This is a genomic window from Candidatus Igneacidithiobacillus taiwanensis (assembly GCF_031962545.1).
GTDB classification, from domain to species: Bacteria; Pseudomonadota; Gammaproteobacteria; order Acidithiobacillales; family Acidithiobacillaceae; genus Igneacidithiobacillus; species Igneacidithiobacillus taiwanensis.
Window position 1 is genome coordinate 1 of record NZ_JAVRKK010000010.1, and the last position, 47,316, is coordinate 47,316.

At 56.8% G+C, this 47,316-nt stretch carries 47 protein-coding genes; 4 read left to right on the top strand and 43 right to left on the bottom strand.

The annotated features are described in order from the left end of the window. The first annotated feature begins 282 nt into the window (after positions 1-282). From RTI30_RS02795 to RTI30_RS02805, 3 genes are all read left to right on the top strand, one after another. Positions 283-675: a hypothetical protein gene (locus RTI30_RS02795; protein WP_312283322.1), complete on the top strand. Its 393-nt coding sequence runs from the start codon at positions 283-285 to the stop codon at positions 673-675. Further along, complete coding sequence (locus RTI30_RS02800; RefSeq protein ID WP_312283323.1) at positions 672-962, top strand: hypothetical protein; 291 nt, start codon at positions 672-674, stop codon at positions 960-962. The genes RTI30_RS02795 and RTI30_RS02800 overlap by 4 nt, the downstream gene beginning before the upstream one ends. A gap of 261 nt (positions 963-1,223) precedes the next feature. After that, a complete protein-coding gene (locus tag RTI30_RS02805; protein ID WP_312283324.1) occupies positions 1,224-2,252 on the top strand; it encodes an RRXRR domain-containing protein in 1,029 nt (342 codons plus the stop codon). A 208-nt stretch (positions 2,253-2,460) separates the two neighbouring features. On the opposite strand, the gene thyX is transcribed toward RTI30_RS02805, so the two are convergent. From thyX to tnpA, 9 genes are all read right to left on the bottom strand, one after another. Beyond that, positions 2,461-3,108, bottom strand: a complete 648-nt coding sequence (thyX, locus tag RTI30_RS02810; protein ID WP_312283325.1) for an FAD-dependent thymidylate synthase — start codon at positions 3,106-3,108, stop codon at positions 2,461-2,463. 14 nt (positions 3,109-3,122) lie between these two features. Further along, on the bottom strand, positions 3,123-3,611 hold the full coding sequence (locus RTI30_RS02815; protein WP_312283326.1) for a glycoside hydrolase family protein: 489 nt from the start codon (positions 3,609-3,611) through the stop codon (positions 3,123-3,125). Positions 3,612-3,799: 188 nt separating this feature from the next. Next, positions 3,800-4,414 carry a hypothetical protein gene (locus RTI30_RS02820; protein ID WP_312283327.1) on the bottom strand — a complete coding sequence of 205 codons (615 nt, stop codon included), beginning with the start codon at positions 4,412-4,414 and terminating at the stop codon, positions 3,800-3,802. A gap of 23 nt (positions 4,415-4,437) precedes the next feature. Then, on the bottom strand, positions 4,438-4,641 hold the full coding sequence (locus tag RTI30_RS02825; RefSeq protein ID WP_312283328.1) for a hypothetical protein: 204 nt from the start codon (positions 4,639-4,641) through the stop codon (positions 4,438-4,440). Continuing rightward, positions 4,638-5,495 (bottom strand): patatin-like phospholipase family protein, encoded by an 858-nt coding sequence (locus RTI30_RS02830; RefSeq protein ID WP_312283329.1) that lies wholly within the window; start codon positions 5,493-5,495, stop codon positions 4,638-4,640. The genes RTI30_RS02825 and RTI30_RS02830 overlap by 4 nt, the downstream gene beginning before the upstream one ends. Continuing rightward, positions 5,464-5,973, bottom strand: a complete 510-nt coding sequence (locus RTI30_RS02835) for a hypothetical protein (RefSeq protein ID WP_312283330.1) — start codon at positions 5,971-5,973, stop codon at positions 5,464-5,466. The genes RTI30_RS02830 and RTI30_RS02835 overlap by 32 nt, the downstream gene beginning before the upstream one ends. Beyond that, the gene (locus RTI30_RS02840) at positions 5,966-6,343 is read right to left on the bottom strand and encodes a DUF1003 domain-containing protein (protein WP_312283331.1); all 378 of its coding nucleotides are present in this window, start codon (positions 6,341-6,343) and stop codon (positions 5,966-5,968) included. The genes RTI30_RS02835 and RTI30_RS02840 overlap by 8 nt, the downstream gene beginning before the upstream one ends. Positions 6,344-6,348: 5 nt before the next feature. Further along, entirely contained in the window at positions 6,349-6,732 is a 384-nt protein-coding gene (locus tag RTI30_RS02845) for a hypothetical protein (RefSeq protein WP_312283332.1), read from the bottom strand. Positions 6,733-6,886: 154 nt separating this feature from the next. Continuing rightward, entirely contained in the window at positions 6,887-7,327 is a 441-nt protein-coding gene (gene tnpA / locus RTI30_RS02850) for an IS200/IS605 family transposase (protein WP_409449673.1), read from the bottom strand. On the opposite strand from tnpA, the gene RTI30_RS02855 reads away from it, so the two are divergent. Beyond that, on the top strand, positions 7,326-8,612 hold the full coding sequence (locus RTI30_RS02855) for a transposase (protein WP_312283334.1): 1,287 nt from the start codon (positions 7,326-7,328) through the stop codon (positions 8,610-8,612). The two genes, tnpA and RTI30_RS02855, sit on opposite strands and share 2 nt — an antisense overlap. Before the next feature lie 43 nt (positions 8,613-8,655). On the opposite strand, the gene RTI30_RS02860 is transcribed toward RTI30_RS02855, so the two are convergent. The 34 genes from RTI30_RS02860 to RTI30_RS03025 form a co-directional block, all read right to left on the bottom strand. Then, complete coding sequence (locus RTI30_RS02860; protein ID WP_312283335.1) at positions 8,656-9,612, bottom strand: hypothetical protein; 957 nt, start codon at positions 9,610-9,612, stop codon at positions 8,656-8,658. 10 nt (positions 9,613-9,622) lie between these two features. Further along, positions 9,623-10,342: a hypothetical protein gene (locus RTI30_RS02865; RefSeq protein WP_312283336.1), complete on the bottom strand. Its 720-nt coding sequence runs from the start codon at positions 10,340-10,342 to the stop codon at positions 9,623-9,625. Between the two features lie 15 nt (positions 10,343-10,357). Next, a complete protein-coding gene (locus tag RTI30_RS02870; RefSeq protein WP_312283337.1) occupies positions 10,358-10,600 on the bottom strand; it encodes a hypothetical protein in 243 nt (80 codons plus the stop codon). Between the two features lie 117 nt (positions 10,601-10,717). After that, on the bottom strand, positions 10,718-10,951 hold the full coding sequence (locus tag RTI30_RS02875) for a hypothetical protein (protein ID WP_312283338.1): 234 nt from the start codon (positions 10,949-10,951) through the stop codon (positions 10,718-10,720). Between the two features lie 797 nt (positions 10,952-11,748). Further along, a complete protein-coding gene (locus RTI30_RS02880; protein WP_312283339.1) occupies positions 11,749-12,672 on the bottom strand; it encodes a hypothetical protein in 924 nt (307 codons plus the stop codon). A gap of 6 nt (positions 12,673-12,678) precedes the next feature. After that, on the bottom strand, positions 12,679-13,773 hold the full coding sequence (locus tag RTI30_RS02885; RefSeq protein ID WP_312283340.1) for a baseplate J/gp47 family protein: 1,095 nt from the start codon (positions 13,771-13,773) through the stop codon (positions 12,679-12,681). Positions 13,774-13,852: 79 nt separating this feature from the next. After that, a complete protein-coding gene (locus RTI30_RS02890; RefSeq protein WP_312283341.1) occupies positions 13,853-15,238 on the bottom strand; it encodes a LysM domain-containing protein in 1,386 nt (461 codons plus the stop codon). Then, on the bottom strand, positions 15,235-16,050 hold the full coding sequence (locus RTI30_RS02895) for a hypothetical protein (protein ID WP_312283342.1): 816 nt from the start codon (positions 16,048-16,050) through the stop codon (positions 15,235-15,237). Before RTI30_RS02895 ends, RTI30_RS02890 begins: the two co-directional genes overlap by 4 nt. A gap of 1 nt (position 16,051) precedes the next feature. After that, positions 16,052-17,800, bottom strand: coding sequence for a hypothetical protein (locus tag RTI30_RS02900; RefSeq protein ID WP_312283343.1), 1,749 nt, complete (start codon positions 17,798-17,800; stop codon positions 16,052-16,054). A 314-nt stretch (positions 17,801-18,114) separates the two neighbouring features. Next, positions 18,115-18,963 (bottom strand): hypothetical protein, encoded by an 849-nt coding sequence (locus tag RTI30_RS02905; protein WP_312283344.1) that lies wholly within the window; start codon positions 18,961-18,963, stop codon positions 18,115-18,117. 1 nt (position 18,964) lies between these two features. After that, entirely contained in the window at positions 18,965-20,695 is a 1,731-nt protein-coding gene (locus RTI30_RS02910) for a hypothetical protein (protein ID WP_312283345.1), read from the bottom strand. Beyond that, on the bottom strand, positions 20,692-23,313 hold the full coding sequence (locus RTI30_RS02915) for a hypothetical protein (protein WP_312283346.1): 2,622 nt from the start codon (positions 23,311-23,313) through the stop codon (positions 20,692-20,694). The genes RTI30_RS02910 and RTI30_RS02915 overlap by 4 nt, the downstream gene beginning before the upstream one ends. Before the next feature lie 218 nt (positions 23,314-23,531). Continuing rightward, positions 23,532-23,981: a hypothetical protein gene (locus RTI30_RS02920; RefSeq protein ID WP_312283347.1), complete on the bottom strand. Its 450-nt coding sequence runs from the start codon at positions 23,979-23,981 to the stop codon at positions 23,532-23,534. A 133-nt stretch (positions 23,982-24,114) separates the two neighbouring features. Beyond that, complete coding sequence (locus tag RTI30_RS02925) at positions 24,115-24,633, bottom strand: hypothetical protein (protein WP_312283348.1); 519 nt, start codon at positions 24,631-24,633, stop codon at positions 24,115-24,117. An 18-nt stretch (positions 24,634-24,651) separates the two neighbouring features. Further along, positions 24,652-26,439 carry a hypothetical protein gene (locus RTI30_RS02930; RefSeq protein WP_312283349.1) on the bottom strand — a complete coding sequence of 596 codons (1,788 nt, stop codon included), beginning with the start codon at positions 26,437-26,439 and terminating at the stop codon, positions 24,652-24,654. 13 nt (positions 26,440-26,452) lie between these two features. Next, positions 26,453-26,626, bottom strand: coding sequence for a hypothetical protein (locus tag RTI30_RS02935; RefSeq protein WP_312283350.1), 174 nt, complete (start codon positions 26,624-26,626; stop codon positions 26,453-26,455). A 100-nt stretch (positions 26,627-26,726) separates the two neighbouring features. Further along, complete coding sequence (locus RTI30_RS02940) at positions 26,727-27,575, bottom strand: hypothetical protein (protein WP_312283351.1); 849 nt, start codon at positions 27,573-27,575, stop codon at positions 26,727-26,729. Next, the gene (locus RTI30_RS02945) at positions 27,575-28,147 is read right to left on the bottom strand and encodes a hypothetical protein (RefSeq protein ID WP_312283352.1); all 573 of its coding nucleotides are present in this window, start codon (positions 28,145-28,147) and stop codon (positions 27,575-27,577) included. The genes RTI30_RS02940 and RTI30_RS02945 overlap by 1 nt, the downstream gene beginning before the upstream one ends. A 1-nt stretch (position 28,148) precedes the next feature. Next, positions 28,149-28,928: a hypothetical protein gene (locus tag RTI30_RS02950; RefSeq protein ID WP_312283353.1), complete on the bottom strand. Its 780-nt coding sequence runs from the start codon at positions 28,926-28,928 to the stop codon at positions 28,149-28,151. Between the two features lie 70 nt (positions 28,929-28,998). Then, positions 28,999-30,003 (bottom strand): hypothetical protein, encoded by a 1,005-nt coding sequence (locus RTI30_RS02955; protein WP_312283354.1) that lies wholly within the window; start codon positions 30,001-30,003, stop codon positions 28,999-29,001. 8 nt (positions 30,004-30,011) lie between these two features. Continuing rightward, the gene (locus tag RTI30_RS02960) at positions 30,012-30,371 is read right to left on the bottom strand and encodes a hypothetical protein (protein WP_312283355.1); all 360 of its coding nucleotides are present in this window, start codon (positions 30,369-30,371) and stop codon (positions 30,012-30,014) included. A 63-nt stretch (positions 30,372-30,434) separates the two neighbouring features. Further along, positions 30,435-30,677 carry a hypothetical protein gene (locus tag RTI30_RS02965; RefSeq protein WP_312283356.1) on the bottom strand — a complete coding sequence of 81 codons (243 nt, stop codon included), beginning with the start codon at positions 30,675-30,677 and terminating at the stop codon, positions 30,435-30,437. Positions 30,678-30,686: 9 nt separating this feature from the next. Beyond that, a complete protein-coding gene (locus tag RTI30_RS02970) occupies positions 30,687-30,935 on the bottom strand; it encodes a hypothetical protein (RefSeq protein WP_312283357.1) in 249 nt (82 codons plus the stop codon). Positions 30,936-30,998: 63 nt separating this feature from the next. After that, positions 30,999-32,150, bottom strand: coding sequence for a transposase (locus RTI30_RS02975; protein ID WP_312283358.1), 1,152 nt, complete (start codon positions 32,148-32,150; stop codon positions 30,999-31,001). 123 nt (positions 32,151-32,273) lie between these two features. Continuing rightward, a complete protein-coding gene (locus RTI30_RS02980; protein ID WP_312283359.1) occupies positions 32,274-33,950 on the bottom strand; it encodes an HNH endonuclease in 1,677 nt (558 codons plus the stop codon). Positions 33,951-34,064: 114 nt separating this feature from the next. Continuing rightward, positions 34,065-35,876, bottom strand: coding sequence for a hypothetical protein (locus RTI30_RS02985; RefSeq protein WP_312283360.1), 1,812 nt, complete (start codon positions 35,874-35,876; stop codon positions 34,065-34,067). 11 nt (positions 35,877-35,887) lie between these two features. Next, on the bottom strand, positions 35,888-36,991 hold the full coding sequence (locus RTI30_RS02990; protein ID WP_312283361.1) for a hypothetical protein: 1,104 nt from the start codon (positions 36,989-36,991) through the stop codon (positions 35,888-35,890). Positions 36,992-37,056: 65 nt separating this feature from the next. Further along, positions 37,057-38,358: an NUDIX hydrolase gene (locus tag RTI30_RS02995; RefSeq protein ID WP_312283362.1), complete on the bottom strand. Its 1,302-nt coding sequence runs from the start codon at positions 38,356-38,358 to the stop codon at positions 37,057-37,059. Further along, on the bottom strand, positions 38,345-38,773 hold the full coding sequence (locus RTI30_RS03000) for a DUF6582 domain-containing protein (RefSeq protein ID WP_312283363.1): 429 nt from the start codon (positions 38,771-38,773) through the stop codon (positions 38,345-38,347). Before RTI30_RS03000 ends, RTI30_RS02995 begins: the two co-directional genes overlap by 14 nt. Before the next feature lie 57 nt (positions 38,774-38,830). After that, positions 38,831-39,283, bottom strand: coding sequence for a hypothetical protein (locus RTI30_RS03005; RefSeq protein ID WP_312283364.1), 453 nt, complete (start codon positions 39,281-39,283; stop codon positions 38,831-38,833). Beyond that, positions 39,268-42,693, bottom strand: a complete 3,426-nt coding sequence (locus tag RTI30_RS03010; protein ID WP_312283365.1) for a glycosyltransferase — start codon at positions 42,691-42,693, stop codon at positions 39,268-39,270. Before RTI30_RS03010 ends, RTI30_RS03005 begins: the two co-directional genes overlap by 16 nt. A gap of 30 nt (positions 42,694-42,723) precedes the next feature. Further along, positions 42,724-44,514 (bottom strand): hypothetical protein, encoded by a 1,791-nt coding sequence (locus tag RTI30_RS03015; RefSeq protein WP_312283366.1) that lies wholly within the window; start codon positions 44,512-44,514, stop codon positions 42,724-42,726. A gap of 85 nt (positions 44,515-44,599) precedes the next feature. Beyond that, complete coding sequence (locus RTI30_RS03020; protein WP_312283367.1) at positions 44,600-45,682, bottom strand: hypothetical protein; 1,083 nt, start codon at positions 45,680-45,682, stop codon at positions 44,600-44,602. A 13-nt stretch (positions 45,683-45,695) separates the two neighbouring features. Then, positions 45,696-46,478: a hypothetical protein gene (locus RTI30_RS03025; RefSeq protein WP_312283368.1), complete on the bottom strand. Its 783-nt coding sequence runs from the start codon at positions 46,476-46,478 to the stop codon at positions 45,696-45,698. Positions 46,479-47,316: the final 838 nt, after the last annotated feature.

Consider the following 47,316-nt stretch of genomic DNA (forward strand, 5'->3'; position numbering starts at 1 on the left):
GCGGAGACGTGAAAAAAACGCTGGACGATATTATTCGCCCGGTGTTCGAGAAGTACGTGCGACAGGAAGCGGAGCATCGGATCAAGACGTGGAGGGAGAAATGAAAACGAAATGCCCAGATTGCCGGGGGACCGGCTTGAATCCTCGGAGAGCATGTACGGCTTGCCCTACCTGCGGCGGGTGCGGCGACATGGCGGAATATATCCGTGCAAAAATCCGCACTTGGCGAAGAGAGAACAGTCCTTGGCGACGGTTGCTGCGGTGGGTAATGGGAAGTGAGAAATGAAGATCAAGGATGATGTGGAGTTTATACGGAAAGAGTTTGAGAAGGTAGGATTTACTGCAAGGAATATAGAACTCCGGTGGGTTGGGAAGGAATGCGTAGTTGAAGATGATGCCGGCATGGGCGGCGTACTTTGTAGGTTCTCAGATGGCACACGTGCATGGTTTCCAAAATCCTGTGTAGCGGATGAATCAGAAGAACCCATGCAAATCCTGCCGGACGGAACGATTGCCTCCGTAAAGACCCTGCGTGACGAGTTTGCTATGGCGACGCTAAGTGGCTATCTCGCGAGCTTTCCTGACGACGCGAACATAAAACCAGAGCACATGCGGAACATAGCGGAGTTTTGTTATCTCATGTCGGATGCCATGCTGGAGGCTAGGAAGAAATGAGCGCCGAAGAAGAAATCACTAAAGAAGTTGCGTACATAGAAGTAGTACGTTATAGGGATAAGGATGGTAAACCTACCTGCGCGAAGAACTTTGATACCGGCGAAGTGTGCCTGTTTTACACCGCACAGAGATTTGGTACACATGAAGCCTGTTGGCTCTCAGATAAATCAGGGAAATTTTGGGAAACTATGCGCCGAAGGAATGATGGAATAGGTTCTCTCATTCCATTGAATAATTGCCCGTTGTGGTTGGATGAAAGGGACGAAGAGTCAAATACCCCTCCCTGAAGGGAGGGGCTTGGTAGAAGCCGCCTGACCAGCGGTGGAAGCCAGGGTTCCGGGGAGTATCCCGGAAGGAAAGACTAGCCTGGTCAAGTAACCGAATCTGGCAACAGCGTTCGGGGACGTTGGAAGACAACTGAGCCATCTGCCCGTGGTAGGGCAAACCGTAGTGGGAACACTTCCCTAATTCCCGCGCAAGAGGATGGACAGTGGCGAAGGGAGGCTTTACGGGGCAGCGATGCTCCGGTTTACGCAGTAGGAGGTTGTATGCAGCAAGTATTTGTTCCCGTATTCGATATGGACGGCAAACCATTGATGCCGACCAAACCATCCCGGGCCCGTCGCTGGGTGCGGGATAAGGAGGCAGCCTGCTTTTTCCGCAAGGGAATCTTTTGCGTCCGTCTGCTACGTCCAGCATCCGGCGACCAGAAACAGCGGATCGCCGTAGGCATCGATCCCGGTTCCAAGCGGGAAGGTTTCTCGGTGAAGTCCAATGCCCATACCTACCTGAACATCCAGGCAAAGGCGGTGGACTGGGTGAAGGATGCCGTGGAGGTACGGCGAACCATGCGGCGTAGTCGGCGCTTTCGCAAGACCCCCTGCCGCAAGCCAGGGCCAGCGCAGGCCATGATGGGGACGGCAAAGCGTATCCCACCATCAACGAAAGCGCGGTGGCAATGGAAACTGCGGATTCTTTGGGTGCTGGCATCGGTATTTCCTGTTACCGACGTGGTAGTCGAGGATATTCAGGCCGTGACCAAGAAAGGCAAACGTCGGTGGAACGGTTCCTTTTCCCCGCTGCAAGTGGGAAAGGACTGGTTTTATTACCAGATCCGCGCTTTGGGAGTAGCCCTGCATCTTTGCTCTGGGTGGAAGACCAAGACCCTGCGGGACAATCTGGGCCTGAAGAAAACCGGCCAGAAGCTGGCCGAGAAGTTCTCGGCGCATTGTGTAGATGCTTGGGTATTGGCTAGGAGCATCGTGGGTGGATGTGACAAACCAGACAACGAGAAACTCTGGTGTGTTGCCCCGATTCACTTACATCGTCGGCAACTGCACCGGCTGCAACCGGACAAAGGCGGTATCCGCCGTCGCTACGGCTCCACCCGTAGTCTGGGATTGCGTCGCGGGAGTCTTGTCCAGCATGCGAAACACGGGCTCTGTATTGTCGGCGGGTTCCTCAAGGACCGGATCAGCGTACACGATCGGTCCACCTACAAACGGATCACCCAGAACGTAAGGCCAGAGGATTGCAAACCGCTGGCCTGGAATGCCTGGGTAAATCATTGGGCTTGATAGCATTTACACAAGGAGGAGCGGGAACAGGGGCGGCTTACGCCGCCGCGCTATCCCTCCCCGGCATGAATGCCGGGGTTTCCCGCGCAACTGGATGAACACAGCAGAAGAAATCGCCAGATTGAAAAATCAGGCTAACGCATTGAAGTACGGGGTTTGGTTCGCCGTGTTCGTCGTGGCTGTTTTGGCTGTGGGGGGTATACTTTGATTAGGATTTTGCCCAATCTGTCAACGCCGCCCACGACACAGGGCACAGCTTTTCGATCGCATCACCCACTTGGGTGGCATAGTGCTGGATTTCCTTCTGAGCGTGTGGATCAGTCCGAAGCCGCCATATCCGAGCGTAAGCGTAAAGGCTACCCGTCTCGATAAATTCCGTCATCATGGACTGCGGCAGGATCATCCGGGCCTGTTCAGGACATACCCCGCAGTTCAGCAGCGTTTCGTAGCCATCCACGCATTTTTCTAGGGCTTTGGAGTATGCGTCGGAGATTTCACATAGCTTCCCAGGTGCGTCAATGGCGCCCCCACTTCCCTGCTTAACGTGCTCTGCTTTGGAGCGCCACTCGGACGGGGTAAAGAACTCGGGCTCGTCTGTGACGTATCTCCGGCTCACTTCGTTTCGCGTGACGCCTACGGTATGGCGGAACCACTCCCGAGCTACGAAGATCGGCATTTTGATTCGAAACCGGAAGGTGACGTGGGAGAACGGAGTCCAGTGGTTATGGGCTGCGAGGTAGGTGATCAGTTTTTCGTCTTTACCCACGAGTTGCGCCGAGTGCTTTGCCATACTGACCCGTGCCGCATTTACCACGGTAAGGTCATCCCCCATGTGGTCCAGTAGTTCCACCGGCATATTTATTTCCTTCTTTATAGTGCTGCGTTCAGTCGTTGTGTTTGCTCAGGCGTGAGGTATTCTTCGGCCCATTCGTCAAACAGGACCATGTAGCAAACAGTGTTCACGCGGTCAGGGACTTGCTGGTACCAAAGGGACTGGCGAAACCCTTGCACTGCGCCTACCCAGTCTTGTGCTTTCATGGCACCAAGGGCCTCTCCAAACTCTAACAAGCCACCAAGTCCTAGATTATAGGCCGCGTCTATCAACGCCCCGAGTCGCACCTGCGAGAGATTCACGGCCCAAGGGAGGTTTGCGAGAAGTTGTTTGATTAACGCCGTTTCGTTTTGGATGACCCACTGGGTGGCCTCCTGGCGCGTGACTACGGTGTTCGGGCCGATCTGCGGCCCCGTCTGGCCGAACCCAACGCTCCATACCTTTCCGATGGGGTCCCAGTAGGCATGGGACCGGAAGCCCTCGGCGTTCTCGATGGCTAAAGTGAGTTGTTTAGGTGGTGTAGACATTTAGAATCTCCCCTTATACAAAATCATCACACCGTCTGGTTGCTCCAATTTGCCGGTATTAAACACATGGTGCCAGCGTGGAGCGTAACTCACGGATTCCTGCGCGTTGTGTATTCCCCCCACGGAGGGGAGGAATATCGGCACTATGGCTAAATGCCAACGGAGCAAAAAGTGCAGAACATGACGAGTCACTTGGCCGCGATGAACTCTTTCAGGGCGATACCCAGTGCCTTACTGTTCGCCGCCCACTGAGCGTCTAGCTCTGCTTTGCTCATGGCGCCCTTGGCGGTGCTGGCCTGCTGGATATTCATGATCGCGTTGACCAAAGCTTCCGCTGCAATGGTGAGAGGCACGATCTCCGGATTCCCAGAAGCTACGCCAGCAACCCCGGCTGCTGCGGTGGCAAGAGTCTCCCCTTCGGCTACAGTCGTGGGGTTTACGGGGTCAGTCGTTTCAGTAGTCATTTCGCTGCTCCTGCGGCGGTTTTGCTTTCCGCCAAGACTTGAGTGAGGGTGTTCAGGCTGTTCAGAATTGCCGCTACCGCTTGGTTGGCGTTTGCTGGAGGATTGGGGGTTGTACAGTAAGAAGCCGCCGTTTCCAGAGCCGTAGTGGTTTGCTTCTGTACCGCTGGGCTCATAAGAGGCTTCACCTGAGTCAACGCCACGGTTACGTTTGTTAGGCTTTTGCACGCGGCCAAACTGGCGGATGATGTAGTCGGAGTAGTCGCGCAGCCAGCCAAAACCAAAGCCATCGCGCCACCAGCGCCATACCAGGCGATTTTCTTGAGATTCTTGCGAATCCACGGGATTAGTCTTTTGTCCATTGTTCAGCCCTCCTTGGGCGGTTGAGTAGGGTTTTGATAGGTGAGGTACTTCGCGCCGTAGTGGACGGACCCGAGAAGGCCGAGCGCTCCCATGCCTGCGTAGATCACGGTCAGCAGATCAGACGATGACCACCACTTCTGCCACACACCAATCGCCAAAAGAACGTAGAATCCTGCGGCACTGCCGACTTTCAGATATTGATTCATCTTGTCCTCTCCTTCTCCGCTTCGGACCCCAGAAATGCTTTTACTATACTCTCGCCCTTGCGGACCAACAACCGTTTCTCCGAGATGGTCATGCTCGTGTCCAGAAAGCCTGCGTTTCCTGCGGGGAGATCGAGGACGGGGATGTTTTTCGCTTTCGCCAGTGCCACGGATGCGCGCTCTGAGGCGGTCAGCATCATATCCAGAAGCCTCTCCTGTCGGTCCAGCCAGCCAGTAATCGGTCCCGTTCGGCTACGCTCCGTGATCCGCAGCGCGAGCTTTTTGTAGGGACTCGTGGTGTATTCTATGGGCAGATTCATCATGACGCCCCCGTCACAGTAGCGGCCTTTATAGGGCGGGAAAATCTCGGGGATGCTGAAGGACGGAAGGACGACTTGCCAGACGGGGGTGTCGGGGTCGGAGAAGTAGGTGCCGAGGGGTACGGTGCGCTGGGTCTCTTCGTCGGACGTGACCGTAGTGAGGCTCGTTTTACATTCCTGCAAGGTTAGGTCGTTAGTGATTTCTCGCAGCCAGCTTCGGGCGTTGGCAATGGACGCTGCATATCCTCGGAAGGAATAGGTCCAATAGCGAATAGGAATGAGGTGCTTGAAATCGGCGTCGAGGACGATCTGCTCCATATCCTTACCCGACATATCCAGAGCAATACAGGCCGACACAATAGCCCCAGCAGACGCGCCGGACGGGTCAACGATGGTGTACCCGGCTTCTTCCAATGCTAAGATGGCCCCGACGTGAAGAGGGGCAAGCGTTCCGCCACCAGAGAAACAGACTTGGATAGGTTTCAGGGGCGTCGTAGTTGACGCCTCAACTGGGGCTGGTTTCTTGGGAGAACTCATGTGCGCCTGCCTTTTTCGGGAACGCCTGAAAAATCCAGAGAGGGAATGGCGCCATGTGGATGCCGCGCTCTGGAGCCCGATGATGCTCCGCACATAATGGCGCCATTTGCGCCATGCTGTCCACAAACGTCTCAGGCTGCGACGGGTCAAAATCCTCCCAGTGGAACCCGCGAAGGCGCACGACCTGAAGCAGCCAGTACAGCATAGACTGTTTCATCGGCACTTTACCGACCATGGCGCGCTGCCCCAGTGCTATAGCCTTTACTTCGGCCCAGTCCACATCATCGGATAACGCCCACTCAACCAATGCGTGATGCAGTTCAGGGTTGGGTGCTCCGCACATGCAGCATACCAGCCCTTCTTTCGCCTCTTTTTCCTTGGCTTTTCGGAAAGTCTCCGACTCAGTGCGCGGCGGATGGTCTGGGTAATAGACGGTTTCTTTCAGCGTTTCCATAACTTCGTGTTCTTTCTCAACCATTGTTCGCCTCCTTCAGACTCTCCACGAGCGCCCGTAGCTCTGTGTCCCGCTTTTCCTCCTGTGCCAACATCTCTTGAATCGCACCGGTCGTTTTCATTAGCTCCTCCAGTATATACATGTTTTGCTGTTCCTGGGACCGAGAGAGCCGCTGCTGTGCGAGACTTGCGACAAGAATGAATACGTCGATGTTCGCCATGATGATCGTCATTACGGTTTGCAGCATGGTGTACGGGTAGGGGTCAAACGGGTGCTTCAGAAAAGGCTGTACAGCCATCCAACCAAACATGAAGAAGTTGATGAGTATGAGCGCCTGTAGGGAGCCAATGGCCCGCAGAACAAAGAGAATGGCGCGGTCGAGGAACTCACTCATTGTGGTTACCTAAGCTGTATGTGGAGCGCGATGGTGACGACGAGAAACGTAACGGTTGCAAGTAGGGAAGCCGCTACGCCATACAAAATGCCCTTGGTTTTAGCGTCTACACGGGCTTGATCCGCCATGCGCGTAGCATTTTCCGCGGCCCATGCGGGTTGGGAGTTGAGCGCGTCTCGGGTTAGGGCTTCTATGGCGTTCTGTAAGCGGTCGAAGCCTGCGCCCATGTCATTACGCATCTGCCGCTGGTCTTGACGTAGTTCGTCGAGCATTTTCTGCTGGATCATGAGCCGTTCCGCTGTCGCGGCTTTCAAGTCTTCGATGGCGTCCTCGTGGTGATCCAAAGTTTTCTCGATGACTGCGATGCGTGTCCCAACGTCCTGTTCCATAACTGGCCCCTAATACGCGGTGAAGAATATAAGAAAAAGCGTACCACGGGCGTGGCAAATGCCCAATACGCTACCCGGAACGCGCCGCAGTGCTCCGCCTGTAACCGCGTAGCGGTTCAGGGGTGGTGAAGCGGCGCTATCGCCCAACGGGCGATCATTCCGGCCTTTCCTGTTGCTCGATGTACTGCTTGAGCACGGACAGGGGTGCGCCACCCACGGTCAGAATGCAGTAGCTCCGGCTCCAGAACACCGGTTTGCTCCAGTAATATCGTTTCAGGTGTTCGGCAAACTCCTTGCGCAGCAGTCGGCTGGTGACCGTTTTGAGATTGTTGACGAAAGCCGAGGGCAGCACCTTGGGCGTCAATGCCAGAAGCAGATGCACATGATCCGCCTCGCCGTTGAACTCCAGCACTTCGCATTCCCACTTGAGGGCGGTGTTCCGGCAGATGGCCTCCAGGCGGTCCAGCATGGGGCCGGTCATGCACCTGCGGCGATATTTCGTGACCAGAACCAAGTGATAGTTCAGGTTATAAACACAATGATGCAAGGTACTTAGCGTTTGCGTCGTCATGGTAACCGAGTATAATGAAGTCATGCTGAATCGCAAGGTTACCTATCGCCTGTACCCCAATGCCGAGCAGGAGGCTCGGATGCAGGAAACACTGGGCTTGCACCAACGACTGTACAACACGGCGCTGGAAGAGCGTATTCGTGTGTATCGGGAAACCGGCAAAAGCCTTTCCTTTGCGGACCAATGCAAAGGACTCACGCAATGGCGTAAAGCCGTGCCCGCTCTGGCGGGCCTCAATGCTCAATCCGAACAGGTGACGCTCAAGCGCCTGCATCTGGCCTTCCAGCATTTCTTTCGGCGAGTCAAGAACGGCGAGACGCCAGGATTTCCTCGATTCAAGAGTCTCCGACGTTACCCCGGCTGGGGATACAAGACCCACGGGGATGGCTGGAAGTTGCATCCGGGCGAGAGTGGCAGGCACGGCAAGATGTATCTGCAAGGTATTGGCCTGGTATCGATCCGTGGCAAAGCGAGAACACCAGGCACGCCGGTCACCTGCGAGATACTGCACAAAGCGGGAAAGTGGTTTGCGTCGGTCACGTTGGAAGTCGGGACAGTTCAACGCGAGCGTGGGACAGAGATGGGCGCCTTCGATTGGGGTGTGGCGGACTTCTTGACCATCGCCACCCTTCAGGGCATTGAGACGGTGAAGAATCCGCGCCACCTGCGGAACCAGTTGGCCGAACTGAAACGCCTGAGCAGGGAAGTTTCCCGCAAGATCGTCGCTGCCCAAAAAACGAGCGGACGGAAGAAAGGATTCCCAGTCTCCCATAGTCTGCGCAAGGCCATACACGCGCTGGCCTGTCTCCATGCCAAAATTGCCCGAAGCCGCAAGAACTTCTTGCACCAAACCAGCGCGTGGCTGGTGGAACGCTTTGGGGCCTTGGCAACGGAAGCTCTGAACGTGCAGTCCATGACGAAATCCGGCAAAGGGTCCAGAAAAAAAGGGCTGAACCGGGAAGTGTTGTCAACTTCTCCGTCGGCATTCCTCCAGATGACCAGGACCAAAGCGGAAGAGGCTGGGTCGTGGTACGAGGAAGCGCCGACGCGGGAGATCAAGCCAACCCAACGCTGCCATGCGTGCTGGGAGCTGCCGGAAGAGAGAAAAACGCTCTCAGACCGGCAACATCAGTGTCCGCATTGTGGCATTACCTGTGGCCGAGACGAGAACGCGGCTCTGGTGCTGTTGCGTTGGCTGGAAAAGAGATTGGCCGGTGAGTCCGGCCTTTGCTCCCCGCAAGGGGCCGGGCGGGAACCGTCCGAGATGTGGAGCGGGGTAAGACCACGGGAAACCGTGGCTCCTGCGTAGAAGCACGAAACTCACGCCATACCGTAAGGTTGGCGGGAGTAGTTCATATTGCCTGTCCGGTGTAGATAGTCGCCACCAAGGAGAGGGAAACGTCCGCTATTCCGCTGTCCGTGTTCGGTCCTAATATGGCAACTCGGTCCCCGGCGTTCATGGTCATGGCGCTCCCAGAGAAAGACCCGGATTGCGAGCCAGCGTTGACAGTAATTGTGCCAATGGTCTGCGCGGTAGAAGAGCCCGCTGGATAATACAACACAGAGAACGAGCACTGTACCGAGGGGGCGGTCAGGCAGCTCAAAACACTGGGCGCAAAATTTCCCCCGAACGTCACTTGGTACGGGAGCGTGGCGAGGAGCAATGTTGTATTGGCGGGAAGGGTGTCTGCGTAGAACGCGGGTATGCGGATGGTATTTAGCGCGGCCACACTCATCCTCACCGCCACCCCGGTCGCCATTTGCATAGCGGTGTCAATCGCCGGTAGCGTGGTCTGCCCCGCACTCAAGGTGTACTGGCCGAGGATAAAAGCGTCCATGTTGTTCGGAGCGGCGGTGGCGGCACTCACGGCGATGGAGTATTGCTTCGTCGCCTGCTGTTGGGAGGGTTGAAAAGTCGGGTCGTAGTCTGGGTGCCCGGCAGGAGGGCCGGTGACGATAAAAGGGTCTTGGTAGATGCTGGTAAGGGACGCGATGATGTACGCCGTCACGGACCCCGTGGCGGGAACCAACGAGGTGAGGTCAACTTCGTAAGATTGCGTGTCTGCATTGTCCACAACCCCATGCGCCTGCGCCACGATGCCGGTGTTGGTGAGGATGGCGAATGGGGCAGGCAGGTCGACGGTCACTTGCAGCCCACTGGTGGACACCTGCATATCTTGTGGGTTGATAAGCCCCGGAGAGAATAACAGGGACAACGGTGACGTGATGCTGCCAAACAGGGTCTTAGTCTGCTGGTTTAGACCAGTGGCGTCGAAAAATTGAACGGGCACGAAATTTGGCGTCTGCACATTTTTCCCCTTACCAGCCGATGGCCTGCACTTCGCTTACCGTGGTAGCCGCGTCAATTTGCTCCATCAGGCTCACCAGTTTGTCGCTCATTTGGTGCAAGTACAACTCGCCCTGCTGGAAAGCAGACAGAATCTGCTGCGGAGTCATCATGACGAACGAGCCGTCCTGCAAATACACCTTGCGCTCCATGAGTTCCCATTCCACCGTGCCGTCAGTGACGGGCGTGCCAAACGTAGTCGGGGGGGTAGGGGCGGTTGATCCGGACTTGCCAGACGTGGAGCAAAACAGGATAACGCCACTGACGCTGCACAGTTGCCCCGCCGTGTACTCGGTATCGGCAGCCCACGCGGAAGACTGGACGGCGGCGTTGGCGGTAATCGCCAAGCTGAGATTGAGGGCTTGCTTGGCCGTGGTGTTGTCTACCTGATAGGTCGTTCCGTCGATGGTTACGGGCACATAATCTGTGGCCGTGTTGTAGGCTTGAGTGACGACGCCCTTTTGTTCCGCCTGCGCCTGAGCGAGCAATTCCGCCGCCGTTGGCGCGTTGGGATTAGTTTGCGTGAGCGCTCCATTTACTACCCACCATTGCCCGGCCTGATTGTCCCACTCGGTTGAAGTAACGGGCAAAACTGAACAAGTGGATGGCGGCTCAGCATAATTGAATTTGGAAGTATCCTGCCACTGCAGGACTGCGCCAGTAGTTGTGTTGTATAGGACTTGTTGTGTCATGTCATCACCATTCTATTATAATGTAACCTGGAGCGCCATTGCTGCCACTGGAACCAGCGCCTGAACCGGTGCAGTAAGCCCCGCCTCCACCACCGCCACCTGAACCATAACCATATCCTGGAGCTGAGGCAGTACCACCACCACAACCACCCCGACCACTGCCACCGCCACCTCCAAACGGGCATGATGCGCCAGGACCTCCATTTCCTGCAAGACTTGAATCTGACCCATAACTACCATAAGGATAGCCGCTACCACCGTTACCTCCAGACCCACCTACAGGACCTTCAGAGGTAGATGTATTTCCTGCGCCACCTTCACCACCGCCTCCGCCATTTAATGTAATTAAAGTCGTGGAAGTAGTTGAGTCTGTAACTACTGTATTACCACCACTAGTCCCGTCATCTCCATTAGAACCACTACTATCTCCACCACTACCTCCGGTACCTTCGGCACCAATAGTAATGCTAATTTCGTCCCCAGGAGATACGGAATAAGCGGATCGAATAACCCATTCACCAGCCCCGCCTCCTCCTCCTCCGCCACCTCCAGCATTATTACTTGAACCAACAGTCCCACCACCGCCGCCACCACCGCCACCACCAGCACACCCACTTACCCAAATAGTCGTTACAGCGTCAGGAACGGTCCAAGTACCATTTGCCGTGAACACGGCTTTGCGGTTGCCGATGAAGAGCTGGCTGAGATTTGTTGCCTGGTTGGTTTCTATCCCATCAGCAACCACCGTCTGCCCAAAAGAAGGAGACAAGCTCCCGTCGGTCATCTGAGTGTAGTTAATCAGTTCGTTGCCAGAAGTACCCCCCGACGCAATTACTGCCCCACTGAAAGAACCGGACGCAAAGCTTGGAGACAAGCTCCCATCGGTTAGCTGCCCAAGATTCACCGCCTCGCTATCTTGCGTCGCATCCGCGACATTAAATACTTGCCCGCTAGACCCATTGATGAGCGCGTAAAGACTAGGGTCGGTGAGCACTTGCTCCCATTGGGCCGATCCACTGGTGCCGCTGGCGGTACAGGCCCACAGCGTGTTTGTGGAGGTGTCGAGTGCGAAGTTCCCCACGAGCCCGGCGAGCGCGCCAACTGGGCTACCATTGATGGAGGTGGCCGTGCCTACGACGACTTGTACCCCCGCGCTACCGCTGGTGAATGGAGTGTTGGTGGCGTCATCGACAAGAAAGGTAGTGGGCATAGGTTATTGCTCCGATCCAAACGGAACTACGTCGATAGCTCCGGTAACGAACTGCCAGACATTGGCCTGTATGCAAAGGTAAAGCACGTTGGAAGACCTGTCAAAAAACTTATCTCCGGGGTTCCCTGGCACCCCGTTTTCGTTCGGATCGCCGCTGCCGATGGTGAAATTGGTGCGGGCCGTGCTGCCGGGTACGTTAGTTAGCATTAAAAATACCTACCGCTTCGTTGACCGGCGTCCATACCGCCGTTGCCGCAGTCCCAGTGGTCGTACAGATATACAGTACCCGGTTGGCCGTGTTGAACGCTTTGTCTCCGTCCGCGCCGCCCAAGGTGCCGTTGGGGTCCGTGGAAACGATGGTGAAGTTGGTGTAGGCGTCTGTACCTAGCACCAGTTGGCCCGGTGGTGTGCTGTTTGGCGTGGAGAGAATGGCAAGCGGTGGCTGCACGGCGGCATTAGCGAGATTCGGATTGAGCGTCGGGTCGGTAAGGTACACGGTAGGTACTTGCGAAACGCTGTTAGGTGTACCCAGAGGGATAGTGAAGGTCTGCGTCAGGTAAGCCGTGTTTAGCCACGATCCCGGCACGCGGGTCTTGTCGAGAAAGTTGACCGTGGAGGCATACAGACCGCCCGTAGCGATATAGAATGGCGAAAACGGAACACCGGCAGGGCGCACACGGCCAAGTGCTGCGGCCAAAGCGTTGTAGTTCACCCCGGATAATGCGCTGGATAAGTAGAGGTGCCACCCAATGGCGTTAGGCGCACTGCTGCTACCAAAGTTCTCTTTCACATGGCTGTCCAGTCCATACACCTGCTTTACGATGTTTTGTATGGAGACAGGCGTTCCGCCGCGCATGGTGAGGTTGAACTGGATAGTGACGCGGTACTGCGCGTCGGTTTGCCCGGTTGGGCGCTGAATACCAAAAATACTCCCCCACAGGTTGAGCCATTCCCACTTCGCGTTGGTGAACATGGCTTGTGAGATCACACCGTCCATAGCGTTCGTACCCGTGCTGACCCCGTATCCCAAGCTGTTGTACCACCATTGAAAGGTCGTGCCGGGCCGCTTGAAAGTAGCCGGTAGGTCATTCAGATAGTATTGGACGGCGGCGAAGTCCATGCTGGGTTAGCTCCCGAAATTGACCGTCAGCGTCTGAAGGATAATGCGCTCGTAGGCTAGCGGCGATAACTGCGCTACCGTAGCCCCACTGCTGTTCTCCAAAGTGACGGTGAGGCCGGACACTCCTCCGCCTACGGCGTTTGCTACCGCAGCGGTCACTTGTGCCTCGGTGAGCGCCTGCCCGAACTGCAAAGCGTTGAACAGCGTGGTCATGGCTGACTGCACCTGCGTCGTCAGAGAAGCCGCTGTAGCGGACCCAACCGGAGTACCTGAGACAACCACGACCGCCGCGAGAGGCACCACGGCGTTGACCGTATAAGGAACCCCAGCGGGACGGTTGCCCGGCAGCGTGGGGAAGGAGCCGTTCAGCGTCGATGTAACCGCATTCAGCAGATTTTGGGATGCCGTACCAGAGCCGTTGTCTACGTACACGGCGTATCCTGCTGTCGGGGTTTCCCCCGCGTTCATCTGCGCGATCCACCCCTCATAGCAGGTGGCGTATTGTACCGTCTCGCCAGTGCTAGCCACTGTGACCCCTATAGCAGCGTTGGCAACGGCGACCGGACTGGCCCCGTTAATGGCCGCTACTACGGCGGCGAAGCGTTGCAGCGTAGACTCAATAGTCTCCTGCGCCGCACCTCCCGAGGTTGGGTAGGGATTGGACACGGCCAGCGGGTAGGAAAGGCCGCTGACAAGCTGCGTGATCGTCCCGGCAGCTACATTGCCCCCGGTCCCGGTCTGCACCGCCTGTATGGGTACGGTGATGGAGGATGATCCTGCGGGCAGCACGGCGGTCTGCGTCGTAACAAACTGAACGCCGCTGATAGTCTGCACCAACGTACCAGAAGGAATCAGCACGGACACACCGACGGTCGGCGGGTTGGCGGCAAAGCTCGTGGCGAAAATAACCTGACCGACGGCGGCAGACGCCGGGTTAGGCGTCACTCCAAAAGCACTCATGGCCCCATACACGGCGGACTGAAACGCCTCGGCGCTGCTGATAATCCCCTGCATCTCTTGAATCATGCCTAAGGCTTCAGAAATCGTGCGAATCTGTGAGCCTTTATTGTAGTCGGTAATAACCCCGGACTGTGCGGCCATGGACGACAGGACCGCCGTGGCTACGGCGTTAGCGGTTGGGGGTGCAGCTACGGTAATAGAGTTCGCCATTTCTCGGGCCTCAAGGTTGCAACACCAAATTCAACGATATACTCGGCGTGTTCTCGCCGTTCGGCTGAATGGTGGAAGTGTACTGTATCTGGTTGTTCGGTAACATGGCGACATCCCACGTAATGATCTTGTTGACCCGTGAGTCATAGAGTATGGCAGAGTTGGCGTAAGCGCCAATGTTGAGCGCGGTCGCTGCGGTTTCCACGTTTCCCACCTCGGGCGGTACACGCGAGCCGTAATTTGGATGGTAAATCAACGTGCCAATGGTCGTGATGATGCCTCGGGTCAACGCCAGGATAAGGTTATCGTAGCCGCTGATCGTGAAAAAGTCCCCGTTCCACGGCAGCATGTCCTGGTCCAGTGGGCCGTAGTAAAGGTCCACTCCGAGATAGTTGATGAGATAATTTGGCGGTACGTTGCTGTTGACGTTCGGCGCGGGCGGCAGAAAAAGCTGTTGCCCTTGGGTCAGGGTGTATGGCGGCGACAACTGGTTGATAGTGGCGATTTGTTGCCACTGCTCGAAATTGCCAAGCTGCGTGGACGCGATATTGGGCAAGGAATCGCCGGACTTGACAGTGTACACGCGAACCGTAGTGATCTGCTGTTCCTTGAACACGGCCAGAATGGCGTCTAAATTTTGGATCGTAGTGTCGATCAGATACCGGAGCGCATTGAGAGATTGCACGCTGTTATTGGAAGCCCCGGAGGTCAACAGCGCACCCAGTGCGTTCAGAAGCGGCAGTACGACCATGCTGTTCCACAGCGATGAAAGTGCGTAATTTTCAGCGAATAGGGCAAAATTCGCGGTGGCCTGCGACACGACCTGAGATAACGCAGCTTGCCGCTGGAATGACTCATAAGCGTCCCCCTCCCCGGTCGGAAAGGCTTGAAGGAGCGCCGTGGCATACGTAGCCCACTGCTGAGACTGGTTCGCGATTACGCTGGACACGCTGGAGGGAGTCAGTTGTGATGGAGGGGGCTCGACCGCATAGGTCATGAAGTAGTTCAGCAGCCCCGTGTCCGCAAAACCTGGCAGCCCATTACTCAACTGCGTTGTGTTGACAGTTGGAAGCGTGCTTGGCTGTATCAGGTTGCTGAGTTGCTTGACCGTGGTTTGCAGCGTGTTCACGCGGTTGGTCGCCATCTCCAGGGTTCCTGGAGGCACCGAAACCGGCAGTGCAGTCCCTTGTTGCAGGTTTGCCAGTTCGTAGTTCAGCGCCTGATATAGCAGGCCACCGCTAATGTAGTCGTCCAAATAATGCAGCGTCTCGCGACAGGCTTGTAGTACGCTGGCAGAAACGGTGTTACCTGCGGCAGTGTAGCCCTCCAAAAATTGCGCTACGGTCAGATAATTGGACCATGCGTTATCGAGGTTTTGGTAGGGTATTGAAATCATAGGATATTTCCCGCCGCGTTTATAACGCTGCTGACCACGCTGCTTGCCGTGGAATACAAATCGTTCACGCCCCCCATGAATGTATTAAAGTTGGCCTGCGCGGTCACGACCGTCGAGTCGAACGCAGCGGCGATAGGGTCTTGTGTGGACCCCGGAGGGAGCGCCGGGCCACTGACCGGCTTGAGGCCGACCAGTGTGAACCGATAAAAGCTAAGAATGGGGCGATCCTTGTCTTGCCATATCTCCTGCGGCCCGATGGGGACAACTTCATAAAACTCCCGCGTGAAGTAGTCATAGAACTCCATTGTGTAGAAGTCGGTCTTTTGCGCCTGCGCCTGCCCCGCGTTGAGGTACGCGAAGAACTCTAAAATCGTCTGTATGCGTCGAATCGCCTGTAAGCCCGTGTAGTGGAAGCCATCCGTCAAGTGCTTTTGCCAGCCGGTAGTGCCCTCGATAACAAAAGTCAGTGGTGACATGCCGTACTGGTCGATGATTCGCGCTACACCGAACTGAGACACAGGCGCGCCGGGGGTATCATAAAACGCGGCCATGCTGGTCATGGTGCGCCGCACGTTGGACGGGGAGAGTGGGAACGTGAACACTTCCACGGGCGTCTTTTGGCGGTTGGGTGCGTGGATAGACAGACGGTACAGGGCGTACTGCTGTACAGGGGTCGGGATGGTGCGAAACACCTGTGCGTAAGCAGAAGGTAAGCCTCCAGAGGAAGGCGCACCCGTGGAAATCCCCAAGGCGTTTTCAACGCTGTTGATACCGCTGTTTACTGCTCCTGATACCGCGCTCAATAGGCCCACACTACACCCCCACTGCCAGTGCGTTGTTCATGCAGGACGACCCATAAAGCGTGCCGCTGTCCCATAACAGCCCAGAGAGGCCAAGTGGGGTTGTCTGCTGCTGTCCGCTGTACACCGGGATAGTGGTTTGGGAACTGATGCTGCCGTCAGGCTCGATCACCCAGAGCACATTAGCGTCCGTCGCGATGTACCACAACCCACTACTGTCAAAAGTCGTGGCGAAGCTACGCTGTCCACGGCCCAAGGCCGCTTGCGCCCACGTGCTACTGCTTTGGTTGTACACTGCCGCTACAGCCGTCTGCGTCCGTTCCAATACATAGGGGGCGCCCCAGTTCATCTCCCACAAGGCACTTCCCCCGAGAAACCACGTCTGCGGCAGCGACATAAACAGGTTCGCCCCGCTGGGTGCTGCATAAGAATTGACCTGCTGGTACTGCCCATTGATGAGCCCGAAAGTACGTATAAGGTTATTCACGGGGTCAAGAACAGCGATTTGTCCCTCGTACCATGCGATAGCCGAAGCGCCTCCGGTCCAACTGGTGCCCCCCACGGCGACACCCGAGAAATATACCTCCAGATACCCTACCGACCCCGAGGTGCCGCAAGCATATAGACCCCCTACCGTATCCACGGCGAGGCCCATCACGTCGAAGTTCACGGAGACAGACCCGCTTGCTCCCCACGCGCCGTTGAGTAAGGAAAGGCCGATGATTCCCGACGACCCGCTACTACCGCCCGCGTACCCCGCCGTGTCCGAGGATAAGACCAAAGCCGTAGCCCCGGGCAGAGGGATAGCTGTTCCACTGGACCAGGTGCCTGTACCGTTGTTGTATAAGGGTGTTACTTGGTTGGCGGAGGGTTGGCAGAACAGGGCGGAGGAGTTCCCTGCGTTGACGATCTGACCGGGGTCGGTGAAGTCGAAAGTCTGCGTCGTACCACTACCCCACACGCCGTCCGTCTCGGGGATGATCTGCACCTGCCCGCTGGAGGGGAAAGTGACCAGTATCTGCTCCGCATTGGGGAGCGCCGCCATATAGGTTGGGTCGCCGCTGGTCGTGACCGTCTGCGTAACGGCCCAGTCCCCCACGCTGTTTTTCTGTAACACGGACACGGTGCCCGCCGCAGGTTGTGTGGCAAAGGCTTCGTTGGTCAGGGAGATATACGCCCCGCCAGAGGCCGCGATGGAGAGGGAGAAATCGTTGGTGCCTACGACGCCGATCAACCCACTGGTCCCGGATGCGCCTGCGGCCATGGCGTAAGGCGTAGACATTGGCGTAGAAATCGCCGTCCCAACCGATAGTGTAGAGGGTGTCGAGATAGTGAAAGGAATAACTTGGGCCGTACTGGGGGAAAGTGCCGCGTAGCCGCCCGTGGTCAGCGAAGCCAATGCGTTGCAAGGCGCTCCGAGGTCAGGAGACATGCGTTGGGTAATGCCCCCAGACGCCGCGTAGACTTCCCCGGAGTACGACAGGAGGAGAGGTGTAGACCCGTTGAGCGCGACGCCACAGAACGTGCGAGCCTGCTGAAAGGGACTGTTGAAGGGAAGCGCGTAGCCAACGGTGCCCGAAGATGAATAGCCTACCAGTCGCTCGCCGTAGCCCGTCATCCAGAGAATATCATTGGCGGTATCTACTACAGCGGCAGAGAAGCCGGTTTCTTGCGTGCTTTGCTGAGCGATCCAGTACGTCTCCAGCGGGTTCGAAAGGCTGTCCGTGCCGTTGTCCGTGAGGGCGAAGTAGGAGCCGGTCAACGCGGCACTGTCGAAATCAAAAGACTCCTGCCCCGCGAACGGGATGCCATCGTAGAAATCACTGGCCGGAGCGCCAACGGAAGCCAAGGTATCCACGACGCCCAACGAGGTAAAACTGAAGTCCTGCGTAGAGGGGTCGTAAGACGCAAGCCGTGGCTGCCGCCAGTCGGGGATAACCACGTCGCCACTGAGGGCCGCGATAGACGCCCCTCGTGCAGATTGGCCGTTGGGGGGGAAGGCGAACGTGGTCAAGCGCGGCGTCTCCTAGATGCTTATGGGAGGAGGATAGCGGAAAACGCGAACCCGCGCAAAAATCACGGCATCTGCTGGTTTGGCGTCGAGGTGTTAGTGCCTGCGGCTTCGCTGACGTGATCGTGGCTGTTGTACACGGTGCGTATCGCGTTGACGGTTCCATTCGCGCCGTTCAAGTCGGAGATGTTGTCGGAGACCACGAGGTCGCCGTTGATCTGGGTGTTGGCGTCGATGGTGAGCCCGCTGGGGAAACTCAGGACACCCGTGTTCGCACCTTGAATATCGACATTCCCTTCCCCATTGATCGTCACCACCGTCCCGCCAAAATTGATCGTGAGCGTCGCACCGGATGCGCCGTTGACCGTCGTGTTCCCCGCGCCGTCTATCTTTACCTGCGTGCCGCTGGCGTGTTGTAGGTTCACGATAAATGGCTTGGGGGGACTGGGTACGCGCTCCTGCTGGGTAAACTCCTGTGCCTCACGTACCTGCTGGGCGTTGGCGACATGACGGACCAAGGTAGGCACGTTGCCGGTCTGAGAAACGGTCAGGCTCGTCCCGTCCGGGTACACCATGCTGTCGTTGCCCTGCTGGTCACGATACTGCCAAAAGCCGCTCCACTCCGCGTTGTAGTAGGAGAACGGGTCGGTGTCCGTCGGGAGCGCGTCGGATAGTTGGGTGTAGATACTCTTGAGCCATACGCCGTTACGTGAGTCGCCATTAGGGAAGGCGATCAGACCCCATGTTCCTTTCGTCGGCATACTCTCCGTGCGTACCCGCAGCGCATCGGCGGGGCCATCAAAACCCATCAATACCGGGACCGTGGGAATCTGGCCGGACTGTAGTACCACATATACTGCGCGGCGCGAGGTGTCGTGGGAAAGGACTTGGCCGAGCGCAAGAGGTGGCAGCATATCAGTTGGCCTGCGGGGTTGTGAAAATCTTGGCGATCTGCCCCATGATAGGGTACGCCGACTGCGGTTTCAAAAACTCGATACCTTGGCCCTTCACCTCGGACGGCAGCCCCACTTGGTACAGTTGGGAGTTGGTGGATGAACCTTGCCGCATGGCGTAACCGCCAAGAATGGCGGTCAAAAGGGACGCCCCATTGAACGCGCCGAATGCGTTGTTTCCCCCAACCGTTACGCTAACCGAGTCCTGCCGGTCGTAAATATACTTGGGTAGCCCGCGCTCCAGATACAAAGTCGTCGCGGTCGCCTCTCCAAAAACGTAGTGGTGCTCATAGCCGATAATGTAGAACTCCCACAGTTCGCCGTTCTTGAAGGGCGCATACACAAACTTGCAGCCGGGCATGATGTCCGGGCGAAACTCCATCGTCACGGTAGCGCGAGCCATAAGGGGCGTTGGTTCATACCAACTGACCGAGCGCAGCAGAAGGGAGGAAATCATCTGCTCATAATTGCCGCTGTTGGCAGTGTTCGCTTGCGCCGCCTGCCCTTTGGGGTCCGCCAGCCAATACGTGGTGTCGATTTGTGGTCGAAAACCGTAACGGTGAATGCTGCCTACATCGACCACGCAGTCCAGAGTAAACAGATAGGGATTGATGGAGTTGGAAGATAGTCCGGTGATGGTGTATAGCGTAACCGGAGAGATAACGTAGAAATTCCGCGCCTCATTACAGTCGAACGAGATGTTGCTGTCGATGAAGCCGTGGCCGTCCAACTGGAAACTGGGAAGCGCGTCCCAAAGTGCGGTGTCCACCGTGTACTTCTGTGTCTGCTGGTTATATTTGAGGCGGGGTATTGGCACCACTCGCGCCACCATTTGGGGGCTATACTTCTGCTGGAACGCCTGAATAGGATCGGCGGATTCTACGCTGAACATGGTGCTCGCGGTAGCCGAGGTTTTGTAAAAATCATTCTGCGCGGTAATGACAAAAAACTCATACCAGGGCATTGGGAAGATGCGGGAAAACTTATCCCACCAAGACCCCTCCGAGGATAGAAAATTCTCGGCCATAGGGATAATGAAATCAAACTCGCCGTCCGCGATCAGGCTTTGGTAATACTGCCCCATGAGACTACCGAAGGCGATAGGTTTGTCTTTATAGCGTACCACGGTATCGGCCAGTATGCCGTCCTTTCCCGCCATGATGTGATTGAACCACGCCGCCCCAACCTGCTCGGGCGTGCCGTGCAGAAGCCCTTGATTGTTGAGCGCCGGGAGTGCTGCGGCCCCGACCGTCTCCGATAACGCCGATGCCGCCGTAGTGCCGAGGAAGTACAGGGTGTAATAGGAGAACTGGGTGTAGTAATACTGGAAATCGTAGCCTTGGATGGTCGTAGTACGAGTAACTTTTCGCCCTGCGTCCCATTCTTGACTCTCCGTCGCGGTATCGACGACCCCGATCATGATGACGTTGTTATGCGTCCAGCGTGAGCCCTTGAGTACCACCAGCGACATCGGGGTACAAATCTCTGCCCAGGTTCGCACAGCGGTTACACCGCCCGGTCCACCGGGGGCCAAAGTCAACGTAAACGAGCCGGGCTGGGAGGAATGTATGCGCTTGGATACCGTAGCTTCCAAAAGCGTTCCTTGGGAAGAAGAAATGACGAACGCGGACGGCCCTCCCTCATACGGGTAAATCTCTACTTCAACGATCGGTTGGGCAGCGAACTGACTCACGCTGGCGGTCCCCCAGCCCAAGGATTAAGCGTATCCATACGAGAAACGTAATGGGGCGGCGTGCGCTGTGACGGCTTTTTCTCTATACTCTTAATGGTGTCGTTGAGTGCGTCCGTAAAGCCCTTCAACGCCTGCGCTGCACCTACGGCGTTCGTAGACAAGCCTTCCAGCGTTAAAACCAAGCCATGCGTCGTCTTGTACAGCGTCTTTGCCCGCGTAATTTCGGCAGTGTTTGTGGCAGTAGTAAGCCCGCGTATCGCTTCAGCGGTTTTTCCCGCTGCTAACGTAGAGGAACCTACTGGTATCATGCGGTTATAGGCTTCGGTAATCCCGACACGATCCAGCACACCCGACGACCCGACAGGTAGGCCGGTATAGGCGCTAAATGCTTCCCCTAAGTTACCGCGATGTATTCTCATCAAACGGCTCATAATCTTGGCCGACGCAAAAGCCGCTTGGCGGAAGCTGGCGGGGTTCTTCTCCATACTTTTTGGCGCGCCGAACAACCCCCACGAGTCGGAGTCTGCGGCAATACCCGCGAAGTTCTGCGACGCACCGTTTTCTCCGATATAGTTGGCTATCAACACACCGACCGGGATTCCATATTTTTTGGACGCGGCAAGCATATCCTGATATTCGCCGGTGGTAATACCCTGCTTGCCGTGGTTGAATAGTTTGCCAATTTGGTAAGACCCGTAGTGCTTCTTATACCACTTGCCTAGATGCGGGTATTCCTTACTTATTCTGGCGGCAAGCGCCATGGAGTTGTATGCCGCTGGGCCACCGGGAGTTACAAAAGGACGTAACACACCTGGCGTCATGCCGCGCAAAGGTTGTTCCAGCGAAAATCTTTCTCTATTACTGATGTACGGCCCCAGGTTCTGAACTGCAAGTGCTTTGTACCCCGAGTTCCAGGCGTCTTTCAGGTCTTGCAGTGTCTTGTAACCTACGCTGGACTTCATCATCGCGTTGAAGCGATGCGCCCCAAGGACGGTGCGTAAATCCTTGTTGGTGAGCGGCCCCCCATGGGTCATCTTCTCCAAACCCATGTACGCGGAGGTCATCCACGCGGAGTGGCCCATGAGGTTGCCGAATACCTTGTTCGACGCCTGTAGTGCCGAAGCTTCTCCGGCCCCCGTCCGCATGGAGGTAATGCCAGATCCCAGCAAGCCCGAGATCATGGCGGTCGTAAAGCGTCCGCGATTGAGTGATCCACCCGAGGCTAGCGACTGGAGGGAACTGGACAGGACGTGAATATCGGTGGCGCGGTTGACACCCGTGGCCGTTCCCGCAGCGACGGCCTCTTGAAACAGTTTGAGGGTCTGAGAGGACTTTGTGAACTGGGTAATGCCGATATTGGCCCCCAGAAGCGCCAACTGCTCAACCGGCTTCATGCCCAGTCCGGCCAGCCCAACGCCAGTCTGATTGTACTTCGCAATGGTTTTGACAAAGCCGATCTGCTTGGATAGCGAGTAGCCACCCTCCCCCGCCGAGTTCATAGCCCCGATAACGTCTGCACGGGTCAGGCCGTATTTCTTCTCCCACGCCGGGCCGGTCCAGCGTGCTCCCCCGGGGGTGCCATAGAGCGTTCTGAATACCCCGGCGCCGTTACTTCCCCCCAGCATCCTCGCCAGCATGGACGAACCAAGGCGAACAGAAGTATAGGGTTGCATGGCCGCGACTAAGTGCTTCTCCATGTCCACGCTTTTCCATACCGCCGTAGCCCCGGCGAGCGCAACGGTAGCTCCGACTGCCAACGGGTCCATAATGTCCCCGAGAAGCGACGCCCCAACAGCATCCTTAAGCACCCCGCCTATACCACTAGACGTAGCGCGACGCCCCCAACGAGCTCTTCCAACCGCTTGATAGCGTGCCTTGGCCGACTGGATACGCTGATGGGTAGCTTGTGCGGCGGCTAACTCTTTTTCATCGATCCCTTTGATGGAGCGCAATGTGTCTAGTTGCTTGGCAGAGTTCTTCTCCAGTTTATCCAAGACGCGGTAGTACTTACGAAACTCCCCAAGGGAGCCCATCATGATCGCGCCCTCCGCGCCCCCTATGGCCCCTCCTAAAACCCCTTCTCTCGCTCGGGAAGCGGCGTACCACGGTTGGGTGCGGTCGTAGGCTTTTTGACGTTGGGCCTGTTGGATTTCTGCCTGTTTTTTGGCGTAGATAATATCGTAACCGACTTTTCTTTTTTCTGCTTGACTAAGCAGCGCGGCGGTAGAAGCGTCTACTCCAACACCAGGGAGGGCTCCTGAAGCGGCCAGATCGTGTAGTGCGCGAACTTTGGCGTGCGTATTTTCTATACTGCGTCGGCTTCGGGCGGTGGTCGCGCCTGCCTTGATTTGAGTCTCAAGTTTGCTAAGGTGCCGAAGCAGCGCGTTGTTCATTTGGGACGAGGCTTTCGTGGTGCCGGTGCCCGCCATCGCCCCGCCAGCGAATAAGGTCTGGCTTGGGTCAGCTACATCAAAAAGCTCCTTGAACGTGCGTATGGTGGAAGGGTTAGGGCTGCGAAGGACGGCGTGCCACAACCGCTCCAGTTCGGATTCGCCTTTCCCCCCGGCTCCTCCGCCGCCCTCACCGCCCTTGCCGTTCTTGATCCGTATGCCAGGCATCCTACATCCCTCTTGCCGCACGCAACTTCTTGGCCGCCTCGACCGCAGCCCTGGACACGGTATGCGCAGACACACCTTCGATCAGCACACTATCCCATGCCACCGCACGGTCCACGGGACTTACTTCACCGGGTCGGCTCAGCTTCACGTCGGGATTCTCCTGTGCATACATTTCCAGTATCCAGTTCATCTGCGTGGAAGATAATTTCTGCACCTCGTCACTGAACGGGCTCAGATTGAGAATCCGGCTGACCGTCCACAACCTCTGACCCTCCGGGTCGTCCGTCTTCGGGTAGCTCGCCTCGAAATCGGGCGAGGGCGTCTAGATAGCCTTCATATACCTCCAGAACAGGTGCATCATCAGGGAATTGGTTGACATCTACTACCGGCTTTCCCGTTTTATCGGGGGAAAAAGGCCACGTCACCGAAGCCTTCCGCAGAAGCACCGCAAAGGTCGCCAGTGCTTGATACGTGAAAAAAGAGTTGAAGTCCAACCCCTCCGCTACGCCAACCCCGTTTGGGTCGTCCTGCACTCGCAGAAACCGCGCATAAGAGCCGATCTTGGCCTCGTCACGGATGCCGGGGATTTTGAAAATGTATGTCGCGCCGTCATGAACCACGTTCAGTTCAGTCTGCGCTATTGGATGCTGCTGTTCTGCCACCGCCATGTTTTGTGCTCCTAAAGAAAAAGATCGGACGAACTTCTACCAGCAAGCATACCGAAGCAGCGCGACGAACGCAAAAAGCCGCCAGAAGGCGGCAGGAGAGGCAGTGGAAGCAACTAAAAAGGTTAAGCCCGCATCAAAGCCCTGCGGTATTCAAGGCCGTCCCGATTAGGGCCGCCTGCTCAACAGTTTGAATCGCCTGGTTTGCACCGAGGATGGAAACACCGAGGGCGTTCAGGATGTCGAGCGCCTGGAAAGAGACGGCCTGGGTAATAGGCTGGTTGGCAGGGATGTTCAGATTGAAGTTCTCCGCGACGCACCCAACATACGTCAGAATCGGCAGTCCTTCCTCATTCATCAAGTGGAAGTCAAAGGCGTTGTTGCTCAACACCTCCAACATGCTACTTGGATAGCCGAGGTAGGTTAGCCCTTTCTCGGTCAGGGAAAACGAGTCCACGCTGACAGTCGGAGAGATTTTCAACTGCTGAATCTCTTGCGGCTTTTCAGACCCGATGCCGTACAAAGACTCCGTGCCCCATGCGTTGCTAGCACTGCTGGTCTGAGCGAAGCCCACCTCCAGGTCGCCTAGCATGACCGTAACCATGTTGCCATTGCGAACACCGTAGGCAAGCTGTTGTGCATTAAATCCTGGCATGTTACGCCTCCTTCCCTATCAGGCCGCTAAAGACAAAGGCTGAACCAAAATGTAGTTCGTGATGAAATCTACTTGGCCGACAAATACGACATCCACCTGCACGCTCGCCGTGCTCGTCTCCCCACTGTAGGTGACTTGCAAAGTCTTCGGGTTCCACGAAGAAATGACGCCGTTGGACCCCTCGGTGTAGATCAGCGCGTTTAAGAGCTTCTTCACCGCGTTCTGGATGCGCCCAATGGAATACGGAGATGCAATTCCGCCGATATACGGCTGCAAACCCTGGTTCAACGTGTATGCGAGGTAATACTGGCAAGCAACCTGCTGGTTGAACACATGCTCGGGGTTGTTGTCCAATTGCCACGTGGTTATATCCCGAATGATGGTCGGCACACCCGTACTCTGCGACAAATGGATGGGCATAACGCCGCCGTTCACCAACTGGTTCACTTCGCTGGTGGTCAGTTGTACCTCGACACCCGTGCCGTTGAGCGCCTTGGCCGTTAGAGGAATCGCTACTCGATTACCGCAAGCCATGCCTGCCGCCGCCGCTGCCGCATACCGACCCCCAACTGTATCTACGAGGCCCGTCTTGGTGTTAATGTAGGATATGCCTGGGTAGACATACGTGACGTTGGAAGCGTCCATGTCCTGTGCGGCTTGAAGCGCCTGCGCGACCGTCTCCCCGACACTTGACCCGGTAAAGAAACGGCGGAACTTCCGCTCGGTAATGGAGCTGGCCGTCGCTACGTGCTGCTGCCCAAGCGCCATGACACCCAAGTCGTTGCTGTCCGTAATGATAACCCATCCGGCTACTCCCAGTGCGGTATTAAAGGCGTTGGCATAGTCCTGAAGGGTAGCAACCCCGTTAGTAGCCCCGGAGAAGTTGGTCAGGCCGATCTGCACAGGTGCCGCGGACGGAGACGACACGATGCCGGAAGGGATAGCCGCTGTTGCAAGACTGGAAGCATACGTGTTTACCCAGTAAACGATCTGCCCGAGGGTAGCCGTGACGTTGACGTAGTTATCCACGCTGTTCGTGGGGGCAGCAAGTGCCACGCCGGAGGCCGCATCCAGGTTGGTCGAGGGCATGTTGCCATCGCTGATGACGTTGGCCGAGTAGTACCCAGTGCCGTTAATGGCCTCTACTACCGCCGAGATGGTGCCGTACGTCTCACCCCCCAAAGGCAGATTCAACGACTCGGCGCTGGTTGGACCATTGAGGATGAAGTTGGTCGCTACGCCGCCCGATGTAGTAACCGAGTAGGTCACGCCGCTACCGGACCCCGTATAGGCCAGATTGAATGGCACGCCGAGGTTATCCCCCACGTACTGCGCCTGCGTCGTGTAGCCGTTCTTGGCGGCAAACGAATCATAGATGGTGAGCTTGATGCCCGCTACCGTCCCGGCCCCGACTGACGCCTGTAGCAAATTGCTCGGCGTTCCATAATTGGCGCTCGTCAGCGTAATCACACCAGACGAACTGCTGTCATCCAAGGTCAAGGAACTCTGCGTGTTGGGGGACGGGTTGATGTAGATAACCTGTTGCGCCCCATTCAACTGCGGAGACGGGTTGAAAATGAAAGGGATAAACGCCGCCGCAGGACCGCCGCGAACCGTCTGCGCCAGTCCGGTTGAAGTGAAGTGCGAGATAGGCGTGTTGGGCGTGCCGCCGTAACCCTGACCGATGAAGATGAGGGGAGGCGTCGCTGCCGGGTTGGTCGGGGTCGTCGCGTTGTCGTTAAACGCCGTGTACGCGCCGGGGAAAATGAGCTGTTGACCTTGGAACTGACCATTGACGTTAGGCATTTGCTATTTCTCCTCAGCGTTCCAGTTTCACCGGACGAGCACGGTGCGAGTCTACGAGGGCGTGCCACTCAGAAGGGGTATGCTTCTCGCGCTTGTGGAACACCCGCAGTACACCGACGAACACTTCATCGTGCGTACCTTTGACAGATTCAGCAAAACGTGGAAGCGGGACTTTGACCGTATCCATAGCGGGGGAGCCTCCCAGACAAAGATTCTGCGAGGATGTTGGCACAGAAAACCTGTATCACCTATAGGTTTGGTTGACTACCCAAACAAGCGCGTTCAGGTCAGGTGATATCCAAAATCTCGTCGCCGTTCGTGTCCACGTCGATCTGGTCGATGAGGCCATAGTTATTGATCGTCGCCACATTGAAGCTGCCCTGTAGCTCGACCATGACCTGCGTGAAGTAGAATCCGGGAGAGTTCTGCTGCCCTACGTTTTGACTGGAGTAGGCTTGGAACCGGAACGATGTGTCGTCCCAGATAGCACCAAAAATCTCCGGGGCCGCCACGGTCAAGATGCCGATAATGGCATCCCGGTAGAACTCACGCTCCTGCACCGTCGGGCAAAGCGCGGTAATGGAGTATTTGCGCTCGGCCTGCACCGTCCGCACATCGGTATTGGTCATGGAAGCGTTGATGCCCACCCCGATAGGGAACTCCTGCGAAGCGGGGCCGTAGTCCATATTGACCGTGATGATCGGCAGCCGAGGTTCCCCGTTCAGCGGCATGGCATGCAGGATGCGTGGGGGATTGACATTAGACGGCAACGTAAGACCGTCGATCCCCGCCTGAAGGGTGCGGATCAAAATGGACGTAACCAAGTCGCCCTCAATGGCGAGTCTGCTGGCGGGAGTTATAGGAGGCGAAGTCGTTGTGCCGGAGGAATCGGTAATCCGATACAGGTAACTGGTATTCTGACTCAGCGGCGCTGCCGTGCCGTCTCCATAGTCCACAAAACGGGGCGTAACGACTTCACCTAACTCGTTCTGATAAGTTTCGCCGGAGTATAGCTCCTGCCAAGTGTTGCCGCCGTCCGCGCTGCGCGAGAATGAAAACGACCCCGCCGCCATGTCGGGGAAGCGGAACACAATGACGCCACCAGTGGCGACTACGCTGTAAACGATCTGCGCCATTATCGGTTAGCTCCGTATTGACGCTCTACCAGCTTACTCAAAATGAGGGCTGGCGCATAAGGAGACATATTCGGCGTAACCCAAGACGATGAGCCCGGCTTGCTGGAGACGGTACGCATGGTGCCTTCCTCACTCCGCAGGTGGTGAATCTGCGCTGCAATTTTGGAAAAGGATGTAGGCGCCATGGAGGACTTGAGCATACTGCCATAGGCGGTATCGGTCTTGATGTTCACCACTTTGTACTTATACCCTTCCTTGGAGGTCTTGGCATTTGCCGACTTTGCGCCGAACAGCAGGGCGTTCCGCATCATGATTTCCGGTCGCCCATACTCCAACGCCGATGCATAGGGCACATCCGCCTCATCGACCCATATCTCGACCACGTTATCGCCGGTCTGCGCCATTTGAATGCCTGCCGCATAACGGCCCGATGGGGCGCGTAAAGTCTTGCCTCCCAAAGATTCTTTGCCGACCGCCCACTTCACCCATTCCCGGTAGACCGCCTTGGCGAGATCGCCCAGTAGATTAGGGTCCACATCGGTATGTACCGTGTACATTGTGCCCTTTGCCACGTCAGCCACTCCCAAAAGCAAACGGGGAAGTCGAGGTGTTGCTACCACTGCGCGAGCGCGTCCATATATCCAGCAACTGACAATGCAGCCGTAGCGGGAGCGGATTACCCACCGCCCCAAGAGGCCGAAAGTGCGGAGCGCCGCCTGCGGTGCGGAACACGACATACACCGGGTCCGCGTAGTACTCCACCGTGTATGCCGTTCCATTCGGGTAGGTGTCGGCCAAAAACACCCCACCACTAGACACGGTATAGCCTACCCCGGAAACCACGGAATGGGTTGTGGCGTCGTATACCCGAACGGCACCAGTGGAAGCAATCGAAAGCCCTTGGCGATATGGCAGATAAGGATTACCCCCGACAACCAGCGTGGTGTTGAATCGCTGCGGTGCGTTGGGCTCAATGAAAGCGTCGTACACCGTAGCCTGCGTCCACGGCCCTACTTGCGAAGGGGGTATGGTGATTGTCGGGCTCGCTTCCCACACGTTTCCTTGTGTTGGGTCCATGACGCTGCCCGGCTCGTTCCCGTAATTGGTACGCCCGATATGTGTCAGCAGGCCGAAAAACGGCTCCGACGGAGTATCCCAATAGGTTCCACGGCCATTGCAGGTGGTACAGGCAGGGTCTGGCGACCCCGGCACCTCCAGGTTCCCAAGCACGCACGGACACTCATGCCCCTTCATGTACTGAAGCTGTACGCCATACGCCGCCATCAACTGCTCGAACGGGTCAGACGGCAGTACGAAAGGCGAAGAGGGCGGCAGGAACGGTACGTTAGACATGAACAGGCCCGTAAAGGTGGACTGCTGCGAGAATACGACAGGACGCCAAGAAAGGCAAACGACTGAGGGCCTAGAGGGTAATAAGCATCGGCCCCGATACTTTGTTAAAGGCTGTCTGTAACAAGTCTGTACGCATACGAGTGAATTGCTCAATAAGACCGGAGTACGGTCCGCTCTTGGGGTACTGAGTCTGATACTGGAGCCCATCTACGTTGATATTGTACTGCGTTGCACCAAAATTCAGCGTCCCTTGAATGGTCATGAGCGCCTGGATTGCAGCCTGTGCCAACACCAACTGCTTAATGAAGCTGAACCGGGAAATGTAGTCGTTCGCGGTCAACCCTGCGGTGTACTGAAGCCACAGACCGCCCGGAATGGACTGCGCAAACCCCATGAACGATAGTTGCATAGCGAACAGAGGGAGCATCTGGACATTGGCCGCAGGCACAAGGCGGACCAGCCCAAAATCCGTATCTTCCACGTACCACGTAGGCGGCACTCGGAAAAAATCGTTCAAAAGCGGGTAAATGTATGCGATGTTCTTGATCGACGTACAATCCAGCGCCGAGTAGGTAGCTGACCGCACGGGCCGATAGCGAAGGCTCTGCACCATCCAGCCCTCATCCTGTGCGCGGGGAAAGAAAAAGTCGTAAGGCGCATCCTCCAGGTCGTAGTCCACGCCAAGTTGCTGCACGCCGGAGGATGCGGGATTCACGATCAGACCCGTTGCGTTCGTAGCCGTCGGTTGCCGGGTAGGAGGAGACGCTACCCAAGTCTGCGTCAATAGCAGTGTCGTTTCCTGCTCCACCCAATCTTCCGCGTAGCGTATCCACCCCAACATAGTCCCGCTCGACACGGGCGTAGGTGGATTGCCGTAGTATTGGATCGGAACACCTACGAAGTTTTGCAGGTCTTGAGGCATCAAGCCGGTTTTGGTCGGGCCTCCGGTAGTCGGATAAGCTGTCACCGTAGGTTGCGGTTTTGTACTGGTATCCCAAGTCCACAGCGCCCCCGTCGGCACCAGTGGGGCGTCGATAGTAGACTGAAGGGTCGTGTTGTCGAGGTCTTGCGGCATTTACGTATTCAACCGGACTTGGGATGGCGCCCACGGCGCACAAAATTGGCAGGAAGCGTAGGCACTTCGGGTACTTTGACCTCCGGTTTTTCGAGTTTATGCGCGCTCCGTTCCTCAGCAACCTGTTTCACTGCACCGTCCACCGTTTCTACAATCCGCGCCGGCGTGGACAGGGTAACATTCCCAAACACCTCCAGCAGCACGTCCGAATGACTCTGGAGCGCGGATAGGTCAGCGATCTCCCCTACCGACTGGTACATCGCCCCTTTACGGACGAAGCGCGTGCCATGCAGCGCGGCGAAGGTCAACCCCTGACGCCACCAGAGATTGTGGATCATGGAGTTCTTTTTTATGGTTGCGACAATCATAACCGCCCTCCAGAGGAAGCTACACACAAAGTACCACAGTCACCAGGAAAGGCAAGAACCGTCTCACTCACCCCGCATATCGAGGCGAATCTCTCGCATCCGAAGAAAATTGCGATAGCACGAGAGTCCAAAAAGCGCCATAAGTACAAAATCGCCTATCGCGTACCCGAAGAACCCTTCCTCAAGAAAGCCGACGAAGAAGAACAGCGTAATAAGCGTCAGAACAAACGTAGCCGACGCCACGAGCATAGCCCGTGCATACAACACGCCACCAGCAACCCGATTTGTATAGTCATTCCGATCCACCACACACCCCTAGTGCAAAGATACGCCACTATCTTCTGCCGCGCTGTCCGTATGCGCCAAGTATTCCAACTGCCCGACGATGGAAATTCCTGCCGGGGTTACACTGTATCTTTCAAATACAACGGTCAGCGCCGCGAAATAATCCGTAGCCGCAATCAGCCGCACCGCGCTGCCGATGTTCACCGCGAATACAAACAGTGCATCGCTTCCGTCGTCACTGTCATTAAGCACTGCTGGATCGATGATCCGAAGTCCCATGTAATTCCTCCTCATTCCACTTTGAACCTCCCCATGGCTAAAGCCAGGGGATTCCCGTTCTCGTTACGCTACCGCTTGCGCGGCAGCTTGGCCTACCGGGTTCAGGGCCGGTCCATGCGGCCCGCCCACCAGAGCATCAAGCTCCAGTGGGCAGCACAGTCCATACCAATCCCGAATGTTCTGGGCTGCATTGGCATCGGCGTGCGCCCTGTGTCCACAACGAGTGCAGACGTAGGCATGTTTCTTTCGCTGGTTGATGGCGCCGCAATGGTGACAGGTTTTGCTGGTGTAGTGCGGACGCACCGCATCTACGGCAACTCCTGCCGCAAGAGCCTTGTATCTGACGAAAGATTCCAACTGATAGAACGGCCAGTAGTCCCGGTTCTGTCCGGCATCGGATTTGGTCGTCTTGCGCTGCTTCGACGATTGCCGAATCCCGGACAGATCTTCCAGCCGGATTCCCGCGTGCAAGCGCATGGCCAATGCCACCAACGCCTTGCTGATGCAATGGTTGATGTGCGTGATGATGCGCCGTTCCCGGTTCTCCAGCTTCCTGACCGCTTTGTGTTTCCCCGCGGCCTGCAACTTCTTCCGTCGCTCGGAGAAGATCCGGCGTACATGCCGAATCCTTGCCGCTTTCCAGAAGATAACAGGGCCGTCGGGCGTGGCCGCCGTCACCGGCACATTCTGCCCACGGTCCACGCCAATCCAGCGGCTTGTGTTTTCTGCATCGGGAACATCCATCGACACGGAAATCAGGGCATACCAGAGTCCACGGCGGGAACGGGACAGTTTGATACTACCGGCTTTGGCCTTACCGTCCAGCAATGCCTGCAACAGTTCCCGATGGGAGGTGACATGCACCTCCAGCGGAACCCGTTTTTTGATGCCACGCAACAACCCGAAGGAAACGCTGAAGGTGTCACCAACCTTGTGCAGCGTCCAGTTCTGGTTGTTGGTTTCCAGCGGCAAGCGTCGAAACCGCTTGACCTTGGTTTTGGCATTGGCATTGCGGATAGTCTGGTTGACCCAGGCGCTGCCGATCTCCACGTCCGCAAAGGACTTGGATGTGAGAGCGCGACGCTCTTCTTTCGGCAGGGCGAGGATCTGATTGGCAACGCTCGTGTTGAGCACTTCCAGACGCGCAAACTCCGCCGCCTTGGCTTGATTCAGGCGCAGGAAAGGGAGTTTGAGGGTTTTGGTGAGCGTAGCCATGGGACCATTCTATGGTATCTTACAGCATGCCGCAAGATGCGTGCGGCTTATATCCCCATGCCTAAAGGCAGGGGCTTTACGCCGCTTTTGGTAAATATAGTGTGCCGCAGCGCGGTACGAACGTCAAGGCCGGTACACCATGCGGCGCAAAGGAATCGGGAAAATGCGATAGTAGCCATTGAACCTAGCGTTGTCCGCCTCCGACGCACTCTCGTCAAAATAGCTCAGTTTCTTCCGCATCGCCGCCTTCATGAAACTCATGCGGTGGAACAGCCCACCAGGCCCAACGTACAGAAGCTGCGCGGGTACTTCGCCCATATCCACGAAGCCCAGGTTATGAAACGACGCGCCGGTCGCGATACGCGGGTCAGTATAGCTCACCAACATGGACTTACTGTCATAGTAATTACGCAAGAAGAATTGGAACATACGGGAAAGCCCCCCGGCAACAGAGCCAGCGAACGCAACGCGGCTGATCTCGAACACGCCGCTGCGGAGACCGACGCCCATTACACCAACCAACATGCCCTCATGCACCAACCCGATATACCAGGTGCTGCGTGCAAACCCCTGCAAGTGGTACATATTGAGAAAAGCCCTAGCGTCATCCGTGTCAATAGATCGCACGTCACACTTACGCGCCGCGACACTTTTATGCTCACCGGCTCGGGACTTGGAAATGTTGACTACTGCGATGCGCCGAATGCGCCACTCGAAATCAAAAAACATCGGTCCCGTATTCTGGAGCCGCAGAAGCGTGAGTACGTTGCTGGAAGATTCTCGGTCAGAAACATGGAAGGTAGACAGTACCGTCATGGGCAATTCGGTTTGCGGAGGTAGCACGGCATCACTCGCGCCGGTGCGCGACGGCACCCACTCTTTCCACAGAATCTTGGAGCCTTTGCTGAGGTTGCAGGCGGGACACGCCAGCACGGTATTCTGTCGGCTATGCGCACCATTGCGAGACAGCGGAACGATATGTTCTACATGGGTTTCCGCCATCGGCTCGCCGCAGTAGTAACACCGTCCTTGCTGCCATGTGCGGAGAAAAGCTACGTGAGCCTCGGCGTCAAAGGATTCCACCGTTGCGTTCTTCTTTCGCGCCCTCCGTCGGTTTTCGGCGTTTCGGAACACTTCTGGACGTTCCTGTCGTGCAAGACGCACCCGCTCTTTCCGGTCGTACGCTTCACTGTTTCGGTAAGCATTATTCTCCTCTCGCAAGCGCACGTAGGCGTTCGGGTTTTGTACTATTTCCCTATACCGGCTTCTTCGCTTCCCCACCTGCTCAGGGCGTCGCTGGAACTCGCGCATATATTGTCGCCTGCGCGCTTTTTGTCCCGGCGTCTCGTTCGCTCGGTTTTTCGCGGCCAGTGCGCGTACATGCGCCCGGTACTCAGGGTCGTTGGCATAGCGTTCCCGCGCTGATTGCGCGTGTTTCTCATTGTAATCAGGAGGCCGTTTCGTCTCATGAGCCTTTCGATAGTCCTCGAGATATGCGTTGAGTTCGTCTCGGTGCTCCTCCCGAAACCTCCGGTTGTATTCGGCCTTACGCGCTTTCCGGCAAGCATTGCAGTACAGCTTTTTAGGTCGCCGCTTGGGGAACTGGTCCGCTGGAAGCGTCTGCTGGCAGCCCATACAAAACAACGACTGGTTACGCTGCTCCTGAATCTTGGCTTTACGCGCGGCTTTCGCACACTCCTTGCACCGGCTCTGTAGGCCATCATACGCAGCCCTATTTTGTCCAAAAGCAGAAACCGGCAGAACCCGCTCACACGCGGGACACTTCTTTGTAAGCTCCACTGATCTTCCCTCTCCACCGCCAACGACCACTACACTAACACACATAGAGTTATTCAGCAAACGAGCGCAAAAAAGCCGCCCGAAGGCGGCTAAGACAGGTGGTGGGAGAGACTGTTAGATGCTGTTGCTGGCGTTCACATTCGACCGCAGCGGGTTCCAATCAGGGGCTACGGGCACGTAGTTCCGAATAGCCGCGTGGAATTTGGGAACCTTCAACCGGATCGCACCGATCATCGCTACTGCCCATGGCATATATAACGACTGAGCGAACAGTTCGATCTTGGTCAGCGGCAGCAAGTACCGGAAGTCGATTGCGTCATCATCATCATCCATATCCAAGAGGAAGATGGTCTCCGAACCGGGGATGTGCTGGTTCAAGTCAACGAACGTCACATTCGCGGACCCGTTACCGATCACGTCCCCAATGTAGCGGAACGCTGCCGGGCTAGGAGTCGTCTCGTTGTACCCCAGACCAGAGCGGAACACGCGGAACGCCGCCATGTCATTAGCTGCCGGGGGAGCAATGGTCAACTGGTACGCACCGCCAGCCGCAACGCCGCTCACGGCAGCACTGTAAGTCAGCACCGACTCGTTCATGCTGCTGTCCGCCGAGGCCACAGCGTACATGTACACACCGCTGGAAGCCACGTAAGCCGAGGTCCACTCGCTGCCCGAGGTGCCAGAAGCGCCGGGGGCCAAAGTGGCAACGGTGACCGAAGCCGGAGGCGTCGGGTTGCTCGTAGTAGCCGGGGTGGTGTTGCTCTCGCTGTACACGATGCTCTGCGCGGGTTTGTCGCGGGCGGTAATGAAGATGTCGATGGGGAACTGAATGGTTCCGAACCGGGTACGCATACCCTGCAAATCGCCGTTGACGATAACGCCACGGATTCCGCTCTGGAAGTCCGTAATGTCGTTGACGATGTTGTTGAGCTGCGTGGTCACAAGGCTCTGCAAGTCGCCAATGGCGCCAGGGCTCATGAACGCATGAGTAATCTGACCATAGGTGCGGAACTTCGTCACCTGAGCCGCCACTTCATAGACCATGTTGAACAGCGTCTGCTGCGGGCTCCAGCCCTGCGAGGAGTTGTTGGACGCGAACTCCTGGTAGTTGAAGATATTTTCCGTCGGCAGGCTGTAATAGACGCCCGTGAAGTGGTTAAGGTACACATTCGGGTTGCCCCAGTAGTTCACCCAGTTCACCGACTCCAGGACGGTCAGCGCAGCGTTGGTGTTTTCCTGCTCTTCGATGTTCACGAAGGAGTTCTGCGCGGCCAACGCGGTCGTAATGGCACGGCCATCCAGCGCCATCTTCAAAGTAATGCTCTTCAGCTCATACTGACCTGCCGAGGTGTTCAACGCACCCTGAGAAACGCTGGAATACGACGAGAACGCGCCGCCAGGGAGGGGTCCACCAGTAGCGTTGGCATACGCCCAGTAATCCACGACCTGGTAGGCAGCAGTCTTGTTCAGCGCCTGATACAACGTAAACGAGGACGGACGAACCGTACCACGAGCCATCCGCACATCCAGCGAAACATAGCCGAGTGCCTGACCGCCGGTGATCTGACTGAAGTTGGTCAGCGTACCTACATCGAGGTCCGCCTTGGCAAGCGCATTGCTACCAGTGGACTTGGCGATCTCCCCGAAGGAAGGAAACTTGGCCACACGAGTATTAGCACGAAACGCTTTGGCCTTCGCGTTGACGCGCTCCATCATCGGAGCAAACTTGGATTTGACCAGTTCCTGCCCGACCGGAGAAGGTGCTGCCATCGCCAATGCGCTAAGGGACCGCGCATAATGCGACATGGGGTTGTTACTGTTGCTGTGGCTCTGCATCCAGCGCGATACTTCCGCAGCGGACTTCATTGCTCCGTCAGATGCGAAAGCAGCCGCCTCAGCGCCTTCCAAAAATTGCATACGAGACATGATCTTACTCCTTAACCGACGAGCCGAAGGACGCTTTCTGGGGCGCGACGCAGTTCCTCATCCAACTTGGAAGCGTCGATGGCACCATCTTGCACTTGAATAATCCGGGACAAAATCCGCTGGGCGACCGCCGTGTCCGAGTCGGACAGGCTTTCCTCGTTGATGGCCTTGCTCAAGGCGTCCACACGGGACTTCAGCATTTCCTTGGCTTCCGCCTTTTGGAAGGTAGGAGCCGTGCCAACCGACTTGCCCATCAGCGAGTTCAGGAGGTCCGATACCGTGGAAACCTTGTTGGAAAGCGCATCAATAGACTTCTGCACTTCCTCAGCGCCGTTGCCTTTGGGCTCGCCGTCGGACTTGGTAATGCCCAACTTGGTCAACGCAGCCATGACCGCAGCCTCCATGGACTTCGCAGCGGCGTCTTCCTGATTGCCGCTTTTGGGGTCTTCCCCGTCGTTCTGGTTGCCCTTGTCGTCCTTCTTGGCCTTGATTGCTTTCAGGCGTTCACGAAGAGCCTTGGCGACCTTGCGGGCCTTTTCCATCTTCTCTTCGTCCTCGTCTTCCTCAGCAGCCTTGGTCAATGCCTTGATCGCGGTGTTGACGGCTTTCTCAGCAGAGATTACCGATTCCTCAACCGCCTCGTTGTCGTCGTCATCTTCATCCATTTCGGCCTTGAACAGCGCGACTTTGGCTTTGCGGACGGCCTTCTCGGTCATTTCCCGCACTTCCTTATCTTCGTCGTCATGTTCCTCAGCCTTCTCGACAGCAGCGACGATACCGCCGACCAGGGAAGCCATTTGGTTATGACCCTTGGAGATGTCAACTATGGCCTTCTCGATTTTCTTCAGGCGCTTGTCGAAAGAGCGGTTAAACTCAATGTACTCCTCGGTAATGGCCTGCTGCGGCGCCGGGTTGGAATAATCCCCAATCATCCGTACCACGCCTTCGCCAGACGCGGCTTCGGTCGGGCCAAACTTGACCTGCTCCTTGGAGGGCACCTGGTGGCGAGACTCTGCGTCATCGAGGTGGTCATCCACAAACAACTCGGGCGGCACCGTATTGTCCTCACGGGCCTTGCGGATCATATCCGCCAGAAGCGACTTGAAACTAGCCATGATGCTATCCTCCAAAGTAGGCTACTGCATAAGCAAAACACAAAAAGTAAAGAACACCTATAGGTTTAGCGGGCACGTTGCAACAAATGGATTAAGGCCAGCGCGAGAATATCCGCTTTTCCGAAAGGCATCCCGTCACAACGCTGAAAATGCTGCCGGAGCGACGCGACATTCACACCGCCCAGACAATGCGGACAGTCGCCCGTAGCAACATGATTCGTATACTCTTTCCACAGCGCCTCACGCCCACATACACCCCCTGGTTGCTCCGACATCGCCAACATCGGTAGACCTTCTCCAAGGCTGTTCAACTCGCCGGTGGGAGGGATTTCCTGTTGCGAAGGGTCAGCGTTCATTTCGTTCGACTTCGCCGCGGCGCCTTGCAATTTCTGCTTTGCCCATTTCTTCAGGTTCGGGTGTGCCGCATCGGGCAAGTGTGCCAAGTCAAACCACTGACCTTTATCGTGTTCATGGTTCAACCGGAAACGAAAATCCGGCTTGCCTACCGGCACCTCAAACGCCATGTAATACTCACTCTGGCGATCCGGGTGATTCATTTGGCTCAAAGGCACAGACACCCCGGTCTCTTCTTCGGTCTCGCGCTTCGCGGCCTGTTCCGCCGACTCTCCGGGCTCCAAATGACCACCCGGTCCCTCCCACTCATCGCGGTCGGTGCGGTGCAGAAGAAACACCTCGCGCCCATCAGTGAATAGCACACCTGCACAAGTAGGTAAGACAGCACTGTCCGTATACATCAACGTGTCCGGCAAGTTGGACTGCGCGTGCGCCGCTTTGGAAAGCGATTTGACGAACGCCTTGGCCGATACTACCTTGGCCGCGCCCCGGATCGCGTCGTTTACCGGATGCTGTGTCATCGCCAGCGACTTCCATTGTATGGCCTTCACCAGATACCGGGTAGCGCCCATCGCACAATAACTCGACTGGCACTCTGTAATACCCCCGTCCATCGGAAAGCCATAAATAGACGCCCGCCACGGCAGACCCTCGCCGGACAAAAGAGATGCCCAAAACTCTTCGGCTTTAGCACCCTTCCCAAGTTCCCATACGACAGCGGTGCGTCCGTCGCCAGCGTCTTCAACGGAAACTGGCTTACCAATGATAAACGCGCTGGGGTCACGGACTGGCGGGGAAAGCCTCGCTCCGATCTCCGAGATATGGTCGATGTCAATATGACCTTGTTCCAGAAAATACTCGGCGGACCCCAGTAGCGCAGACTGGAGAATAACGTCCCCTTCGCTGTCAGGCTCCTGGTTACTGGCTTCTACCCATACCGTGCGCCGTCCTTTCTCAATATGAGACTTGATGACGGCAGGAAAATCGATGCAAATAGCTTCACCAGTGCCCATAGGAGCCGAATCCTCCGCCGCCCTTGGCCGCTTCCGCCACTTCCGACGCATCGCTCACGTCAATGCCGAACTTTTTCGCCGCGCGTAGAATCCGTTTCGCCGCTTCCTCCTTGTGTTCGTCCGGCTTCCAGGTGTGATGGGGGAAGTAACTGATCGCCGCGCGGGTACGCTCCGCGTTGTCGATGGGAAACATATAATACTCGGGCACGGCGTATTGGCTCTTGTCTTTGGGGTAGCCTTTGGGCGGGCTGCGGTGCTCACCTTGCCCTAGCTCCCGTTTACGAACATCGGCGTTCGTGCCAGCGAACTGCTGCGTGTTTCCGACGCGAGGCGTGTATGCCACGCCCCCTTTGCGAATGGAGAAATTCTCCCCAAACGTGAACGTGAAATCTGCGACTTTGACCGTGACGGACATAAGATAGCCCTCCGTGATTGCTGGGATACTATCACCGCTTTGATGGAACGCCTATAACTACGCCGGCGCCAAAACTTTGATCCAATATGCCGTAGTTCGAATATTATCTTTTTGTAGCCAGTATTCCAAAACATGTGGCGCATGACTCAACAGCGCCCAAAAAACGCGCTCCATGCGGGCCTCAAACTCTGGCCGATTCCGTAAAGCGAAAGAAATCTCAGAGTATATGGTCAATCGGCTATCCGTCGCCCGGACCAGGCGAAACCACGAGTCGGCGCTGTTCTTCTTTCCCCCCCGCAAAGCGAAAATCCGCTGTGCGGCACGATGCTCGGTGCAGAGATAGCAGTCACATATCCCGTCATAGAACATCCCATAGTCATAGTGTGCCGCCGGGGGGATCGGCGCATTGCGTAACTGCCAAAGCAGCGTTTCTTCCTCGGCAGACATCTCCCCCAGGCTCTTGCGGAGCGTTTCTATGGCGTCCGACACCGAAATCAGAGCTTTTCCCATAACTCACACACGTCTTGCGTCGAGGCAAAAGGTATCTCTGGCAGCCCCGCCAGTGCCTCGACCTGCACACCCTGCTCCCGCAGATACAAGAGCCAGTGCAGAAGCTCCAGTGAAAGCCCCTTGTTGGTACAGAGCACCACGCGCTCCGGCGCATACCGTTGTCGGAACCAAGCTTGTGAGGTGTCGTACAGATTGAGCAAAGGCGCGTTCGCCACCTGCGGCAGCACCTGCCGTAACGTAGTCGGTGAGTGCATCTCGAAACGCACCCAACGTACCTGCTCCCGGCTCAACTGACGCTCCATCTCCGGGTTCGCGCCGATCAAGAACACGCCGCCGTGATAGGTTGGAGTATAAGAACGCGGAGGCCATGCCAGCGCAGGCTGTGTGGAAAGCGCAAGTAGCGGGCTCCAGAACGGGTCCGACTCCAACACATGCGTCTCGCGGTAAGTACGTGCCTCCCCCAAATGCCGCGCCAGTTTCTCCGGTGTATCGTCCAACCCCCGGCTGACGCTCTCGTGATGCAACAGAGCCGCTTGCGGCTGAATAACCACCTTATACCCGGCTGTACGACACTTAGTACAAAAATCCACGTCCCCATACGCTACGGCGTACCGCTCGTCCAAACCGCCGACCGCATCCCAAGCAGGCTTAGACACCAACAAACAGGCCCCCGTAACCGCACTCACTTCATGAGGTACAACCGCCTGTCCAAAGTAGCCAAAGTCCTGCGCGCCGATGCCTTTGAATTTATGATCCGCAACGAAACCCATGCCTGTAACGACCCCGACGTGCTGTACTGTGCGGTTGGCGTACAGTAATTTAGCCCCGACAACACCTACCTGGTCATCTTGGGCGGTGCGTAGCATCAGGTCCAGCCAATGGCCGCCGTTCGGCAACACCTCCACATCGTCATTCATCAACAGAAAATAGTCCGCATCAGCACCCTGAAAGCCGCGGTTATTGACGGTAGAGTAGTTGAATGGGGACAGCGGCACCCGCTTGACCGTGATCTTCTCATGCTTCTCCATCTGGGCCAGAAGCCGCAAGGTTTCTTTATCCCGCGAACCGTTGTCGAAAATGGTGATGTGGTAACTAGGATACGAGGTGAACCGCAAAATAGACCCGACACAACGGTCCAACATCCCTGCGTTATCTTTAGTGGGTATGCCAATCTCGACCCGAGGCTGCGCCTCCATCGCCCACTGCACAAACGACATGCGGTTCGGAAGCACATTCACCATCGCGGCCCGGCTGCGGCGCTTGATATGGTCCCCTACGGGATAGATGTATGGTGCGTCCTGAGCCGTCTTGGTCAGGCCGATTTCAGGCACATGGATAAACCGGTCCGCGTTCTCATACAAATGCCCGTCGAACCGCTCCACGACGCGGAACAACAGGTCCGCGTATTCATACTCACTGGCCGGAGCGCCGGTCACACCCATCTCCCGCAGATCGTCCGTCCGCAGCCGCACACCCCGTCCCAGATAGTTATGCGACAGCAGCAACGTGTAGTTCCACGCGGGCTTGCAATATGGGTTAGACCGCACCGCACCGTTCGCCGTATCTTCGTCGCAGTAGGCCATCGGCGCGTCCCGCACAGCCCCATACACCCCTGGCAAGAAGGTATCCGTCGGCTGCGTGAAGCAGACATACCGGGTGTCCGGCAACGGCGCGTCGCTGCCGATATGCACTACGGAAACCTCCTCGCAATCCGCCGGGATGCCCGACATATAGGCGTCCAACCACAGGTCATACGCGTCCGCAGGAGAGCGTCCCGCCGGGGTGATCTGATAGTACCTTACGTTATACTCTGCCTCGATGTTGGCGCGAAGCACACGCAGCGACTCGAACACCTCCGCGTCCTTGTCAAACAGCTTCTCCTGCCCCGGATACCGCAGCGCAAACCCTTGGGCAATACTGGCGGCCTTCTGTTCATCCCGTTCCTGCGGAAACAGCGCCCCAACGAACTCGGGCAGCAGGACGGTTTTCAAGCCCAAAGAAAGCGCCTTCGCACCGAAGTCCATCAACTGCCCCGACACCAGCGGCAATGTCACGTCCAGCGCGCCGATCCGGGCCTCCCCTACCGGAGTGATATAGGTCAACGGCCCTACGGGGACCGGCAACTCTAGCGGGTCCAGCTCCAAACGGTGCACCACGTCTTGAATCCGCTCAGAAATCTCGGCATTGATGGGTACAAACTGACCCGCCATAGGATACGCCGCGTAGTCTCCGTCGTTGGACAAGAAACTGATCGCCGCCACCTCAGGATGCGCCGCTGCATAGGCTTCGGATCGCGCTTTCAGACCCTTGGGGATAACGCACAACGCCTCATGCCCCACCCAATACCCTTTTGCCTCCTGCGCCTCAAGCGAGGCATCCCAAGTGGAAGCAATATCGGCCCCCCAAGCGGCGGCAAACGCCGGTGCACGGTCCTCCAAGGTGAAGTGGCGTTCCACCCAAGCTCGCAAATAGAGGCCAGATTCATGCAGCGCCCCCAGATCGCTAACCAACTCGCGTATTTTCGCCGCCCATGCCGACGCCGTATCGGACTCCGGGAAAAACACCGGCGCATCCGCGTAGGGAGCGATCTTGGTAGCCAGCACTGGGAAGCCGCACGCACCGTACTCCAAAACCCGCAAATTGGACTTACACTCGTTGTACGCGCTCCGCTCCAGCGGCGCTAACGCCAAGTCGATGTCTGCCTGCGCCCAACGCAACAAGTGCTGCTCGACCGGGGCCGGGGGAATCACCTCAACCTTCTCAGGCGTCACACCAGGAGGCACCATGCCCATGAACACCCACTGCACCGTATCGCCTAATAGTTCAACGACTTCGGCAAGAACCGCCAAGTCTCCTGCGTGACCGATACCGCCCATCCACCCAATTCGCGGACGATAGGAACTACTCAGCTTTTCGGCGGAAAAAGGCTTTGCCTGGATAGCATCTAAAACTCGTCGCGGAATGGCATTAGGCACAACCCGCACGTCCACGCCCAAGTCCCGGTAATACGCCGCCAAAGGTTCGGTCGGAACGGTCACGCGGTCCACGAAACTGAGAATTTTCCGCCACCGCGCCTTCAAGTCTGAAGGGAACTTACCCTTGTGAATGTTGCTATCCGCGATGTCGCTCTTGGACAGGATGAGATCATCCACTTCATAAACCTGGAAAACGCCAGCCCGATGATAGTCTTTCATCGTCTCCAGTAAATGGTCCTGCATCTGCATCTGCCACACCACCGCAGAAGGGCGCATGGCAAGAACCGCCTCCGTCGTCAGTACCCGATCCTCCAGCCGACCGAACACCAACCCCGCATCTTTCGCAGCCCGTAGCGGCTCAATCAACCGATAGTACCCGTTGCCCTCCCGGTTCCCCAGATAGCCGAGAATGTAAGGTTTTGCTTTGCTGTCCACCTGTCTGTCTCCTTGTTTCACCTGCAAAAATTATTTATTTGGCTTGTCCCCGCTGCCGTCGTTGGAGCGCCGAACGCCGCTCATGTGCCCATGCTCGTCCGCCTGTGCCGGGTCAATCTTATGCCCGAACATGGACTCCGCCTGTTTGACGTTCGCGCCACCCCCCAACAACGTCGCCGCCATGGACTGGAAAGGGCCGGAAAGCGCGGGGTCGGTCGGAGCAATGCCCAACAGCAACGCCAAGTCGCGGTACTTCGCGTCCACCACGTCCTCGAGCGGGGGTAGCCCGGCCTGCGCACGGCGTTCATCCACCGTCATCGCCAAGGAACGCAACTCATACTCGCGAGCATCTTCCTTGGGGGACTTGCCAGTAAATGTAAACTGCAAATGCGGCCAGTTCACGCCAACCAAATACTCATTGAACACGGCCTCGATATGCCCAAGCAGGGGGGCCAGTCCCGGATCATCTTCATCCACGATCCAGTCGGAAGATCGCTTGTCCGGGGACGTGTCCGGCCCCTTACCTGAAATGCGGTAGCCGAGGCGCGTGACCGGGAAGCGGAAAATGGTGCAGAGCGCACCATAAAGCATGTTGGCGAAGTCCTGATAATACACTTCCTTGCCCGCTATGTCGGACAGGTCCAACACCGTGATCTTGCCGTTCAGCGGCACCTGCATGGCTGGAAGCGCCCAGGATTTCGTCGTGCCGTTCTTGAGGTTGGTCCAGATACGTGCCACCACGTCCAGCTGCCGCTGTGTCCATCCCTGCCCCTCCAGAAGCAACATCCCCTGCGGGATGGCGGACGTGTTGAAGCGGTCGATGCCCATGTCGAGGATGTTGGTAGCCCCCTGAATGAGCCGCATGGCCTGACTGATCTCGGGATAGCCGTACCCCGTAATGTCTGCATCCGTGCGCGGGTTTCGCACGTACCACACCAGATTGTCCCGCGTGAAGGTGTGCATCACGGAGCCGGTATCATCCACTGCCACAGCAAAGATGCGCTTGTCCGGACCCGGTTCCTCGGGCGGCTTATACCCATTCGGCCCGGTCATGCGGATACGACCGGCGGGGAGTAGTGAAAAGGACTTGATTCTCCCGCCAACCGTCATGTCCGTCCACACAGCAATGCCGTCGTATGTCAGCGTGTCCCGCACCAACATGGCGAGGAAGCGTTGTATGCCCGTCATGCCGTTCGCGTCGCGGATGCGAGCATCGGTCGTCTCCGTGGTACAGTTCAGCACAAACTGCTGTGCGTCCTCGATGTCTTTCCGCGTCCTGTCGTCAATGACCTGCCCGTGCTGCTTGGGGACGATGCGCCAGCCTGGTTTCCAGGGTTGGTTGGAAAGCTGTGAGTACCGCTGTACGTCATCCACCCGCATCCCGATAATCATGAGCGGCGCGATGTTTTCCTTGACGACCTTTTGTAACGCCTCTGGCGGAATATCCGGCCACTGCATGACCCCAGCGTTGTGCATCTCTGGCATGTATGAGATACGAGCATAAGACATCATAGAAGGGGGCGCTGTAATGGCCTTCTGGAACTCAATCAGACCCTTGACGAACTCCGGCCCACTTGTTGTAACCAGTCTGCCCAATTTCTCATAGGCTTCTCTGGTATGGGTAGACAGGTCACTCACCGACGCAATACTGGGTGGACGCCGCACTGCCACCCCCGACTCCAGCACCATGACCTCCTGTCCCAGTTGATTCAGGTACTCCGGGTCATCATTCGCCGTGGTGGGCAGGCCCGTGGACTCTTTGGTGAAGTAGCGTTTTATCGCTTCTACCGTCGATTTGGTTACGTCCGAAAGGTTAGCCATAGTGCGGGCTCCAGAAAAGATGACGTGAGAATATCACAACAAAAGGTGCGAAAAAATATGCAATTGCGGCTATGCACGCCACCCACTAGGCTAACAAACTCTCAGACGGGTTTATGTCGGGGCACGAGTTAAGCGCAAATGTGCGGCGGTTATGGAACACACAGAACTGACGGCCCGCGTCAAAAGAAGAACAGCGCCCACAGGAGGCCGCGAACGGGTCGTGCGGTGTAGACTTGAACAATACCTCCCACGGCATGACGGGGTTAGGCTGTCGCGCAGTCGTGAACACATTGTAGTCCCGCGCCGCCTGCTGTGCTGCATTCTTCTCGAAAGTCTCCATGTCCGTCGGCAGTCGCGCCACGGCCCCCGCCAGCTCAATCGCGTAGCCCACGAGATACACCAAGGCGTCCACGATGTCGTCGTGTTGGTCCTCAGCGCCAGTGAAACTGGTGATCTCCTTCTGCGCGTCCGCCAACCACTCCACCCCAGCAGGCCAGCGCACCCGGTGCATACGCATCCAACCCTGTACGGACCCAGCGCCGAGGCTCAACGTCGCCCGAGCTTTCTTGGACAGCACCCCCGGTTTCCTCCCCTCGACAGGTAGCCCCGCTTGCAACAGGGTCTTGAGTAAAGGATCGCCGGTGCTTTTCTGCTCGATTAAAACGGTCGTCGGCCCCCACTGGCGCATCAAGTCCCGCGCCTCGCGCACGAGGTCGGTGTAGTCCAACTGCTGGCGGAACAGGTGAGTGATATACACGTCGTAGTGCGGCTCGCACGGGCCGAGCAAGTCCTCATTCTCCCCACAATGGTACTCGCTGCACGGACGCAAGGATGCCGTAATCCCTACCGAATAGTCCGCCTGAAGGGAAGATGACCCTGCCGTATCCCACGCCTGCACCACCAGGTCGCCAGAAGATAAAAAGGGCTTCCACAGCGAGGCGTCATACGGGTTACTGTCGGCGGGAGAGGGAATAGGGTAATATGCGAAGTCCGCAGGCGTGAAGATCGTCCCCGCCAAGGCAGACGGGTTACATTGATATACGGCGTCGAACTCATACGGCGCGTTTCTGCGAACGGCCAGTGCCTCCGACCGCTTTTGTTCCGACTTGGCCCAGTAAAAGCCCTGTCCGGTTGGGTCCGCCCCAAAAATCGCACGAGTTTTTATCATGAGGGTAGGCCCTTTAGTTATCCGTGAACACGCACTTCAAGCCGTCGGGGACCAGCACGTCAAAGTAAAGTTCTTTTACCCCGTCACGGAAGGCCGGAAGGATCATCGTGACCCACTCCTCGGTCTGCATCAAGTGCCCATACAAGTCGTTCTCGTGCCAGCGGCGGCCTGCCAGGATGAATCGCGCCCCCATCGGGTCAGCACGGCCTAAAATGGTGTTGTAGTACAACCTTCGCACCCCTTCGCACTGCTCGGGAGTCTGGGAATTACCGTCCGTGTGTACGTCGTCCAGGATGATGAGCTTGGCGTGTTTACCCGCGAGTGCCTTGGAGCCAATGCCCGCGCCAAAAAAGGAAGCGTCCGGGATACCCGGTGAACGGCCAGTGACGAAAATGCCTCGCTGCGTGCTCCACCCCGCGTTCTTATCGGGCCGCACGGCAGGGAAGATCGCCTTATACACCGGGGAATACTCGATCAGCTCCATCGCACCCTGAATGAAGCCATGCATCAGGTTCTCCGCTCCAGAGATACCCAGAATGGTCAAGGATGGGTCATGTCCCAAAGCCCAGATCGGGAAGGTCGTGGAGAGCAACTGACTTTTACCATTCCCTGGACCCAGGATCAGCATGAGCTTTTTGATCCGCACGTCCGCCAGTGCCTGACATACGGGGGCCAAATGGTCGGGCAACACCCAGCCACGGTCGGCGTATAACAGGTTATAGAACAGAATGAGCCCCGCGCCGTCCGGCTCGCGGGCGCGACGAAGTAAAGAGGCGTCGATCTTTAGATGCTGCATGGGGGGAAATATAACGGAGAATATCTGAACCACCTATGAACAGGCAACTTTATGTTGTCTGTAAAGTCCCAGACCGCGCGGTATGCACCGAAGATTTTTTAGGGGTTGGCATGTGGAAATAGTACACATCGTAATAGTCGTTGTCAACAAAAAGGGGAAGCGGGGCGCGCAGCAAGTGTGTATATAAGAAAATGCTGATGTCGCATCGAGGATGTAGGCTGTATAAGAAAATGCTAATATAGTATGGTGAAAATGCTGAGAAAATTGCGAGGGGGTAAACCCGAATTGCCGCCTTCCTTCGATGGCTGCCGCGGCCCCTCGCACCCTCTGCTTTCGTCATATCTGCCCTACAATCAACGCAAACGCGCGGGCTGGGATGATTTGACCCTGTGCCGCAAATCGACGCGAAACAGGATAAATGCGTAGAATTATAGGAAAGCCGATGATCTGACGATGCGCCGGCGTGGCGTTTATGGTCCGCCGTGTGACACGTTGCGCGCCTTGGTAAACCTTCCCAAGCGTTCCCAAGCGTTCCCAAGCGTTCCCAAGCGTTCCCAAGCGTTCCCAAGCGTTCCCAAGCGTTCCCAAGCGTTCCCAAGCGTTCCCAAGCGTTCACAAACATACCTTATGTCGTCATAAAAAAATTTGGCGCAAAAAAAGATTGAAAGTACGGCGCGGTGGCACTATTATTCACACATAGCGCAAGGGCAATGGCGCCCAAGCCTAGCAGAGAGGACAAGGCAATGGTTAGATTTGCACGCAGTACAGACTACAAAAGTGCCGCTTTTGTCAAGCAAGCATACCCTTCCGCCTATAAAATAGAAAAGGTTGACGGTGG

Coding starts and splice junctions, on each gene's coding strand:
- RTI30_RS02905 (WP_312283344.1), bottom strand. CDS start 18,963: ATGCTGCCACCTCTTGCGCTCGGCCAAGTCCTTTCCCACGACACCTCG.
- RTI30_RS03015 (WP_312283366.1), bottom strand. CDS start 44,514: ATGGCTAACCTTTCGGACGTAACCAAATCGACGGTAGAAGCGATAAAA.
- RTI30_RS02960 (WP_312283355.1), bottom strand. CDS start 30,371: ATGATTGTCGCAACCATAAAAAAGAACTCCATGATCCACAATCTCTGG.
- RTI30_RS02825 (WP_312283328.1), bottom strand. CDS start 4,641: ATGAATCAATATCTGAAAGTCGGCAGTGCCGCAGGATTCTACGTTCTT.
- tnpA (WP_409449673.1), bottom strand. CDS start 7,327: ATGACTTCATTATACTCGGTTACCATGACGACGCAAACGCTAAGTACC.
- RTI30_RS02940 (WP_312283351.1), bottom strand. CDS start 27,575: ATGGCGCAGATCGTTTACAGCGTAGTCGCCACTGGTGGCGTCATTGTG.
- RTI30_RS02835 (WP_312283330.1), bottom strand. CDS start 5,973: ATGGTTGAGAAAGAACACGAAGTTATGGAAACGCTGAAAGAAACCGTC.
- RTI30_RS02815 (WP_312283326.1), bottom strand. CDS start 3,611: ATGTCTACACCACCTAAACAACTCACTTTAGCCATCGAGAACGCCGAG.
- RTI30_RS02830 (WP_312283329.1), bottom strand. CDS start 5,495: ATGAGTTCTCCCAAGAAACCAGCCCCAGTTGAGGCGTCAACTACGACG.
- RTI30_RS02955 (WP_312283354.1), bottom strand. CDS start 30,003: ATGCCGCAAGACCTCGACAACACGACCCTTCAGTCTACTATCGACGCC.
- RTI30_RS02990 (WP_312283361.1), bottom strand. CDS start 36,991: ATGGCTAGTTTCAAGTCGCTTCTGGCGGATATGATCCGCAAGGCCCGT.
- RTI30_RS02800 (WP_312283323.1), top strand. CDS start 672: ATGAGCGCCGAAGAAGAAATCACTAAAGAAGTTGCGTACATAGAAGTA.
- RTI30_RS03020 (WP_312283367.1), bottom strand. CDS start 45,682: ATGATAAAAACTCGTGCGATTTTTGGGGCGGACCCAACCGGACAGGGC.
- RTI30_RS02880 (WP_312283339.1), bottom strand. CDS start 12,672: ATGGACTTCGCCGCCGTCCAATACTATCTGAATGACCTACCGGCTACT.
- RTI30_RS02935 (WP_312283350.1), bottom strand. CDS start 26,626: ATGGATACGGTCAAAGTCCCGCTTCCACGTTTTGCTGAATCTGTCAAA.
- RTI30_RS02925 (WP_312283348.1), bottom strand. CDS start 24,633: ATGCCAGGATTTAATGCACAACAGCTTGCCTACGGTGTTCGCAATGGC.
- RTI30_RS02885 (WP_312283340.1), bottom strand. CDS start 13,773: ATGGCCGCACAGTCCGGGGTTATTACCGACTACAATAAAGGCTCACAG.
- RTI30_RS02950 (WP_312283353.1), bottom strand. CDS start 28,928: ATGTCTAACGTACCGTTCCTGCCGCCCTCTTCGCCTTTCGTACTGCCG.
- RTI30_RS02930 (WP_312283349.1), bottom strand. CDS start 26,439: ATGCCTAACGTCAATGGTCAGTTCCAAGGTCAACAGCTCATTTTCCCC.
- RTI30_RS03005 (WP_312283364.1), bottom strand. CDS start 39,283: ATGGGAAAAGCTCTGATTTCGGTGTCGGACGCCATAGAAACGCTCCGC.
- thyX (WP_312283325.1), bottom strand. CDS start 3,108: ATGCCGGTGGAACTACTGGACCACATGGGGGATGACCTTACCGTGGTA.
- RTI30_RS02915 (WP_312283346.1), bottom strand. CDS start 23,313: ATGCCTGGCATACGGATCAAGAACGGCAAGGGCGGTGAGGGCGGCGGA.
- RTI30_RS02890 (WP_312283341.1), bottom strand. CDS start 15,238: ATGATTTCAATACCCTACCAAAACCTCGATAACGCATGGTCCAATTAT.
- RTI30_RS02840 (WP_312283331.1), bottom strand. CDS start 6,343: ATGAGTGAGTTCCTCGACCGCGCCATTCTCTTTGTTCTGCGGGCCATT.
- RTI30_RS02995 (WP_312283362.1), bottom strand. CDS start 38,358: ATGGGCACTGGTGAAGCTATTTGCATCGATTTTCCTGCCGTCATCAAG.
- RTI30_RS02795 (WP_312283322.1), top strand. CDS start 283: ATGAAGATCAAGGATGATGTGGAGTTTATACGGAAAGAGTTTGAGAAG.
- RTI30_RS02920 (WP_312283347.1), bottom strand. CDS start 23,981: ATGGCGGTGGCAGAACAGCAGCATCCAATAGCGCAGACTGAACTGAAC.
- RTI30_RS02975 (WP_312283358.1), bottom strand. CDS start 32,150: ATGGCTACGCTCACCAAAACCCTCAAACTCCCTTTCCTGCGCCTGAAT.
- RTI30_RS02970 (WP_312283357.1), bottom strand. CDS start 30,935: ATGGGACTTCGGATCATCGATCCAGCAGTGCTTAATGACAGTGACGAC.
- RTI30_RS02855 (WP_312283334.1), top strand. CDS start 7,326: ATGCTGAATCGCAAGGTTACCTATCGCCTGTACCCCAATGCCGAGCAG.
- RTI30_RS02865 (WP_312283336.1), bottom strand. CDS start 10,342: ATGACACAACAAGTCCTATACAACACAACTACTGGCGCAGTCCTGCAG.
- RTI30_RS03025 (WP_312283368.1), bottom strand. CDS start 46,478: ATGCAGCATCTAAAGATCGACGCCTCTTTACTTCGTCGCGCCCGCGAG.
- RTI30_RS02985 (WP_312283360.1), bottom strand. CDS start 35,876: ATGTCTCGTATGCAATTTTTGGAAGGCGCTGAGGCGGCTGCTTTCGCA.
- RTI30_RS03000 (WP_312283363.1), bottom strand. CDS start 38,773: ATGTCCGTCACGGTCAAAGTCGCAGATTTCACGTTCACGTTTGGGGAG.
- RTI30_RS02805 (WP_312283324.1), top strand. CDS start 1,224: ATGCAGCAAGTATTTGTTCCCGTATTCGATATGGACGGCAAACCATTG.
- RTI30_RS02845 (WP_312283332.1), bottom strand. CDS start 6,732: ATGGAACAGGACGTTGGGACACGCATCGCAGTCATCGAGAAAACTTTG.